This is a genomic window from Serratia sp. BIGb0234, assembly GCF_024809915.1.
GTDB lineage: Bacteria > Pseudomonadota > Gammaproteobacteria > Enterobacterales > Enterobacteriaceae > Serratia > Serratia liquefaciens.
In genome coordinates this window covers 173,015-230,685 of the sequence record NZ_JANUEI010000004.1, presented here as the reverse complement: position 1 = coordinate 230,685, position 57,671 = coordinate 173,015, and the positions used below count along the sequence as shown (strand labels likewise).

The 57,671-nt window shown below is 56.4% G+C and carries 46 protein-coding genes and 1 pseudogene (1 of these 47 cut by a window edge); 23 read left to right on the top strand and 24 right to left on the bottom strand.

Features of this window, described 5'->3' with window-relative positions:
* The first annotated feature begins 215 nt into the window (after positions 1 to 215).
* Positions 216 to 2,276, top strand: coding sequence for a TonB-dependent copper receptor (locus tag M2407_RS17260; RefSeq protein WP_198639634.1), 2,061 nt, complete (start codon positions 216 to 218; stop codon positions 2,274 to 2,276).
* A gap of 130 nt (positions 2,277 to 2,406) precedes the next feature.
* Here the strand turns inward: M2407_RS17260 and M2407_RS17255 are convergent, their stop codons facing one another.
* On the bottom strand, positions 2,407 to 3,303 hold the full coding sequence (locus M2407_RS17255) for a LysR family transcriptional regulator (RefSeq protein ID WP_259218712.1): 897 nt from the start codon (positions 3,301 to 3,303) through the stop codon (positions 2,407 to 2,409).
* 85 nt (positions 3,304 to 3,388) lie between these two features.
* On the opposite strand from M2407_RS17255, the gene M2407_RS17250 reads away from it, so the two are divergent.
* Both M2407_RS17250 and M2407_RS17245 read left to right on the top strand, forming a co-directional pair.
* On the top strand, positions 3,389 to 4,162 hold the full coding sequence (locus M2407_RS17250) for an NAD(P)H-dependent oxidoreductase (protein WP_259218711.1): 774 nt from the start codon (positions 3,389 to 3,391) through the stop codon (positions 4,160 to 4,162).
* Positions 4,162 to 4,536, top strand: a pseudogene (locus tag M2407_RS17245) (aldehyde dehydrogenase family protein); the annotation flags it as partial. The gene M2407_RS17250 and the pseudogene M2407_RS17245, both read left to right, overlap by 1 nt.
* On the opposite strand, the gene M2407_RS17240 reads toward M2407_RS17245, so the two are convergent.
* From M2407_RS17240 to M2407_RS17230, 3 genes are all read right to left on the bottom strand, one after another.
* Positions 4,508 to 5,473: a helix-turn-helix domain-containing GNAT family N-acetyltransferase gene (locus M2407_RS17240; protein ID WP_259218708.1), complete on the bottom strand. Its 966-nt coding sequence runs from the start codon at positions 5,471 to 5,473 to the stop codon at positions 4,508 to 4,510. The pseudogene M2407_RS17245 and the gene M2407_RS17240 overlap by 29 nt on opposite strands.
* A 112-nt stretch (positions 5,474 to 5,585) precedes the next feature.
* Positions 5,586 to 6,215, bottom strand: coding sequence for a transcriptional regulator (locus tag M2407_RS17235; protein WP_020826941.1), 630 nt, complete (start codon positions 6,213 to 6,215; stop codon positions 5,586 to 5,588).
* A 132-nt stretch (positions 6,216 to 6,347) separates the two neighbouring features.
* Positions 6,348 to 7,805 carry an amino acid permease gene (locus M2407_RS17230; RefSeq protein ID WP_020826942.1) on the bottom strand — a complete coding sequence of 486 codons (1,458 nt, stop codon included), beginning with the start codon at positions 7,803 to 7,805 and terminating at the stop codon, positions 6,348 to 6,350.
* Between the two features lie 615 nt (positions 7,806 to 8,420).
* Here M2407_RS17230 and M2407_RS17225 point away from each other — a divergent pair.
* Positions 8,421 to 9,695, top strand: coding sequence for a Glu/Leu/Phe/Val dehydrogenase (locus tag M2407_RS17225; RefSeq protein ID WP_020826943.1), 1,275 nt, complete (start codon positions 8,421 to 8,423; stop codon positions 9,693 to 9,695).
* A 56-nt stretch (positions 9,696 to 9,751) separates the two neighbouring features.
* On the opposite strand, the gene M2407_RS17220 is transcribed toward M2407_RS17225, so the two are convergent.
* Positions 9,752 to 11,290, bottom strand: a complete 1,539-nt coding sequence (locus M2407_RS17220) for a long-chain fatty acid--CoA ligase (RefSeq protein ID WP_198639636.1) — start codon at positions 11,288 to 11,290, stop codon at positions 9,752 to 9,754.
* A 196-nt stretch (positions 11,291 to 11,486) separates the two neighbouring features.
* On the opposite strand from M2407_RS17220, the gene M2407_RS17215 reads away from it, so the two are divergent.
* A complete protein-coding gene (locus M2407_RS17215) occupies positions 11,487 to 12,056 on the top strand; it encodes a DJ-1/PfpI family protein (RefSeq protein ID WP_115058795.1) in 570 nt (189 codons plus the stop codon).
* Positions 12,057 to 12,146: 90 nt separating this feature from the next.
* Here M2407_RS17215 and M2407_RS17210 read toward each other — a convergent pair whose 3' ends face one another.
* The 5 genes from M2407_RS17210 to M2407_RS17190 all read right to left on the bottom strand — a co-directional run bounded on the left by M2407_RS17210 (position 12,147) and on the right by M2407_RS17190 (position 20,126).
* Positions 12,147 to 12,524, bottom strand: coding sequence for a DUF1493 family protein (locus M2407_RS17210; RefSeq protein WP_020826946.1), 378 nt, complete (start codon positions 12,522 to 12,524; stop codon positions 12,147 to 12,149).
* 182 nt (positions 12,525 to 12,706) lie between these two features.
* Positions 12,707 to 14,161 (bottom strand): efflux transporter outer membrane subunit, encoded by a 1,455-nt coding sequence (locus M2407_RS17205; protein ID WP_142815182.1) that lies wholly within the window; start codon positions 14,159 to 14,161, stop codon positions 12,707 to 12,709.
* A gap of 1 nt (position 14,162) precedes the next feature.
* A complete protein-coding gene (locus M2407_RS17200; RefSeq protein WP_259218705.1) occupies positions 14,163 to 17,315 on the bottom strand; it encodes an efflux RND transporter permease subunit in 3,153 nt (1,050 codons plus the stop codon).
* A 2-nt stretch (positions 17,316 to 17,317) separates the two neighbouring features.
* Complete coding sequence (locus M2407_RS17195) at positions 17,318 to 18,460, bottom strand: efflux RND transporter periplasmic adaptor subunit (protein ID WP_259218704.1); 1,143 nt, start codon at positions 18,458 to 18,460, stop codon at positions 17,318 to 17,320.
* Between the two features lie 151 nt (positions 18,461 to 18,611).
* Positions 18,612 to 20,126, bottom strand: coding sequence for an MDR family MFS transporter (locus M2407_RS17190; protein WP_259218703.1), 1,515 nt, complete (start codon positions 20,124 to 20,126; stop codon positions 18,612 to 18,614).
* 82 nt (positions 20,127 to 20,208) lie between these two features.
* On the opposite strand from M2407_RS17190, the gene M2407_RS17185 reads away from it, so the two are divergent.
* Together M2407_RS17185 and M2407_RS17180 are read left to right on the top strand one after the other, a co-directional pair.
* The gene (locus M2407_RS17185; RefSeq protein ID WP_020826951.1) at positions 20,209 to 20,874 is read left to right on the top strand and encodes a TetR/AcrR family transcriptional regulator; all 666 of its coding nucleotides are present in this window, start codon (positions 20,209 to 20,211) and stop codon (positions 20,872 to 20,874) included.
* Positions 20,875 to 21,026: 152 nt separating this feature from the next.
* On the top strand, positions 21,027 to 22,076 hold the full coding sequence (locus M2407_RS17180) for a type II asparaginase (protein ID WP_259218698.1): 1,050 nt from the start codon (positions 21,027 to 21,029) through the stop codon (positions 22,074 to 22,076).
* A 47-nt stretch (positions 22,077 to 22,123) separates the two neighbouring features.
* Here M2407_RS17180 and M2407_RS17175 read toward each other — a convergent pair whose 3' ends face one another.
* Positions 22,124 to 23,254 (bottom strand): agmatine/peptidylarginine deiminase, encoded by a 1,131-nt coding sequence (locus M2407_RS17175; RefSeq protein ID WP_259218694.1) that lies wholly within the window; start codon positions 23,252 to 23,254, stop codon positions 22,124 to 22,126.
* A gap of 148 nt (positions 23,255 to 23,402) precedes the next feature.
* Here M2407_RS17175 and M2407_RS17170 point away from each other — a divergent pair, with 148 nt between their 5' ends.
* From M2407_RS17170 to M2407_RS17140, 7 genes are all read left to right on the top strand, one after another.
* The gene (locus M2407_RS17170) at positions 23,403 to 24,266 is read left to right on the top strand and encodes a LysR family transcriptional regulator (protein WP_259218693.1); all 864 of its coding nucleotides are present in this window, start codon (positions 23,403 to 23,405) and stop codon (positions 24,264 to 24,266) included.
* 152 nt (positions 24,267 to 24,418) lie between these two features.
* Entirely contained in the window at positions 24,419 to 26,092 is a 1,674-nt protein-coding gene (gene ggt / locus M2407_RS17165) for a gamma-glutamyltransferase (protein ID WP_128864867.1), read from the top strand.
* 224 nt (positions 26,093 to 26,316) lie between these two features.
* Positions 26,317 to 26,895, top strand: a complete 579-nt coding sequence (locus tag M2407_RS17160) for a tyrosine-type DNA invertase (protein ID WP_128864866.1) — start codon at positions 26,317 to 26,319, stop codon at positions 26,893 to 26,895.
* Between the two features lie 370 nt (positions 26,896 to 27,265).
* Complete coding sequence (locus tag M2407_RS17155) at positions 27,266 to 28,000, top strand: fimbrial protein TcfA (RefSeq protein WP_128864865.1); 735 nt, start codon at positions 27,266 to 27,268, stop codon at positions 27,998 to 28,000.
* Between the two features lie 21 nt (positions 28,001 to 28,021).
* The gene (locus tag M2407_RS17150; protein ID WP_128864864.1) at positions 28,022 to 28,546 is read left to right on the top strand and encodes a CS1 type fimbrial major subunit; all 525 of its coding nucleotides are present in this window, start codon (positions 28,022 to 28,024) and stop codon (positions 28,544 to 28,546) included.
* A gap of 82 nt (positions 28,547 to 28,628) precedes the next feature.
* Positions 28,629 to 31,262, top strand: a complete 2,634-nt coding sequence (locus M2407_RS17145; RefSeq protein WP_198639638.1) for a TcfC E-set like domain-containing protein — start codon at positions 28,629 to 28,631, stop codon at positions 31,260 to 31,262.
* Positions 31,263 to 31,282: 20 nt separating this feature from the next.
* On the top strand, positions 31,283 to 32,482 hold the full coding sequence (locus M2407_RS17140; protein WP_128865258.1) for a CfaE/CblD family pilus tip adhesin: 1,200 nt from the start codon (positions 31,283 to 31,285) through the stop codon (positions 32,480 to 32,482).
* A 65-nt stretch (positions 32,483 to 32,547) separates the two neighbouring features.
* Here M2407_RS17140 and M2407_RS17135 read toward each other — a convergent pair whose 3' ends face one another.
* Positions 32,548 to 34,491: a DUF3857 domain-containing protein gene (locus M2407_RS17135; RefSeq protein ID WP_259218689.1), complete on the bottom strand. Its 1,944-nt coding sequence runs from the start codon at positions 34,489 to 34,491 to the stop codon at positions 32,548 to 32,550.
* Positions 34,492 to 34,623: 132 nt separating this feature from the next.
* On the bottom strand, positions 34,624 to 35,193 hold the full coding sequence (locus M2407_RS17130; RefSeq protein WP_128865256.1) for a helix-turn-helix domain-containing protein: 570 nt from the start codon (positions 35,191 to 35,193) through the stop codon (positions 34,624 to 34,626).
* A gap of 124 nt (positions 35,194 to 35,317) precedes the next feature.
* Between M2407_RS17130 and M2407_RS17125 the strand changes: the two genes are divergently transcribed.
* On the top strand, positions 35,318 to 36,229 hold the full coding sequence (locus tag M2407_RS17125; protein WP_128865255.1) for a DMT family transporter: 912 nt from the start codon (positions 35,318 to 35,320) through the stop codon (positions 36,227 to 36,229).
* 260 nt (positions 36,230 to 36,489) lie between these two features.
* Here the strand turns inward: M2407_RS17125 and M2407_RS17120 are convergent, their stop codons facing one another.
* The 3 genes from M2407_RS17120 to M2407_RS17110 are packed head-to-tail and all read right to left on the bottom strand — an operon-like array spanning position 36,490 to position 40,534.
* Positions 36,490 to 37,788, bottom strand: a complete 1,299-nt coding sequence (locus M2407_RS17120) for a cytochrome c (protein WP_128865254.1) — start codon at positions 37,786 to 37,788, stop codon at positions 36,490 to 36,492.
* The gene (locus M2407_RS17115; protein WP_128865253.1) at positions 37,785 to 40,067 is read right to left on the bottom strand and encodes a molybdopterin cofactor-binding domain-containing protein; all 2,283 of its coding nucleotides are present in this window, start codon (positions 40,065 to 40,067) and stop codon (positions 37,785 to 37,787) included. Before M2407_RS17115 ends, M2407_RS17120 begins: the two co-directional genes overlap by 4 nt.
* Positions 40,064 to 40,534 carry a (2Fe-2S)-binding protein gene (locus M2407_RS17110; protein WP_128865252.1) on the bottom strand — a complete coding sequence of 157 codons (471 nt, stop codon included), beginning with the start codon at positions 40,532 to 40,534 and terminating at the stop codon, positions 40,064 to 40,066. Before M2407_RS17110 ends, M2407_RS17115 begins: the two co-directional genes overlap by 4 nt.
* Before the next feature lie 724 nt (positions 40,535 to 41,258).
* Between M2407_RS17110 and M2407_RS17105 the strand changes: the two genes are divergently transcribed.
* The 7 genes from M2407_RS17105 (at position 41,259) to M2407_RS17075 (ending at position 48,600) form a co-directional block, all read left to right on the top strand.
* The gene (locus M2407_RS17105) at positions 41,259 to 42,209 is read left to right on the top strand and encodes a 2-hydroxyacid dehydrogenase (protein ID WP_128865251.1); all 951 of its coding nucleotides are present in this window, start codon (positions 41,259 to 41,261) and stop codon (positions 42,207 to 42,209) included.
* Between the two features lie 91 nt (positions 42,210 to 42,300).
* The gene (locus M2407_RS17100; RefSeq protein ID WP_128865250.1) at positions 42,301 to 43,608 is read left to right on the top strand and encodes an MFS transporter; all 1,308 of its coding nucleotides are present in this window, start codon (positions 42,301 to 42,303) and stop codon (positions 43,606 to 43,608) included.
* A gap of 89 nt (positions 43,609 to 43,697) precedes the next feature.
* Positions 43,698 to 44,432, top strand: coding sequence for a MurR/RpiR family transcriptional regulator (locus M2407_RS17095; protein WP_020826964.1), 735 nt, complete (start codon positions 43,698 to 43,700; stop codon positions 44,430 to 44,432).
* Between the two features lie 136 nt (positions 44,433 to 44,568).
* Entirely contained in the window at positions 44,569 to 46,005 is a 1,437-nt protein-coding gene (locus M2407_RS17090) for a 6-phospho-beta-glucosidase (RefSeq protein WP_259218688.1), read from the top strand.
* A 212-nt stretch (positions 46,006 to 46,217) separates the two neighbouring features.
* The gene (gene pcaH / locus M2407_RS17085) at positions 46,218 to 46,946 is read left to right on the top strand and encodes a protocatechuate 3,4-dioxygenase subunit beta (protein ID WP_128865248.1); all 729 of its coding nucleotides are present in this window, start codon (positions 46,218 to 46,220) and stop codon (positions 46,944 to 46,946) included.
* Positions 46,946 to 47,569, top strand: a complete 624-nt coding sequence (gene pcaG / locus M2407_RS17080; RefSeq protein ID WP_142816406.1) for a protocatechuate 3,4-dioxygenase subunit alpha — start codon at positions 46,946 to 46,948, stop codon at positions 47,567 to 47,569. The genes pcaH and pcaG overlap by 1 nt, the downstream gene beginning before the upstream one ends.
* 95 nt (positions 47,570 to 47,664) lie before the next feature.
* Positions 47,665 to 48,600 carry a LysR substrate-binding domain-containing protein gene (locus M2407_RS17075; protein WP_122079415.1) on the top strand — a complete coding sequence of 312 codons (936 nt, stop codon included), beginning with the start codon at positions 47,665 to 47,667 and terminating at the stop codon, positions 48,598 to 48,600.
* On the opposite strand, the gene pcaC is transcribed toward M2407_RS17075, so the two are convergent.
* From pcaC to M2407_RS17035, 8 genes are all read right to left on the bottom strand, one after another.
* Positions 48,597 to 48,986, bottom strand: a complete 390-nt coding sequence (pcaC, locus tag M2407_RS17070; RefSeq protein ID WP_122079416.1) for a 4-carboxymuconolactone decarboxylase — start codon at positions 48,984 to 48,986, stop codon at positions 48,597 to 48,599. The two genes, M2407_RS17075 and pcaC, sit on opposite strands and share 4 nt — an antisense overlap.
* On the bottom strand, positions 48,976 to 50,343 hold the full coding sequence (locus M2407_RS17065) for a 3-carboxy-cis,cis-muconate cycloisomerase (RefSeq protein ID WP_259218687.1): 1,368 nt from the start codon (positions 50,341 to 50,343) through the stop codon (positions 48,976 to 48,978). The genes pcaC and M2407_RS17065 overlap by 11 nt, the downstream gene beginning before the upstream one ends.
* 207 nt (positions 50,344 to 50,550) lie before the next feature.
* Complete coding sequence (locus M2407_RS17060; protein ID WP_259218686.1) at positions 50,551 to 51,477, bottom strand: substrate-binding domain-containing protein; 927 nt, start codon at positions 51,475 to 51,477, stop codon at positions 50,551 to 50,553.
* Positions 51,478 to 51,638: 161 nt separating this feature from the next.
* On the bottom strand, positions 51,639 to 52,760 hold the full coding sequence (locus tag M2407_RS17055) for a Gfo/Idh/MocA family protein (RefSeq protein ID WP_236615031.1): 1,122 nt from the start codon (positions 52,758 to 52,760) through the stop codon (positions 51,639 to 51,641).
* 5 nt (positions 52,761 to 52,765) lie between these two features.
* A complete protein-coding gene (iolG, locus tag M2407_RS17050) occupies positions 52,766 to 53,761 on the bottom strand; it encodes an inositol 2-dehydrogenase (RefSeq protein WP_259218685.1) in 996 nt (331 codons plus the stop codon).
* 22 nt (positions 53,762 to 53,783) lie between these two features.
* Positions 53,784 to 54,764 (bottom strand): hydroxyacid dehydrogenase, encoded by a 981-nt coding sequence (locus M2407_RS17045; protein ID WP_130015776.1) that lies wholly within the window; start codon positions 54,762 to 54,764, stop codon positions 53,784 to 53,786.
* A 1-nt stretch (position 54,765) separates the two neighbouring features.
* Positions 54,766 to 55,581, bottom strand: a complete 816-nt coding sequence (locus tag M2407_RS17040) for an HpcH/HpaI aldolase/citrate lyase family protein (RefSeq protein ID WP_128865243.1) — start codon at positions 55,579 to 55,581, stop codon at positions 54,766 to 54,768.
* A 9-nt stretch (positions 55,582 to 55,590) separates the two neighbouring features.
* Positions 55,591 to 57,024 (bottom strand): NAD-dependent succinate-semialdehyde dehydrogenase, encoded by a 1,434-nt coding sequence (locus M2407_RS17035; RefSeq protein WP_020826971.1) that lies wholly within the window; start codon positions 57,022 to 57,024, stop codon positions 55,591 to 55,593.
* 355 nt (positions 57,025 to 57,379) lie between these two features.
* Between M2407_RS17035 and M2407_RS17030 the strand changes: the two genes are divergently transcribed.
* On the top strand, positions 57,380 to 57,671 hold the start of the coding sequence (locus M2407_RS17030) for a MurR/RpiR family transcriptional regulator (protein ID WP_259218682.1). The gene runs 650 nt beyond the window's last position; the window shows 292 of its 942 coding nt (coding positions 1–292); its start codon is at positions 57,380 to 57,382; its stop codon lies off the right edge, out of view.

The following is a 57,671-nucleotide window of genomic DNA, read 5'->3' as shown; positions in this document are numbered from 1 at the left end:
CCTGTTGAGACTATTCAACCGGGCGGGTTATTTACGCCTGTCGGAATTCCCCACTGCACTCAATAAACATCGCAACCCTGTTGGCATTATTCTCACGCCAAAACCGGGCCAAAGCTTATTAACGGCGGCATGATGCTCCGGGTTTCACTGCGCCTAAATAACCGGCTGTTGCGATGTAAAAGTATTTTTAGCGTCAAAATTGACATTAAGGAACGATGATGTTCGGAAAAACCAACAATTATAAGAAGCGCCCTCTCTCCCTGCATATTACTGCGGCTATGCCGCTGTTTGTCCTGGCGGGCTTCAATGCTCATGCTGCACAACAGCACCAGCATGAAGTAGCGGTAAAGGCCAATGATGGCGACGTGATCACCGTCACCGCACCGCTCTATTCGCCGATGACGATAGTGACCTCACCGAAAACCCCTCGCCAGCCAGTGCCTGCCAGCGACGGCTCGGATTATCTGAAAACTATCCCGGGTTTCTCACAGATCCGGAATGGCGGCACCAATGGCGATCCGGTGTTTCGCGGCATGTTTGGATCCAGGCTGAAAATTTTGACCGACGGTGGCGAAATGTTGGGTGCCTGTCCTTCACGAATGGACGCGCCGACTTCCTATATTTCACCAGAAAGTTATGACCTGTTGACGATTACCAAGGGGCCGCAAACGGTGCTTTGGGGCGCAGGATCCTCTGCCGGTACGGTGCGCTTTGAACGAGAACGTCCGCAGTTTGATAAACCAGGCGTCAAAGGCAACGCCAGCATGCTGGCCGGTTCCAACGGCCGTTGGGATGAAAACATTGATGCCAGCCTGGGCAGTGAACAAGGTTATCTGCGCCTGATGGGCAATAAATCACGCTCTCATGATTATCAGGACGGCAATGGCGATCGCGTGCCCTCTCGCTGGGACAAATGGAATGGCGATCTGGCACTGGGTTGGACTCCGGACACCGATACCCTGCTGGAAGTGACCATGGGCCGGGGTAATGGTGAAGCGCGCTATGCCGGGCGCAGCATGGATGGTTCGCAGTTCAAGCGCGAAAGTCTGGGCATGCGGGTAGAAAAATCCAATATTGGCGAGGTGTTCGACAAGCTGGAAGCCCAGGTGTATTACAACTACGCCAACCATATTATGGATAACACCACCCTGCGTTCACCCGGCCAAGGCGGCATGGCGATGGGACACATGGGCATGGGGATGCCTATGCACGCCGGCATGACCATGCAGTTGGATCGCCGCACCGTCGGCGGTCGAGTGATGGGTACCTGGCTGTGGCAAGATTTTAAGTTGGAAAGCGGTATGGATACGCAAACCAACACGCATCGCAACAAACGGGGTAACGCCTGGCAAGAGGATGCGCAGTTCCATAACTACGGTGCCTTTGGTGAACTGACCTGGAGCGCGACCGAACAGAGCAAGATCATCAGCGGTGCTCGCCTCGATCGTACCCTGGTGGATAACTACAAAACTGGCAACGATACTGAGCGTTCCGATACGCTGCCTAGCGGTTTTAGCCGTATTGAGCACACATTGGCCGGCATGCCGTTGATGCTGTACGCAGGGATCGGCTATACCGAACGTTTCCCCGACTATTGGGAGCTGTTCTCCCCGACATTTGGGCCTGGCGGCAACAAGAGTGCGTTTGACAGCGTGAAGAGTGAAAAAACCACGCAGATCGATATCGGTGCTCAATATACCGATAAGCGGTTTAACAGCTGGGTATCGGCGTATGTTGGCCATGTGAATGACTTTATCTTGTTCAAATACGATCCGCATCACGCCCGTATCAGCCAGGCCGATAACGTTAACGCCACCATCATGGGCGGTGAAATGGGTATGGGTTACCAGTTGACCGAACACTGGAAGACCGATGCCAGCCTGGCTTATGCCTGGGGGAAAAACACCAGCGACAACCAGCCGTTGCCGCAAATCCCACCGCTGGAGGCTCGCTTTGGTTTAACCTACGAACGAGGCGACTGGAGCAGCACCGGCCTGTGGCGTGTGGTCAGCAGCCAGCACCGCGTAGCCATCAATCAGGGCAACGTGGTCGGTAAAGACTTTGCCGACAGCCCGGGTTTTGGCGTGCTGTCCGCCAATGTAGCTTACAAGGTGAACTCGCACGTCAAGCTCAGCACCGGCCTGGATAACATTCTCAATAAAACCTACAGCGAACACCTGAATCTGGCAGGTAACAGTACCTTCGGCTATTCGTCGAATACGTCGGTCAATGAACCGGGCCGCACCCTGTGGGCCAAGGTGAATGTCACCTTCTAACCAGGTGCTATGGGGCGGTGTATGCATGCCACCGCCCCATGTTTGTTATTGCTCCGCGCGCTGATTTTGTTATTCACGGGCAATTTGCTGAAATACAGCCGCCCACATGCCTGAAACCGTGCAGATATCTTTATGCAACCGACGAGACTATATGCTCTCGCAGCCATTGATGCGCCGGATCGCGATGGGCACGCTCATGCCATAGCATGGTCATCTCGAAGCCCGGCAGCTCGACGGGCGGCTCCACCACCTGCAACGCGCTATTATTGCGTACCAGACGTGACGGCAGCATGGCCACCAGCTCTGAGGTTGCCAACACCGACATCACAAACAGAAAATGCGGTACGGAAAGCACCACTCGCCGGGTCAAACCGGCTTCCGCCAACACTTTGTCGGTGATGCCGAAAAAGCCCCCGCCGTCCGGCGAAACCATCACATGTTCCAGCTCACAAAACTCAGCCAGTGAAGGTGGTTTTTGCAAGCCTGGGTGTCCGGCTCGTCCCACCAGCACGTAGCGTTCGCTAAACAAAATTCGTTGTCGCAAATGGGCTGGAGCCCCTTCACGGGTATGAAAGGCCAAATCTATCTCACCCTGCTCCGCCTGCCTGGCGATGCGTGAAGGCACTGTCTCGATCACTGCCAGTCTGCTGTTCGGTGCCGCAGCCCGCAGGCCCATCAACGCCGGCTGAACAATGGTTGACTCGCCATAGTCAAAAGCCGCTACGCGCCAGGTATTTTCAGCCACTTTGGGATCAAAGGGCGATGAAGGTGACACCGCTTGTTCCAGTGCTTCAAGTGCCTGCCGCAGCGGTTCACGTAACTCGTCGCCGCGTGCGGTGGGCCGCATTCCTCGTGGCCCCGGCAACAGCAGCGGATCGTTAAAGATGTCTCTGAGTTTGGCGAGATGCACACTGACCGCAGGTTGTGAGAAGTTTAAACGTTGTGCCGCCCGGGTAACGTTGTGCTCTGAAAGCAAGGCGTCCAGCGTGACCAGCAGGTTAAGATCCAGACGTCTGATATTATTCATGCTAATACCTGTAATATTAGAAATTCATTTCTAATATACCTTGCAGCAGCCTAACCTGCCTCCATCAATCAATGGAGGTTCCACAATGAACGTTTTAATCGTCTACGCCCACCCTGAACCGCAGTCATTAAATGGTTCACTCAAGGATTTTTCAGTACAGCGGCTCGAAGCTGCCGGCCATGCGGTGCAAGTTTCCGATCTGTATGCCATGCAATGGAAAGCGACGCTCGACGCCAATGACAGCACGGCCCAATCCGGTGATCGTTTCAATCCGTCGCTCGATTCCCAGCAGGCTTTTGCTCAGGGTTTACAGAGCAAAGATATTGAACTGGAACAGGAAAAGCTGCTGTGGGCCGATACGGTGATCTTGCAGTTCCCGCTGTGGTGGTTTTCGATGCCGGCGATCCTTAAAGGCTGGGTTGAACGCGTCTATGCCTACGGATTTGCCTATGGCGTCGGCGAGCACTCTGACGTCCGTTGGGGGGATCGTTATGGTGAAGGCACCCTCGCCGGTAAACGCGCGATGCTGATTGTCACTACCGGCGGATGGGAGTCGCACTATGCGCAACGCGGCATCAATGGCCCGATCGATGACATTCTGTTCCCTATCCAACATGGCATCCTGCATTATCCCGGTTTCGAAGTGCTGCCGCCCTTTGTTCTTTATCGTACCGGCCGGGTCGATGAAGCGCGCTTTGCCGAGGCTTGTAACGCACTGGGGCAACGCCTCGATGAATTGGAGCAAACCTCGCCTATTCCCTTCCGTAGGCAGAATGCGGGCGAGTACGAGATCCCGGCATTGACGCTGAAACCCGATATTGCTCCCGGGCGTAAGGGCTTTAGCGCGCATATTGAATAATTAATGGAACCTTCTTCCAACCCACGGTATTGGCCGACGCCAATGAACAGATGCGGTTGGCGCATGAAGAAACTTTCGGGCCGCTGGCAGCCTGCTTCCGTTTCCATACCGAAGAGGAAGTGATTCGCCGGGCTAACGACACGCCTTTCGGATTGGCCGCCTACCTCTACACTCGCGATCTGGCGCGTGCATTCCGTGTCACGCGCCAGTTGGAAAGCGGTATGGTGGGCATCAATGAGGGCATTATCTCGACTGAAGTGGCGCCCTTTGGCGGTGTCAAAGAGTCTGGCCTGGGCCGTGAGGGCGCGGATGTGGGGCTCGAGGAGTATCTCGAGACCCAGTATGTCAATTTGGGGCAACTGGGCGGCGAATAAATAGCTGTTCGGTCATCAATTGCCCCCACTGTGTGCCCGGCTGCTCTTCTGCAAGCACGAAACCGACGCTTTCATAAAGATGCCGGGCCGCATCCAGCCCTTTGAAGGTCCACAGATGGGTTTCGTCAAAGGCATGCTCATCGCAAAAACTGACCGCCCGGTTCAGCAACTGGCGGCCAATACCGCTGCCACGCAGGCTGTCATCGATAATAAATGCGCGCAAGTGAGCACGGTTGTCTCCCAAGCTTTCACCATCAATCGATACAGAGCCGACAATGCGATCGCCCTTCAGCGCGGACCAGGTCTGGTTTAATGGATTCGACAAACGCCCGGCCAGATCGGCCAATGCCGCGCCCACCGTAGCTTCGAAGAAGGCGCCGAAACCCACGGTGCGGGAATAGTATTGCATGTGCATTTCCAGCGTTCTGGCGGTGAACCCCGGCAGATAGCCGCTGACAATCTCGATGGGCGCTGCAGCAACCGGCGTTTCTCCCAGGCGATGTGCTCGCAACGCTGTGGCATAGCTCTGCAGCCCATTGGCGATGCTGACGCTGGCGTCTGCCGGCAACTGCTCCAGCGCGGTAAGCACCTGACGATCGGCAAAACGATTGATGCCCGCCAGGGTTTCTCGTCCTTGCGCCGTCAGCCGCAGGATCTTCTCTCTGGCATCTCGCGGGCTGACCTGCGTTTCCAGCTCCCCGGCTTTGATCAGCTTGTTCAACATGCGGCTGACGCTGGATTTCTCCAGGTTAAGTACGTTGCAAAGCTCGGCGGCGGTATCAACCTGGCGATCGCCTATTTCAATCAACGCATGCACCGCCGATGGCGGCAGTTCGGTTCCTGCCAGGGTATTGCCCATAAAGCCGAGCTCACGCACCAAATGGCGCGACGCATCCCTGATCGGGTGTAAATACGGACTTGGTTGTGTGGTTGACATGATCGGCACTCTGATATGGTTGTATTGTGCAACCATATCAGAGTTATTCAGCAGTGCAAAGGGGCATGAGTCTTACAGGACAGCGGCCCGACATCAGGCACGCTCAGGTTTTTTAGGCGCTCTCGCCCTTTTTTAACTCTTTCAGGTATTTGTAAACCGTGGCGCGGCCGAGGGATAACACGTTGGCGATATAGTCGGCGGCGCTTTTGGCTTTAAACGCCCCTTCGTTATACAGGTCAATCACCAACTGCTTTTTCTGTTCACGGCTCAATGAACCCAATGAAGCGTTTTGCTGGCGGATCCACTCGTGCAGGAAGGTATTGATCTTCTCCTGCCAGTCGTCTTTGAATAACTGCTGTGGCTGAGGCTGCAAACGGGTGACCGACAGGAACATATCCAGCGCATTTCTGGCGTCTTCAAATGTCGCGGTGCTCAAATTAATGCACAGCAGGTAGCGGGGAACGCCCTGTTCGTCTTTCGCGGCAATGCTCACCGAACGCATTTTCTTGCCGTCCCAGTTGAGTTTCTCGTACGGCCCGGTCACCTGACCTTCGCTGTCGATGTCAAAATCCTCCAAACCGGCATCGTCACCCGGTTTGCGTTTCGACAGATTATTGGCGAGGTACGCCACCTTATTGGTAGAGAGATCGTGTATCACCACTTCCACATTGGGAAAAAACAGCGCTGCAATGCCGTCGGCAACCGACTGCAATAATTCTAATTGGGACGTGGTTTTCAGCACTCTGCTGTTACTCCATAGCGATAAGGCATGATGATATTGGCCAGTTTTCATCATTGGGTCAGCCGCTTAGCATACCTCAGTTGCCCCGCAATGCCGAGCGGGAGAACGGCTAACCGCCCTCCCGAGACTGGCTTATTCCGCCTCGCGATGGCTTTGGTAAAACACATAGCCTTCCTGAGCCACGCTGTCTTTGATTCTAAAGCGCCAAACGATCGCCAGGGTGATAAACCACAGCGGCATGCTACACAACGCTATCAGGGTATCGCGATCAAAGATCATCAGCACCAACGTGAAGGCAAAGAACGCCAATGTCAGCCAGGTCATTATCACCCCACCCGGCATTTTGAACAGCGAACGTGCATGCAGGTCGGGCCGCTGTTTGCGGTAAACCAGATAGGCCGCCAGGATCATGCCCCAGCTGTAAACCACCAGTATCGCCGCCACGGTAGACACGATAGTAAATAGCGTCATGACGTTCGGCATCAGGATCAGCAACATCGTCCCCACTACCATGCAAAAGCACGAGAACATCAGGCTGCGGATCGGAATGGCGGTAGTGCGCGAAAGTATCTTGAACTGCCCATGGGCATGCTTCTCCATCGACAAGCCATACAGCATACGGGTACTGGAATAGACGCCACTGTTGGCTGAGGACATCGCCGAAGTCAGCGCCACAAAGTTGATGACCGCAGCGGCAGCGGGCAATCCCGCCTGATCGAACAGCATCACAAACGGGCTGCTGTCCGGTGAAATATGGCTCCATGAGGTTACGGCGATGATCGCCAGCATGGAAAACACATAAAAGATAATGATCCGCACCGGGATAACGTTAATCGCCTTCGGCAGTACCTTGTGTGGATCCTTGGTTTCAGCCGACATGGTGCCCAACAGCTCAATACCGGTGCAGGAAAAGATGGCGATCTGGAAGCCGGCAAAGAAACCAAGAATGCCGTGCGGCATGAAAATAGCAGGATCGGTGATGTTGTTCACCGAGGCTTTAACCCCGTCCGGCGAAGTCCAGCCAATAAACACCATCCAGGCCCCGGTGACGATCAGCGCGATAATGGCGATCACCTTGATGATGGCAAACCAAAACTCCGCTTCGCCAAACATCTTCACCGACAGCATATTGAACAGGCACAACAGCCCTAAGGTCAGTAAAGCCGGTAGCCAGGGCGAAACCTCGGGGTACCAGTACTGTATGTAGCCGCCGCAGACCACCACGTCGGCAATGCACGTCACCACCCAGCTCAGCCAATAGGACCACCCCAGAAAGAAGCTGGCTTTCGGCCCCAGGTATTCGGAAACGAAATCGGCAAACGAGCGGTAGTCGAGCTTGGTCAGCAACAGCTCCCCCATCGCTCGCATCACCATAAACATAAAGAAGCCGACAATCACATAGGTCAACACAATAGAGGTGCCGGAAAGCGCGATGGTTTTGCCCGATCCCATAAATAAGCCAGTCCCAATGGCGCCGCCGATGGAAATCAGTTGAATATGGCGCTCGCTGAGTCCGCGTTGCAATGTTTGGGCGCAGTCAGGCCCCTCGGTTGAAGAAGCCTTCAACCGATGTTGCTTACTTTTTGTCATGGTGTTACCTGTCCGTCATTAAGGCGATTAAGCAGCGGACAGCCGCTGCTGCAGGAGTGAAACGCATTGCGCGTTGTACCGGCAAAAAAATTCAGGCAAAACGATACCGTCCCTTTGTTAAAGGGAAGTTAAAAAATGTACGCATCAGAAAACGGCTGTTCGAGCTGCGCGCTAGCCCACATTTAGCATGCGAAGCATGAGCGTGGAGGGTGATTCATTTATTATCAGTCGGTTATGATTATTTTTGTTCAAGAATAAAACGCTGACAACGTCGATTTAACATGAATTTAACTCTGGCGTCAGGAAACGGCATTGTCAACACGACACTTAAATAAAATGAAACTTTTTGATCACATTCAAGCTTCTGAAAAATAGATAAAAACGGGTTTTATGCATTTTTTATGCATAAACCATGAGTAGCTCCCGCAACCACCGTACAAAAGTAATTAACTATTCATTTTTACGCCGCCAAACCGGCTTGAAAGCGGCCTGTGGCCCGATGAGTGGGGGCTAACAAGCCGCGTTTTTAATGGTAAATTTAGCGTCGCAAAAGTGTTATGCACTTAGTAATCCACGGTTAAACAAAATAAATACCTATATATAAAAAGGTTGGTTATGGAAAAGCTATCCTACGCTTCAGAAAGCAGCACAACGGCCTGGGCCACCTATCTGCAACAAATCGACCGCGTTGCACCTTATCTCGGTGAGCTGTCGCGTTGGGTTGATACCCTGCGTCACCCTAAGCGTGCGCTGATCGTTGATATTCCTCTGCAGATGGACGACGGTTCAATCCGCCACTTCGAAGGTTTCCGCGTTCAGCACAACCTGTCGCGCGGCCCGGGTAAAGGCGGCATCCGTTACCACCCAGATGTTGATCTCGATGAGGTTATGGCGCTGTCAGCCTGGATGACCATCAAATGTGCGGCAGTCAACCTGCCTTACGGTGGCGCCAAGGGGGGGATCCGCGTCGATCCTTTCAAACTGTCTGAAGGCGAGCTGGAAAGATTGACCCGCCGCTACACCAGCGAAATCGGCTTTATCATCGGGCCACAGAAAGATATTCCCGCACCGGACGTCGGCACCAACTCCAAAGTGATGGCCTGGATGATGGATACCTATTCCATGAACCACGGCACTACCATCACCGGCGTCGTCACCGGCAAGCCTATCCACCTGGGCGGCTCTCTGGGCCGTGAAAAAGCGACCGGCCGTGGCGTGTTCGTGACCGGTTGTGAAGTGGCCAAACGTTTGGGCGTACAGCTTGAAGGTGCCAAAGTGGCAGTACAGGGCTTTGGTAACGTGGGCAGCGAAGCGGCTCGTCTGTTCGTCGGCATCGGCGCACGTGTAGTCGTGATCCAGGACCACTCAGCGACCCTGTCCAACCCAGACGGCATCGACCTGAACGCATTGACCGAATGGCAAGCCAAGAACAAGCAGATCGCTGGCTTCCCTGGCGCTAAAGAAATCGAAAGCGAAGCTTTCTGGTCCGTCGACATGGACATCCTGATCCCAGCCGCCCTGGAAGGTCAGATCACCCGTCAACGTGCAGAAATCCTCAGCGCCAAGCTGGTACTGGAAGGGGCAAACGGCCCAACCTACCCAGATGCGGACGACGTTCTGCGTTCACGCAACATCACCGTAGTGCCTGACGTTATCTGTAACGCCGGCGGCGTGACCGTCAGTTACTTCGAGTGGGTGCAGGACATGGCCAGCTACTTCTGGAGCGAAAGCGAAATCAACGAGCGTATGGACAAGATCATGACCGACGCTATGGTTCACGTTTGGAACAAGTCCGAAGAGAAGAAATGCAGCCTGCGCACCGCGGCCTATATCGTCGCCTGTGAGCGTATCCTGACCGCACGTAAAGAGCGTGGCATTTACCCAGGTTAATGCGTTATCCATCCCGGCTTGCACTGCAGGCCGGGATCATTTCAAAATATCCCCTTCTAACGCAGCAACCTTTTCAACACCTTTCCGGTGCTGGTCATCGGTAACCGCTCGACAAACTCCACGATACGCGGGTATTTAAACGCCGCCAGTTGCTCTTTGGTCCAGGTAATCAAGGCTTCTTCCGTTACCGCCTCGTCCAGATCTTTCAACACCACCACCGCTTTAATTTCCTCTCCCAGTGATGGATGCGGCACCCCGATCACCGCCACCAACGATACCGCCGGGTGGCGAATCATCAGTTCCTCCACTTCTCGCGGATAAACGTTAAAGCCGCCCCGGATAATTACGTCTTTCGACCTGTCGACAATAAAATAAAAACCGTCGGCGTCGCACCGTGCCAGATCGCCGGTTCTAAACCAGCCGTTTTCCAGAACCTCGGCCGTGGCCTCCGGGCGATTAAGATAACCTTTCATCACGTTGTGACCGCGCACCGCTAACTCACCGACCTGATCGATCTCCGTTATCGTTTTGCCGGTGACATCAACCAGCCGGACTTCAACGCCCCAGATCGGTTGGCCGATAGACCCCACTTTGTTGACGCGTCCTGGGTGATTGAAGGTAGCGACCGGGCTGGTTTCCGACAGCCCGTATCCCTCCAGAATGTTAACGCCGAAACGACGGGCAAAATCTTCAATGATTTGCACCGGCAAACTGGCCCCGCCGGAGACCGCCATGCGTAAATTTTTGCGCAACATCGCCAGATCTACGCTGTCGTCCAGCGCGTTCAGCAGTGCCCAATACATGGTAGGTACGCCGGCGAAAAAAGTGATGGCGTGCTTTTGCATCAGCGAGATAGCCAGCTTTGCATCAAAACGGGGCATCAGCACCAGCGTTGCTCCCAAGGCGAAGCCGGCATTCATCTGGACGGTTGAGCCGAAAGTATGGAACAGCGGCAGCGTTACCAAATGGCGATCGGGGCGTTCAACCGAGCTATTGAATAACTGCGCCGAAACCAGCGCATTCAACATCAGGTTGGAATGGGTCAACTCCGCACCTTTGGCACGGCCGGTGGTTCCGCTGGTGTAGAGGATCACTGCGGTGTCGGACTCCAGGGTGATGGCGCTGTCAAAATCGGTAGGTTGCTGGCGAATGGCCTGGCTGAAGCGGTCACCGCTCAGCGGCAGGCTGTCACCGATAATAATAAAGTCGCGGCACGATTGCGTGGCATCGAACGCGATTTTTGCCTCTTCCCCCAAGGTTAATCCATGGCCCCCTTCAAAACAAAAGAAGGCGACCGCCTGCGAATCCTGCAGGTAGTATTCAAACTCCCCCGCCTTCAGCAAGATATTCAACGGCACCACCACCGCACCCGCTTTGAGAATGCCGAAGTAAATCGCCGGAAACTCCCAACGGTTTGGGCAGGCCAACGCCACCCGCTCCCCCGGTTTTACGCCCCGAATCCTCAGCAGATGGGCAACCTGATTGGCGAGCTGATCGAGTTCGCCATAGCTAAGCTGGAATTCGTCCTGAACCAGCGCCAGACGATCGGGAAAAGTACGCGCACTCTCTTCAAGCAATGTGGACAAATTAAGCATATGGGGGTCTCATGAGCAGAAACCGGGAAGCCCGGTGAGTCGATAATTGAGATACTGCGCCACCTCATTGAGGTTGATCTCCCTGAACCGCCTCCGGCGGTAAAATCAGTATAGATGCACCTACGCCAGAAGCAGGTTCGCGTTCCACACACCGGTAGGCTATATGTTAGGGATTATTCCTCCCGGAGATCCCCGTATGAGCAAGAAAAAGATCCTGATGCTGGTTGGTGATTACGCTGAAGATTATGAAACCATGGTGCCCTTTCAGGCATTGCAGATGATTGGTCATCAGGTGGATGCCGTCTGCCCGGACAAGGCCAAGGGTGATTACATCATGACAGCAATCCATGATTTCGACGGCGCGCAGACCTACAGTGAAAAACCTGGCCACCGTTTCACCCTGAATGCCGACTTTGCCGCGGCAAAAGAAGAAGATTACGACGCGCTGTTGATCCCCGGCGGCAGAGCGCCCGAGTATCTGCGCCTGAACCCGCAGGTGATCAAGCTGGTGCAGGCTTTTGACGCCGCACGCAAACCCATCGCCGCGGTGTGTCACGGCCCGCAGCTGTTGGCCGCCGCCGGGGTGTTGAAAGGCAGAACCTGCAGCGCCTATCCGGCCTGCGCCCCGGAAGTGCAGCTGGCCGGTGGCCACTTTGCGGATATCGGTATCGATCAGGCCCATATTGACGGCAATCTGGTGACCGCCCCTGCCTGGCCGGCGCATCCACAATGGCTGGCGAAATTTGCCGAGTTACTGGCACAATAACTCCGTTAAAAGGCCCGCAATTTCTTTGCGGGCCTGAAACTGCATTCGGCGCGATGAGTTAACTCATCCAATATTGGGAATATCGCGATATCATTTTAATTGTTCAATCAGAAAGTGGATGTCGTAAAGCCAGCGTTTGGCCCGTGCGGATCGCACCAGCATATAAACATACAATGGCCGGATCCTTTCCATTTCAAGATCCCAGTGATTCGCGCGACGATTTGATGAGGAGAACAATAACGCCGACTTTGACTCCTGACGAAAATACAGCTCATGATTGTAATTGCTGCTGTCGATGAGAAAGGCGTCGAAATAGCCACGCATCAGCGTTTCCGACATTGGCAAGGAGAGATGCAGCTCTTTGTTTATTTCCGTATTGAGAGTAACGGCAACCCCCTTTTTAAGCAGGCTGGGCGAATTATAGCGATCAATCACTGAAATGACCTGTTGCTGAATATCACTTTCCATTTCAACCTCAATATATTTGGCCGCGGGGATGATGCGATATTATTCAGACCCTGCTGATTGTGGCGAGTTCTCCATCGTCTGGTCATTTTCCCTTTCTTTACACTTCCACCACAGAATGAATATAAAAAAACGCAGCGCGCTATCATCACACTGCGTTATTTAATTATTGCCTGGGCTAAATCTTATTGGGTTAAAGATCTATTGTTGGCAACCACGCCATCGCCCTGCTTTTCTGCCGCGATGCCCCCACCCAGCACTTTATACAGAGTAATCAGGTTTTGATATTCGGTTTGGCGAGCAGCAATCAGCGACTGCTGGGCGGTATATAGCGTTCGCTGCGCGTCCAACATCACCAGATAGGTATCCACGCCATGGCGGTAGCGCAGCTCCGCCAGGCGATAATATTCCTGCGAGGCCGCCACATAGCCGGTTTGCGCCGCTAACTGTTCCTGAATTGTGCCCCTGCGTGCCAACGCATCGGCCGTTTCCTGGAATGCCGTCTGCACCGCTTTTTCATAGGTGGCGACGTAGAGGTCTTTCTGCGCCTTGGTGTAATTCAACTGCGCCGTATTATAGCCACCGGTAAAGATCGGCAGGCTGATGCTCGGTGCGAACGACCAAACGCCCGCCCCCTGACTAAACAGGGATGACAGTTCTCCACTGCCCACCCCGCCGCTGGCGGTCAGGCTGATAGACGGGAAGAACGCCGCTCTGGCGGAACCGATATTGGCATTGGCAGCCTTCAGGTTATGCTCGGCCTCCAGCACGTCCGGACGGTTCAGCAGCACCTGCGACGACACATTGGCCGGTATATCTTTCATGATGCCAGACAACGCTTCGATCCCATCAGGCAACAGGCTCTCCGGCACGCTTTGCCCGACCACCAGATCCAGCGCGTTTTTCGCCTGCGCCGCGCTGGTGGTGTAGCTGGCCACGTCTGAACGCGCCTGCTGATAGACCGTCTCGGCCGACGCCACGTCAACCATCGACAAAATACCGTTTTGCTGATTCTTGCGCGTTACCGCCAACGACTGTTTGGCACTTTCCATGGTGCCTTTGGCGGCGGCCAGATTGCTGCGTGCGGCCGCCACATTTACCCAGTCGGTCACGGTGTCGGCAATCAGTGCCAAACGGGTACTTTTCGCCGCTTCGGACTCCGCCAAATAGCTCTCGAATTTAGCGCGAGTCAGGCTGCGATTTTTGCCAAACAGATCCAGCTCGAAAGAACTGGTGCTTGCCGTCGCTTCGTAACTTTGGCTGATCGCCGTGGCATTGCCACTACCGGTCAATGCCCGGCCACGACTGCCGTCCACTCCGGCATTGATGGTAGGAAACAGATCGGCACGTTGCTCACCGTAGAGCGCCCGGGCAGATTCGATGTTGGCAATGGCCTCGCGTAAATCGCGACTGCTGCTCAGCCCCATCTCCACCACCTGCCGTAACCGGCTATCGACCACATAGTCACGCCATGGGATGTCCGGATAGCTTAATGACAATTTACCCGAGGGCGCAGTATAAGCGGCCCCTTGCGGCAGCGTTGAGGGCACCGGCGCCTGCGGGCGTTGATAATCCGGATCCAGCGAGATACACCCCGCCAGCACCAGCGGAAAGGTCAAAGTGATTAAACGTTGCAGCACGTTATTCTCCTGCCTGCGGCGCAGTGTTTTCTGTTTGTTTGGCGGAGGTTGTTTTGCGTGAAAACATCCGGCGTACCAATACGTAGAACAAAGGAACGAAGAAGATTGCCAGTAATGTCGCCGTAATGGTGCCGCCGATGATCCCGGTACCTATGGCGATCCGGCTGTTGGCCCCGGCGCCGCTGGAAACCGCCAAGGGCAATACGCCGGCGCTGAATGCCAGAGAGGTCATCAGAATAGGACGCAGGCGCATACGGGAAGCCTCAACGGCGGCGGCGATCAAGGCTTCGCCGCGCTGATAATTTTCTTCGGCGAATTCAACGATCAGAATGGCGTTCTTGGCCGACAGGCCGATGATGGTTAATAGCGCCACCTGGAAGTAAATGTCGTTTTCCAGCCCGCGCAGCGTGATTGCCAACAGGGATCCCACCACGCCCATCGGCACCACCATCATCACGGCAAACGGGATTGACCAGCTCTCATACAGCGCCGCCAGGCACAGGAACACCACTACCAACGAAATGGCATACAACGATGCCGCCTGCCCGCTGGTCAGGCGTTCCTGATATGACAACCCGCTCCAGGAGAAGCTGCTGGCGGAAGAGAACTGTGATGCCAGTTTTTCCATCTCGTCCATTGCCGTGCCTGAACTGGTACCGGGCGCGCCCTCGCCGGTGATTTCAAACGAGGACAGTCCGTTATAACGCGACAGGTTTTCCGGCCCGTAAATCCAATGTGAAGAGGCAAAGGCAGAGAACGGCGTCATGCTGGTCGTGCTGCTGGAGGTGCCGCGAACAAACCACTTATCGAGATCCTCCGGCTTTGACCGATACTCGACGTCACCCTGCATATAGACCTTTTTCACCCGGTTGCGGTCGATAAAGTCGTTGATGTAGGTGCTGCCGAACGCGCTGGTGAGCGTGCTGCTGACGTCGCCGGCGCTCAGGCCCAGCGCCTGCAGTTTGTCGTTGTCGATGTCTACCTGCAGCTGTGGCGTATCCGGCAGGGTGTTGGCGCGCACCGCGCTCAGACTCGGGTTTTTCCCGGCGGCGGCGATGATCTGGTCACGCATCACTTGCAACTCCGCACGGGTGGTAGCCCCTTTAGCCTGCAGTTCGAAGGTGAAACCGTCGGACTGGCCGAAACCGTCGATCGCCGGTGGGCTCATCGAGAACACCTGGGCATCGCGAATAGTGGCAAAGTGCGCCATTGCGCGTTTGGCAATGGCATCGGCGGTGTTGGCACTGCCGGGCCGCTGGCTCCAGTCCTTGAGACTGACGAAGGCCATACCGGCGTTTTGCCCGCTGCCGCTGAAACCAAAACCGTTGATGGTGAAAATGGTGCTGACGTTGGCCTTCTCGTCGGTGAGGAAGTAATCTTTTACCGCGTCGCTGACCGCCGATGTCCTGGCATCGGTCGCGCCGGCAGGCAAGGTGTATTGCACCATCACCACGCCCTGATCTTCATTGGGCAAGAAGCCGGTCGGCAGCCGCATATACATCACGGCGGCGGCAATCAGCAACAGACCATACAGCAGCAGATAGCGCATTGGGCTGTGTATCACCCGGGCGACCTTATCGGCGTATTTCTCCTGCAGACGGTTATAGCCACGGTTAAATTTACCCAGCAGGCCCTTATCGGTCAGATCGTCATGAGCTGGTTTGAGCAAAGTGGCACACAATGCCGGTGCCAGCGTCAGCGCCAGGATCACCGACAGCACCATCGACGCCACGATGGTAACGGAGAACTGACGGTAGATAACCCCGGTGGAGCCGCCAAAGAACGCCATCGGCAGGAACACCGCCGACAGCACCATGGCGATACCGACCAGAGCCCCGGTGATCTCCTTCATCGATTTTTCCGTCGCCTCACGCGGCGGCAGCTTCTCTTCCCGCATCACGCGCTCGACGTTTTCCACCACCACAATGGCATCATCCACCAATAGACCGATCGCCAGCACCATGCCAAACAGCGTCAGGGTATTGATCGAATAGCCGAAGGCGGCAAGCACGCCAAAGGTGCCCAACAGTACCACCGGCACGGTAATGGTCGGGATCAGCGTAGTACGCAGGTTTTGCAGGAACACAAACATCACGATCACCACCAACACCACCGCCTCTATCAGTGTTTTCACCACCTCTTCGATCGAGATATTAATAAAATCGGTGCTGTCTTTCGGGTAGGCCACCTTGTAACCGTTCGGCATTGAAGTCTGATATTCCGCCACTTTGGCTTTGACCAGCTTGGCGGTGTTGAGCGCATTGGCACCGGCGGCCAGCTTGACCGCAATCCCGGAGGCTGGATGGCCATTCAACCGGGCGCTGGAAGAGTAATCCTCGTTGCCCAACTCTACCCGCGCAACGTCGCCCAGGCGCACCAGTGCGCCGCTGCTGTCACTCTTGAGAATGATGTTGCGAAACTGCTCCGGCGTTTGCAGGCGCGACTGCGCTTTTACCGTGGCGGTCAGCTGCTGATCGGCACCGGACGGTAAATCGCCGACCTTACCGGCGGAAACCTGGGTATTTTGCGCTTCTATTGCCGTTGATACGTCGGAAGGCATCAGTGAAAAGGACGCCAGCTTGGTCGGGTCAAGCCAGATGCGCATGGCGTATTCCGATCCGAATACCTGCACATCGCCAACCCCTTCGATGCGCGACAGCGGATCCTGAATGTTGCTCACCAGATAGTCGGAAATGTCCGCCATGCTGGCCTTGTCGGTTTCATCATACAGACCGACGATCAGCAAGAAGCTGCTCTGAGATTTTTTGACCGTAACCCCTTGCGCGGTGACCTCGGTAGGCAAGCGACTTTCCGCCTGCTGCACCTTGTTTTGCACCTGCACCTGCGCGATATCCGGATCGGTGCCCTGGTCGAAGGTGACATTAATGCTCACAGAACCGTCGGAGCTGCTGGTGGCTGAAAAGTAAAGCAGCCCGTCCAGCCCGGTAAGCTGCTGTTCGATGACCTGAGTAACGCTGTTTTCCAGCGTCTCGGCATCGGCACCCGGATAGGTGGCGGAGATGGAAATCTGCGGTGGGGAGACGTCCGGATATTGCGAAATGGGCAGCGAGTTGATCGACATCAGCCCACACAGCATGATGATGATCGCAATCACCCAGGCGAAAACCGGTCGCCGAATAAAGAACTGCGCCATGGTTACTGCTCCCCGCCGTTAGCCGTCGGTTGTTTCACATCAACCGCTTTGACCTCAACGCCCGCAGCCACCTTATTGGTGCCTTCAACGATCAGACGGTCACCGGCATTCAGGCCCTTGCTGACCAGCCAGTTGCTGCCGATAACCTGCTCGGTAATGACCGTGCGTTGCTCCACTTTGTTTTGCGCGTTAACAACCAGCGCCGTGGCTTCGCCCTTGGCGTTACGGGTGATCCCCTGCTGAGGCGCCAAAATCCCCTTGGGGTTGACGCCGTTGTCTACCGTGGCGTGAACATACATGCCGGGCAGCAATTCGTGCTCGGGATTAGGGAACACCGCACGCAGGGTGACGGAGCCGGTCGACTCGTCTACCGCCACTTCCGTCAGCTCAAGTTTACCGGGGTGGGTATATGGCGTGCCGTCCTCGAGTTTGATGGCTACCGGCGTGACATCGTCACGTTGCAGCGATGCCTGCTGTTTACGCAGTTTGAGCAATTGACTGCTGGACTGAGTGAGATCGACATAAATCGGATCGAGCGCGCGAATGGTCGCCAGGGCGTCGGTCTGACTGGCGGTCACCAAAGCACCCGGCGTAACGGAGGAAATGCCGATACGGCCGGAGATAGGCGCGCGCACCTGAGTGTACGCGAGATTGATTTTGGCCGACTCCAAAGAGGCCTGATACTGTGCGACGGCGGCAACCGCCTCCAGATAGGTTGCCATGGCATCATCCGCATCCTGTTTGGAAACGCCATTCTCTTTTACCAGCGCGGCGTAACGCTGCGCCTTCAGGCGGCTGGACTTCACGGTGGCCTCAGCGCTTTTCAACTGAGCAGCAGCCTGATCGTAGCTGGCCTGATAGGTTGCGGGGTCGATCTGATACAGCACCTGCCCGGCCTTGACCTCGGCACCTTCGGTAAACAGGCGTTTTTTGATAATGCCGTCCACCTGAGGACGAACGTCCGAGGTCATGGTGGCGTTCACGCGGCCGGTCAAATCGCTGCTCAGCGTTACCGGTTGAGCCTGCAGCGTCGCGACACCCACGTCTTGCACGCTACCGGCGCCGGCGGGTGCTCCACCGCTCTGGCCATCACAAGCGGCCAGCAATAACGACAGGCTGACAAGTAAAACCTTTTTCCTTTGCATCGACTATCTATCCTATTGAGAACGTTTATTCTCAATATATAGAAAGCGCCCTTTTTAGTCTGACAGGGTTGCGTAAGGATTGCGTAAAATTGCATCGCAGAGCATGAGGAGAACCGGTGCGCGCCTGCTTTACGCACCGGTTTTGGCGGTTTTACTTATGGCGAAGCGGCACGTCTTTCAGCAACCAGGTCAATGCAAAGGCCAGTGCCATGACCCCGGCGGCAATCTGATACACCGAGTGGATGGCCCCGCCAAAGGCTTGCAAATAGTCGTTCTGCAACGTCAACGGCAGATGATGCACCGCCGCCGCGCCCAAAGAACGCGGTAACGCCGTTCCTTCAGGCAGCAAGCTGGCCAACCGACTGTGCAGCACATTGGTAAAAATCGCGCCAAACACGGCTACCCCGATGGATCCGCCGATAGAGCGAAACAGCGTAGCGCTCGAAGTGGCAACGCCCATGTGTTTTGGCTCGACGCTGTTTTGCGCCGCCAGGATCATCACCTGCATCACCATACCCAATCCCAACCCCAGCAGGCTGATGTAGAGATACAGCAGATGTACCGGCGTCGAGTTTTTCAGCGTCCCCAGCAGAATCATGCCTACCAGGGCACAGCAGGTGCCTATAATCGGAAAAATACGGTATTTGCCGCGCTTGCTGATTAACCGACCGCTAACGATGGAGCTGATCATGATCCCGCCCATCAGCGGCAGCAGCTGCATCCCGGCCTGGGTCGGCGTGGAATTCTTCACCACCTGCAAATACAGCGGCAGGAAAGTCACCGAACCAAACAGCGACATACCGACGATAAAGCCGACCAAGGCGCACAGCAAAAAGGTCCTGTTGCGGAATAAGTCGAGCGGAATGATAGGCTCGCTCGCCAGGCTTTCTTCGTAGATAAACCCGCCCAATGACACCAAACCAAAGGCCAAAATGCACCACAGCTGCCCGTCAGACCAGGCCATGACCGTACCGCCCTGACTGGTAAACAGAATAATGCAGGTCAGCGCGGCAGCCAGATAGCTGGCCCCCAGGAAATCGATTTCATGCTTGACCCGATTGACCCGGGATTGGAACACCGCGCCAATCACCAACAGCGCGAAAATCCCCAGCGGCAGGTTGATATAGAAAATCCAGCGCCATGAGAAATGCTGCACCAGCACCCCACCAATCAACGGGCCCACCACCGTCGCCAGGCCGAATACGCCGCCAAACAGGCCCTGATAGCGGCCGCGTTCGGCCGGCGGGATCACATCGCCCACCACCGCCATGGTGACGACCAGCAAACCGCCACCACCCAACCCCTGCAGGGCACGCATCAGGATAAGCTGGGTCATGTTTTGCGCCAATCCGCACAGCACCGAGCCGAGCAGGAAGACCACAATGGCAATCTGCAGCACGATTTTACGGCCGAACAGATCGCCGAACTTGCCATACAGCGGCACCACTATCGTCGATGCCAGCAAATAGGCGGTGACTACCCACGACAGATTTTCCAGGCCACCGAACTCGCCAACAATGGTCGGTAATGCCGTAGAGACAATGGTTTGATCGAGCGCCGCCAGCAACATGACCAGCAGCAATGCGAAGAACAACAGCCGGATCGAGGGCGCCTGCCCAGACGCCCTGCCGCTGTCTTCGCTGCCTGCCAGATGACCGATCCCCATTTAGATGAGCTCACTTGTAATTAATTAATCGAGTAATTAATATATGAGTGATTCTTTTCTCCGGTCAATGGATCTCACCGCGATGACAGCACAAAACGTTCAAGCCCCGCGCCGCCCTGGTCGGCCGAGCGGCGGCACCAAGGGCACAGAAAAACGCGAGCACCTGCTGGACACGGCGCTTAATTTGTTTGCCCGCCAAGGCATTGCCGATACTTCGCTCAATGCCATTGCCCGTGAAGCCGGCGTCACCCCCGCTATGCTCCACTACTATTTTCACAACCGCGAACAGCTGTTGGACGTGCTGATCGAAGAACGTTTCCTGCCGGTACGGCTGGCCGCCGGCAGCGTTTTCGACGCCAATGCGGACGATCCTATTGCCGCCTTCACCCAACTGGCCCAAAGGTTTATCGATATCTCCACCGCGCATCCCTGGTTCGCCCCGCTGTGGTTGCGAGAAGTGATGAGTGATAACGGCGTACTGAAGCAACGGATGGATGAGCGTTTTGGTGATGCACAGCGCAAAGCGGCCCTGAAGTCGATTATGCGCTGGCAGGCAGAAGGCAAGCTGAGTGCCGATCTGGAACCCTCTTTGCTGTTTATCACCCTGTTTGGCATGACGCTGCTGCCGCTGGCCACCGCGCCGAAATGGCACCGTGACAACAACAGCAGCAACGGCCCGCAGAGCGCTGAAGTCATCGCGCGGCATGCCATTGCATTATTAAGCTACGGGCTGGGACCGCAGCGCTAGAACGAGATCCATTTTGGTGCGACTCGCTCCTCCAACGAGCGTCATTTCGCATCGGTATGGCTCCTTGTCCTCTGCTACCGCTAACTGTCTAACTGGCACCCTTTTTGCTTTGGCTACTCCTGCTAATTTGGCTTGTTAATCAGGGGTAGCTTATGTTTCAAACAATTAGAGTGGCATTGATCTGCTTCACCTTCAGCTTTACCGGCGTGGCAAGCGCCGCCGGGGACTTACCGCACATCGTGATTTTAGCCACCGGCGGCACCATCGCCGGCTCTGCGGCCAGTAATACACAAACCACCGGTTATAAGGCTGGGGCACTGGGAGTGGAAACGCTGATTGCAGCGGTGCCGGAAATGCAGAAAGTCGCCCGCGTAGACGGCGAACAGATTGCCAATATCGGCAGCGAAAACATGACCAGCGATATCCTGCTCAAGCTGTCCAAGCGGGTCAATGAGCTGCTTTCACGCAGTGATGTGGATGGCGTGGTGATCACGCACGGAACCGATACGCTGGACGAATCGCCGTACTTTCTTAATCTGACGGTCAAGAGCAACAAACCGGTGGTGTTTACCGCCGCGATGCGCCCTGCCACGGCCATCAGCGCCGACGGCCCAATGAACCTGCTGGATGCGGTCACCGTTGCCGCCGACAAGCAGTCCGTGGGGCGTGGCGTTATGGTCGTTCTGAACGATCGCATTGGCTCGGCCCGTTTCAGCACCAAAACCAACGCCACCACGCTGGACACCTTCAAGGCCCCGGAAGAAGGCTATCTGGGCGTAATTGTCGGTGGCAAGCCCTACTTTGAAACCCGAGTCGACAAGATCCACACCACTCGCTCGGTATTTGACGTACGTGATGTCAAGGTGCTGCCAAAAGTCGACATTATTTATGGTTATCAGGACGATCCTGAATACATGTACGATGCGGCCATTCAGCATAAAGTGGATGGCATTGTTTACGCTGGCACCGGTGCCGGCTCGGTCTCAGTGCGCAGCTCTGCCGGGATCAAAAAAGCGGAGAAAGCTGGTGTGCTGGTGGTTCGCGCCAGCCGCACCGGCAGCGGTATTGTCCCCGAGGACAGCGGACAACCTGGCCTGGTGTCCGATTCGCTCAACCCGGCCAAGGCGCGTATTCTGCTGATGCTGTCGCTGACCAAAACCCATAATCCTCGCGTCATTCAGGATTACTTCCACACGTATTGATCCGCGTTCTCTCGACAGGGCCAAGGCTGGCCCTGTTGTAACAAGACTTAAATGGCCGGCAGCTGACTGGTCACGCAGTGGATGCCCCCACCGCCAGCGGCGATAGCGTCGATATTCAACTGCACCACTTCACGCTGCGGGTAAAGCGCCGTCAATAATGCCAAAGCTGCGGCATCCGCCTCGGCATCGCCAAACTCCGGGGCGATAATCGCGCCGTTGATGACAAAGTAATTGATGTAACCGGCGGCAAAATCCGCATTGCCCTTGCTGAAGCGGCTAGGGCGTGGATCCAGCGGTGGCGACACCGTATGCACCTGTATCTTGCGGCCATCGGCATCCGTGGCCTGTTTGAGGATCGCCAAATGATCCAGTGTGACCTGATGGTCGTAGGACTCAGGATCGCTGTCCAGATTGGCGATCACCACGCCTGGGCTGACGAAACGGGCGTAAAAATCGACGTGAGCGTCGGTAATGTCTTTGCCTTTAATCCCCGGCAGCCAGATGATTTTTCGCAGGCCCAGCATCGCTTTGAGCTCTTGCTCTACCCGCTCACGGCTCCAGCCAGGGTTGCGGTTGCGATTGACCCAACTGCTCTCGGTCATGATGCCGGTGCCATGACCATCCACCTCGATGCCCCCGCCTTCTCCTGTCAAGGCGCTGCGGCGCAGTGGGTTAACGCCGAAATATCTGGCCTGGAAAGCGGCCAACTGAGCATCTTTACCGTGCCGTTGCTTATTGCCCCAGCCGTTAAAGTTGAAGTCCACCGCCGCCAATTCACCCGCATTGTTGGTAACGAAATTGGCAGCGATATCGCGCATCCAAATATCATCGAGCTCGGTAATGACAAAGGTCACATTGTGGCTGCCGCATTTTATCTCCGCTAACTCCCGTTCACGTTCGCGACAAAATACCGTCAGCGGCTGGTAAACCGCGATAGCACGGGCAATGCGTCCCAGAGCATCTTGCACGTCCGCCGTGAACGCCCCCCAAATCGCCCGCTGTGCGCCAAAAGCGATAAAGGCGCATTGCTGAGGCTCACCCTCATCGGGCATGCGCCAGTTTCCGCCAGCCGTTTTCTGAGCCGCGTGGCTGGACAATGATGCCAGCCCCATCGAGGCCGTCAGGCTAATGCCGGCAATCAGGGAAGCCTGTTTGATAAATTCACGACGTGTTGACATGGTTTGCTCCTGTATTGCCGCCAAAAAAATAAGCTAAACTATTCAGCAAAAGACGGCGTGATGTCGATAACAGCTATGTTAATCCCTTTAATCCGGGTAAAACAAAGGATACATTTAGCGGACACCTGATTAGATAGGCTTATCAATAATGTTAAAGCACTGGCCACCGATGAACGCCCTGCGCGGTTTTGAAGCCGCCGCCCGGCTGGGCAGTTTCCACCAGGCCGCCGATGAGCTGCACCTCACTCAGTCGGCGATCAGCCAACAAATTCGCAGCCTGGAAGCCTTCCTGGAGCAACCGCTGTTTTTCCGTAGCGGCCGCAGCGTCAGCCTGACCGATGCCGGTCAGGATCTCTACAGCACCGCCCAGGTGATGCTGCAACAGTTGGCCGTTGGCATCCGCCGTCTGGAGCAATACCGCAAGCCCAACCAGTTGATCGTCAACACCACGCCGGCGTTCGCCCGTCACTGGCTGGTTCCGCACCTTAAAAGCTTCCACCGGCAGCATCCGGATATCGACCTTTGGCTGTTCACCACCTTCGACCCGCCGGATATGGCGACCGAAACCGTCGATCTGGCGTTCCGTGACGATCTCAGTGCGCAAATTGAATGTAGCCTCAAAATGCTGCATCAGGATCGGCTCTATCCGGCTTGCCATCCTGAGCTGCTGAAACAGGACAAGGCACAACGCACCACCCTGCACGGCGAACGCGAGATGGACTGGAGCCATTGGGCCGTTCAGGGGGGCGCCAACGTTGGGCAAAGCAGCCACGGCCTGAACTTCTCCGATCCCGGCCTGCTGTTGGATGCGGCCTGCGACGGCCTGGGCATCGCTCTGGTCAGCGAACTGCTGGCGCAACAGGCTCAGGCACGTGGGGTATTGCAGCCGATGACGGAGCAAAGCGTGCGTGGCCCTCAGTGGGCCTGGCTTATTCATCGCGATAGCGAGAACAACCCGCTCGCCCGGCATTTTTGTGAGTGGTTACTAACACAATTGCCGGCGGTGATTTAACGTTCTACCTCACGCTTCCAAACGCCGGATAAAGCGCGGCGGATTGAGCGGTGCTACTTTCAATCAAGCGCCAGAAAAAGCTTAAACAATGGTGCTAAGTGGTTGTTGAGATTGAATTCACCTGTCATCGTTCAATTCGAAAAGGAAAGGCTATGCATTCTGGTTTATTGAAAACATTGGCACTCAGCGTGGCGCTGGCCACCCTCAGTCCTTCGGTATTCGCCGCTAACCTGAACGCCGGTGCCGTGGCAGCGCCGGATCAATACGGTGCCAAAGTGGCCGCACAAATTTTGCAGGCCGGTGGTAACGCCGTCGATGCTGCGGTTGCCACCGCCTTTACGCTGGCAGTGACCTACCCGGAGGCCGGCAACATTGGCGGCGGCGGTTTTATGACCCTGTACGTCGACGGCAAACCCTACTTCCTCGACTACCGGGAAGTCGCCCCCAAAGCGGCCACCAAAACCATGTACCTTAACGAAAAAGGCGAAGTGATCGAGAACCTCAGCCTGGTGGGCACCAAGGCCGCCGGCGTACCCGGCACGGTACTCGGGCTGTGGGAAGCGCATAAACGCTTCGGCAAGTTGCCCTGGGCAGAACTGCTAACCCCGGCTATCGGCTATGCGCAACAAGGCTTTAAGGTGGCCGGCCAGCAATACCAATACCGTGAGGATGCCAACAAGCTGTTCGCCGACAAAACCAACTTCGGCGATTACTTTGGCAGCATGAAACCCGGCGCGGTGTTTAAACAGCCGGAGCTGGCCAAAACGCTGGAACGCATCGCCAACAAAGGCGCTGACGACTTCTATCAGGGGGAAACAGCCAAGCTGCTGATCGCCCAGATGCAACGCGATGGCGGCCTGATCACCCAGGAAGATCTGACTGACTACCGGGTGAAATGGCGCGAACCGATGAAAATCGCCTGGCGCGGCAATACCCTTTATACCGCCCCGCTGCCGAGCTCCGGCGGCATCGCGCTGGCGCAGTTGCTGGGCATAAAGGAAGATCGTGCTGCCGATTTCAAAGGCGTTGAGCTGAACTCCGCCCGCTATATTCACTTACTGTCGGAAATCGAAAAGCGCGTCTTTGCCGATCGCGCCGATTACCTCGGCGATCCTGACTTTGCCAAGGTGCCGGTTGCTCAATTGGTCGCCCCGGATTATTTGCAAAAGCGGGCTGCGGAGATCAACCCGACCGCCATTTCACCGACCGAGAAGGTGCGGCCTGGGTTGGAACCCCATCAAACCACGCATTTCTCGATTGTTGACGCGCAGGGTAACGCGGTCAGCAATACCTATACGCTAAACTGGGACTTCGGCAGCGGCGTGGTGGTGAAAGGGGCTGGCTTCCTGTTGAATGACGAAATGGACGACTTCAGCGCCAAACCGGGCGTGGCCAATGCCTTTGGCGTGGTCGGTAGCGACGCCAACGCCATTGAACCAGGCAAACGCATGCTTTCGTCCATGAGCCCGACCATTATCACCCGCGACGGCAACGTTAGCCTGGTGATCGGCACCCCTGGCGGTTCTCGCATTTTCACCTCGATTTTCCAGGTGATAAACAATCTCTATGACTACCAGTTACCTCTGCAACAAGCGGTGGCCGCGCAGCGCGTCCATCACCAACTGTTGCCGAAAGACACTATCTTCTACGACGCTTTTGCTCCACTGACCGGCAAAGTGGCTGAACAGTTGAAAGCGATGGGTTACACACTGGAAGATCAGGGCTGGTACATGGGGGACATACAGGCGATCCGCGTCAAGGGTGACACGCCGGAAACCGCCTCCGATCCGCGTGGCCGCGGTGTGGGGCTGGTAGTGAAAAAATAACGATAAAACACCGGGCGGATCCGTTAGAGGTGCGCCCGGGTTTTATTTTTACCCTGCGGCATGCCATACGTTTGTTTGATTTACGTCCTCAACCTGCTCATTTTATCAACAGTCACACAGTTTATTCCTAATTTCCGGCACGCAATGCCTTCATTTCTTATACTCTCCTGCCGGCCCATTAACGGGCCGCGTTTCTTTTCTATCCTCACCCACAAGGAGTCACGATGAAAAATAACGAGCGCAAGCATCTCACGCGCCCGGAGATCGAGCGCATGCTGGCAGCCGCCAGCGACAGCCCCGATCCGGAACGCAATACCTGCCTGCTGTGGATGTGTTTTATCCACGGTTGCCGGGTCAGCGAACTGACCGGCCTGCACCTGGCGGATCTGGATATGGCGGCAGGTAGCCTGTACGTACGTCGCCTTAAAAACGGCCTGTCCACCGTGCAACCTTTGCATCCCATGGAGCGAAAATTGCTGACGCGCTGGCTAGAGCGCAGACAGCGTTATCCGGGGGCGAACGACTACGACTGGTTATTTTTGTCCCACAAGGGCGGACGGCTTTCTCGTTCGCGCATCTATCGGATACTGAGGCAATTAGGGGAACGGGCAGGTTTGGCTATTGCGGTGCACCCGCATATGTTACGCCATGCCTGCGGCTACGCTTTGGCGGATAAAGGGGCGGATACCCGGCTGATTCAGGATTATCTTGGCCATCGCAACATCCAGCATACTGTGCTGTATACAGCCAGTAATGCAGGACGATTTAAGGCGCTGTGGTTCGAGGAAAATGTAACATTTTGAACCAAAGTGTCACCATACTAAGTTTCTGCTGCTAAAAACGTCAATTTTTTTCTGCAATATTTCCGTAATTTAATTTTTATTTTTGAATATCACCCAGTTAGAATCATCTGGCTGAAACGCAATTATCCAGCATATTATACTTTCCCACTTTTTAAGCTCCGTCACTCTGTCGCTACCCATCTCGCCAACCCAGTTTATTACGCTGAAATAGCGCCATCCATGGCCTTTTTTTAGCGATATCGTACGCCATCACCCGCCTTTCAAGTCATAAATCCATAATGTGACACTTTGGTTCATTATGTTGCGTTTTTATCGGTCGTAAAACGGGTCTTATTCAGACCTTTTCATGCATCACAGGGAGTGTGCAGACATGCCAAAAATCCACCGCGCTGTGGGGCTCACCCGCAGCAAACTCGCCGGGCTGGCCGCCGCCCTGATGCTGGTCAACACCGGCTGTCTGGCCAACCTGACGGTCTACCCCATCAGCGCCGACATCGGCCCCGGCCAGGAGGCCACCACCCTGCAGGTGCTGTCCAAATCCCCGCAGACCCAATACGTACGCGTCGGCGTCAAACGTATCCTCAACCCGGCCACGCCACGCGAAACCGAGGTGGATGTTGACAGTCAGCAAGGATTGGTGGTGTCGCCGGACAAATTCGCCCTGCCCGCCGGTGCCACCCGCACCGTCCGGTTAATCAGCCTGGCAACGCCCCAGCAGGAAGAAGCCTGGCGGGTCTACTTCGAACCCGTGGCCTCACTGAGCGAAGACGAAGCCCCCGCCACCCAAAACGCCCAGGTCAACCTCAACCTGGTCTGGGGCGTACTGGTCCGCCTGCGGCCAGCGGTGGCTCAGCCGCAGCTCGCGCGCAGCGCCGACGGCAGCCAGTTACTCAACCCGGGCAACGTCCGCCTGGGAGTATTGAAAGTGGGTCACTGTACGCCGGCTTGTCGCTGGCAGCAGATTGACCGCAGTGTCTATCCCGGTGAAGCCCTGATGCTGCCCGCCGGGATGTCAGGTGGCGTGGTGCGCGTGGAATACCGCGACGGCGCTGCCACTCCGACGACGGCGGACTTGCCGGCCGGAGCATCAACCCCAAAAAACTGAAATAACCAATAAGGATGTTGTATGAAAAAGTTATATACCTTTACCCCTGTCGCCCTGGCCGCCCTGTTCTCCCTGTCTGCCATGGCGGTACAGAAAGACATCACCATTACCGCCGATATCGACCCGACGGTCGAACTGCTGCAGGCGGACGGCACCGCGCTGCCATCCAGCCTGAAGATGACCTACATACCCGGTGTCGGCCTGCAAAAAAAGACCCTCAGCACCAAAATCTTTACCAACGACACGACCAGCCAGGTGGAAATGCGCCTGTTGACCGCCCCGGTGTTGGCGTCCAACACCAAACCGAGCGCGACGACCATTCCGTTAAGCGTCAGCTACAACGGCAAGACCCTGACCACTGCGGTGACCGCCGACTCCACGCTCAAGCCCGCTGACCTGTTCCCCAAGGGGCGTATTGATGGCGGCTCGGTGCCCTTCGATCTGGTGATTGCGCAGACCACCACCGGCATCATCTCCGAGTCCGGCAGCTACCAGGGCGTGGTCAGCCTGATACTCAATACCTCTACCGTCCCTGTAACACCATAACAACGCCCCACCGACAGGGCGCACCCGGTGCGCCCTTTTCCCGGGTCTGGATGACCCTGGTTCGACCAAGGGAATGAGCGCCATGAATACCCGCTATCGCTATCACCCTCTGTATCTGGCCCTGCTGTGGGCCTGTCAGGCGACGGCCGCGTCGCAGGTACCGCCAGGCTTCGAATCCCTGCTGCTGGGGCAGACGGAGCGGCTGGAGGTCCGGTTGCCGGGCCGTTCGCTCGGGCTGTTTGTCGTCGAAGTCAAACCCGATACCCTCACCTTTGAAGAGCCGGAAACGGTGCTGGCGGCCGCTGGCCTGCAAACGTTATCTGAACAACAACAAAAACAGGCACTGCAGGCCCTGAGCCAACCGTTGGCACGCCATGGCAACCTGGCCTGCAACGGCAGCGCGACGCCGGGCTGCGGCTATGTCGCCACCGACAGCGTGGCGGCCATTCTGGATGAAAGCGAGGGCGCGGTGCTGTTGTTTATGAAACCCACCTGGCTGGCCAGCCTGAAACAGGATCAACGCTGGCTGACCCCGACGCCGGCGGCAAAAAACGCCTTTATTCACCGTCAGACCGCCAACTACAGCGGCGACAAGGACAGCCAGAACCTGGCGCTGAACGGCACCGGTGCGCTGGGGCTGGGCGAACGCCGCTTTCTGGGCGGCAACTGGGCCTACACCTGGAACCGGGTGCGCGACGCCAGCGCCAGCCGTTTGTGGTTCGACAATCTCTATGCGCGTCAGGACATGGGCAACCGCTACTACCTGCAGGCAGGCCGCATGGACCAGCGCAACCTTTCCAGCCCGTTGGGCGGTAACTTCGGCTTTACCCTGCTGCCGTTGACCCGCTTTGACGGCCTGCGGCTCGGCACCACTGACGCCTACGTTAATCAAAGCATCAGCCGTGACGCCACCCCGGTGATGGTCCAGGTTAATCGCAATGCCCGGGTCGATATCTACCGCGGCAGCCAGTTGCTGGGCAGCCAGTATTTTGCGCCGGGCATGCATCCCCTGAACAGCGACAGCTTTCCGCCCGGCAGCTACCCGCTGGAGCTGCGGGTGTATGAGGACGGCGTGCTGCAACGCAGCGAAAGTCAGCCGTTCAGCAAGGGCGGCAGCGCCTTCAGCGACCGCTGGCAATGGTTTTTTCAGGGCGGGAAAGCCGCCGCGGAAAGTGCCGCACCGCAGCAATCCACCTCACAAAGTACCGGGGCCGCCGGGGTGCAGCTGGCGCTGTGGCGCAACCTGCAACTGACCAGCGGCGTGGCGAAAACCCAGGGCACCACCTACAACGAAACCCGGCTCGACGCGCAACACGCCTTCAGCTTTGGCGTGTTGACGATGGCCGCCAGCGGGCTGGCCGGCAACAATGGCGTGCGCGGCGACAGCCAGCAACTGAGCTTTGTCGACGGTTTTTCCGCCAGCCTGTACCGCTACCGTATCGGTGGTGCGCAGTGTGGCCAGACGGATAGCGGCCGCAGCAACGACATGGGTTGCTACACCTCGCTCAACGGGTCATTCTCGGTGCCGTTCGCCGGCTGGAGCGCCACGCTGGGCTACAGCGACACGCAAAACAACGGGCGCAGCTACCAACGCCCGGTCTCGGCAGACGGCCTGGTGCCCGCGCAAACCCTGCGCAGCGCCGACCAGCGCAACCGCGCCTGGCAACTGGGGCTGTCCCGCGCCTTCAACTGGGGCGGCACCACCGTCAGCACCCGGCTGGGGGCCTTTCGCAACCGCAACGGCCAGACCACCGATAACGGCCTCTATCTCGGTTTTACCCTGTCGCGGGCCGACAGCGCGGCACAGGCCGGCGGCAGCGACAGCTACAGCAGCGCCGGGGTGGACTGGCGCAACGGCGGCGGGCAAGCGCAGACCAGCTACAACCTCAACCATACCCGCATGTGGCAGCAGGACGGTTACCGCGAGCTGGCGATGAACTTCTCCGGTTACAACGACGAAAGCTACAGCGGCAGCGTCGGTGGCCGTACCAACGGGCGCTATGGCGACCTGAGCGGCACCCTGAGCGACAGCCGCCGCCGCAGTGGCGGCAACCGCAGCGCACTGACCGGGGGGTACTCCTCGGCGATGGCGGTGTCCGCCGACGGCCTGTTCTGGGGCGGCAACGGCGGCGGTGAGCCTTCCGCCGGCCTGGTGGTGCGGGTGGCCCCGGCGGACGAAAACGGGGCGGCCGCGCAGGTAAACGGCGGCAGCCGCCCGCTGACGCTGGGTTTTGGCCAAAGCACCCTGCTGCCGCTGGAGGGCTACCAGCTTTCCAGCGTGGCGGTGCGCGACATTACCGGCACCTCCGGCGGCGGGGTCGCCAACGTGAACGGCGGCGCGGGTGAAAGCCGTTACTTCCTGCCGCCGGGCCGGCTACTGGTGCGCGAGGTCAGCGCCAATATCACCTGGGTGTATATCGGCCAGGCGCTGGGGCCGACCGGCCTGCCGCTGGCCAACGCACAGGTGCTCAATCAGGCGCTGCCGGCGCTGGGGGCCGACGGCGGCTTTACCCTGCAGGCCAACCAGAAGGTGCCGGCGCTGTGGCTGATGAGCGACGGCCAACTGATGCGCTGCCCGCTGCGGGTCAAAACGGTGCGGGATATTTTGCAAATCGTCGGTGCCACGCGCTGCTCCGCCGCCGGTGCCGAGGGGCTGCCGCAGTCGCTGCTGATGACGCCACGGGTGATGAAACTGCTGGCCACCGCCAAACGCTAACCACAGGACGGAAAAACAAAATGAATGCGATGTTAGAAAGGATGATAAAAAAAGTGCTATGCCACAGCCTGCTGCTGATGGCCGTAGCCAGTCTGCCTGTGCAAGCGCTGATTATACCGCCGGCGGACAACCATCAGGTGATAAACCTGAGCTATGATAAAAGCGCACCGCCGGCGGACAGCTATATCTGGAACCGGGCTTCAGGTGGAACTGATGACTCAACAATAGGATCCTCATGGAATTGGCGTAACGGTGCCTGGCAGTGCCTGTCTGCCACCGATACCACCAATGGTGCCTGTACACCGGTGGGAACCTGGGCATGGGATGAGGGCCCCGTCCCATCAGCTCTGACATTGCGTTTTACGGAAAAACGCTCTCACATGTCGGTTGATATAAAGTTATTGGGGTTTAATGAAAGTCAATCTCCGGCGACTGAATGTTGGGCAGCAAGATACAGTGCACCACGTGCATTTTGGAGTGGTGGTTATTATGGGAGGTGGTGTGACGATGGTCATAAAAAACCGAAAACGGCTGGCCTCGCCCTAACCCTCTGGCTCCCACAGGCCGAACTGGCCAAAATCCCTACCGGCGGCAGTTGGCAGGCAAAGTTGGTGCTCAGCCAACAGGACTGGGTTCTGGATGTCGGCCCGATTCATAAAGTCGCCACCTTCTCCGCCGATATCACCCTCAACGTCACCGATAAAAACAACGGCGCGATTTATTTGCCGGCCTTTGGCAGCGCCACGCCGCGGGTTGACCTCAACCTGCGCACCAAACCGCTGTCCACCGCCCCCGGCGGCGAGGTCTCCGGCCAGTCCAATATCGATATGTGCCTGTACGACGGCTATAACAGCAACAGCCCCTGGCTAAAGGTCACGCTGGCCGATCAGCAAAGCGTCGCCGGCCGCGCGGCGGATGTGTTCTCGGTCAGCCGCGACGGCAGCAGTGCCACGGCAACCGCCGATCGCATCGATTACCGCGTCACCCTCAACTACAACAATCAGCCGCAAAAGGTGAATAACGGCCAGGCGATTACCCTGACTGGCGTCAATACCGCGCTGATCCGCCCGGTGGTGTTGCCCGGCATCCCCTTCCCGGTGGTCTGCACCCCGGCACCGCTCACGCTGGACGTGTTGCCGTTCGCCAAGCTGAGCAAAGCCGCCGGCCATTTTACCGGCACGCTGCGCGTTACCCTTAGCGCGGACGCGCTGGCCCCGTAATAGTCAATGCAGTAGCGATAAAAAACCGGGTGCCTTGATGAGAAGTGCGCCCGGTTTTTTTGTTTCTATTTGGCGACTACAGCAGAATTAACCCCGACGTTCGCCAGCTCGCCATACACTACCTGGCCACGGAAGCCGCGCCGAACCTGCTGGAACAATGCGCGGAAGGCAGGATAATCCTGTGCCTGACAGAGCGCGTCCTTACCGCGAACGGCATTCAGCCGTAGCCGATGATTGACCACCACCTGTTGCCCTTCGAGCTGCCATTCAACCTGGTATTTGCCGGCCGCATTGCTGAACTGCTGGTTCTTGGGGATGGCGATAATCGGCACGTTGGCGGGCAGGTGCAGGCGATAGGTCTCGTCGTACTGCTGCGCGGTGCAGAAGAACGGCGTTTCGTTAGTCGGGGCGGACGTCGTCGAGTAAAGCGTACGGAAAGACTTGCCGCCGGGCGGCGTCGGTACGGCCATACCGCCCACCACGCTGAAATCGACATAATCCTCGGCTTTGAATTTATAACTGTAGGCAAACGGCTTTTTGAGATCGAACGCATCGCCGTGCATCGCGATAACCCCACGGCCATCAATGCCTGAGGACGCCATGATGTTCTCTTCGACTCGCGCCCGGTTCTGCTGATTGATTTGCGAGAAATAGCCTCTCAGGTCGATCTCATCCACCTCACCCAGCTTGCGTTCGGTTTGGCCACGCATATTGCCCGCTTTATCGAAGTAGAAGTCCACGCTGAGCGACGTATTGTTGCGCTGTTCGTCATTGTCAGGGGTACGCGCCAGTTTGGCTTCGCGCGTCAGCAGGACCGGAGCCCCAAGGTCAGCCCCCGGCAGTTGGCCAAATCGCGCCCAGGGGCTGGTAGAATCCAGATACAGATTGAACTCCGGCACGTAGGTAATCGCGTGGTTAAAGCGCCCCAGCAGCGGCACCTTCGGCAATATCGGCCCTTGGTCCATGCCGATCAGCACCGGTGAACTGACGATGCCCTTGGCGGCCAGCAACGCCTCGAGCATCACCACATGATCCTTGCAATCGCCATAGTGATTATCCAGGATGCTCTGCGCCGAATTCGGCTCCAGCCCGCCGTTGCCCAAATAGACCGCCACATAACGAATATTCTGCGCCACCCAGCGATAAATCGCCGCCGTCTGCTCACGACGGTCGCTGATGCCGTCGGTAATTTTATCCGCCAACGCCTGGATCGCCGGGGTCACCTTGGCCGCCTGATTGGCTTTCTGTTGATAGGCTTTGGCCAGCTGTGGCCATTCGCGGTAGGTACTGGCCATGATGGTTGGGCTGAATGTCCAGCTGTTCGCCGACCAGTTTTGCGCTTTCAGCGGTTCACTGCGCCGGTAATGCCAGCGCCAGTGGGCCTGACCGTCACGGATCTGCGGCTTATCTGCGCCCTCTACTCCTCGGGTAAAGACATGCATCGGCACATTGGCCGGCGCCTGCAAATTGACCTCGGCGTCATCAAACTGGTCGAAGACGCTGAAGGTTTCCCACAGGCCGAAGTAGTCCGGGAAGTACGGGGTATTTTGCGTGCGCAACACCTGATACACCACGCGAGAACCCGGCGCCAGGTTGGAGAAGACAATCACCTTTACCTTGCGATCGGCATACAGTGGCGCAGAGGCGCTGGAGTAGCTTTCCTGGGTATAAATGCGATCGGGCGCGACATCATGGCGCTGTCCATCGGCCGTCAGCGTATAGGCCGAAACCACCTTCAGCGTTTCCATTTTTTCGCTGTAGCTCAGGCGGATTTGGCTGAACTTCTCGACTGCCGCCTTGGTTTTGAGCAGCACCTCATAGCTCTCGGTCTTGGTGTTGCTGGCATTGGCATGGACTTGATAATCCGCGCGGTAACGCACAAAGCTGAAATCATTGCTAACGGCGGCATCCTTGGTGGCGACCGACGGCGCTTCCACGGCCAACAGCGTTGCCGGGTGCGTCGCCGCCAGTCCAGCGGCCAACACGAGAGAAGGGATGACAATTTTCATCTTCGTTCCTTGAAGTTTTTTAAACGATAACAGTGACATTGATAAAGTGCGGACCACTGGCGCAAGAGCGGCACACTAATACAACTGAGAATCGTTTTCAATAAAATACCGATTCGGCCGGGTGTGCCCGACCTAACCCTGCTCTATCAACATGACAGCCGTAGTATCGTTCTCCAAAGCGTCAAAAATATGCTCGCGGTCGGCGGAATAACTGATGTAATCCCCTGCGTTCAATTCTACCGGCTGGTCCGTCGGCCCGACTAACGCCCTGCCACTGCTGATAATCACATGCTCAATGGTACCCGGCATATGCGGCCGCGAAATGCGGGCTTCGCCCGGTTGAACCTGTAGACGGTAAATATCGCGCTGTGCCCCTGGCGGGCAGGTCGCCAACAGGGTGACGGCGTAGTTGGCCTGTTCGGAAACCGTGGTCACCCCTTCATGGGCACGGATCACCTGTACGTGTTGGCGTGGCTGAGAAATCAACCGGCTGACCGGCACATCCAACGCCATCGCCAACGCCCACAAGGTTTCCAGGCTGGGGTTGCCGCTGCCGGTTTCCAGCTGCGAAAGCGTCGATTTTGCAATGCCGGCACGGCGAGCCAATTCGGTAACCGAGAGGCCCAATCGTTCGCGTTCACGGCGAATGGCGGCCGAAAGCAGGCCGATGGGCGTAGCGTTATTGCTGACAAAGTCGCTCATTGTTCACCATATCGTTCGTTTGTTCGGCTTGACGAACAGCTGTCAAGTGTTCATCATAATGTTCAATTGTTCATTTTAATGATAACCGCCAACGGCGGCAAGCGCACTAGCAGGGAGAAGGCAAATGAAGATAAGAACCGGCGGCGTATTACAGATGACCCTCGCCATGGTCATTTCCGGAACCGTGGGCTGGCCGGTAATGCTACTGGGGCAGCCGCCCGCTACGGTGGTTTTCTGGCGCTGCGCGTTTGGCGCGCTAGCGATGCTGATCGCCTGCGCCCTGCTTGGCCTGCTTAAAAAAGACATGTTAACCCGACGTCAGGCTGCCATTGCGGTGCTGGGCGGCGTCGCCCTGGTGCTGAACTGGGTAATGTTGTTCGGCGCTTACAGCCATGCCTCTATTGCGGTGGCGACCGTCACCTACCACGTCCAGCCCTTTATGCTGGTTGGGCTCGGGGTGCTGTTTTTCGGCGAAAAAATGACGGCGACAAAGTTTGGCTGGCTGCTACTGGCCTTCGTCGGCATGTTGCTGATCATTAGCGGTAAACAAGATGGTGGCGATTCCAGTGCCGATTACTTCACTGGCGTGTTGCTGGCGCTGGGCGCTGCCTTTATGTATGCGGTAGCGGCGGCGATCGTCAAGCGTTTGAAAGGGGTGCCGCCGCACCTGATCGTGCTGATTCAGCTCACTCTGGGCGTCGTACTGCTGGCACCGTTCGCCGGCTGGGCCCAACTGCCGTCGACGGCTAACGGCTGGTTGCTGCTGGCGACCCTGGGTCTGGTGCACACCGGGCTGATGTCTTCCCTGCTGTACAGTGCCATCCAGAAAATCCCCACTGCCCTGGTAGGCGCGTTGTCTTTCGTCTATCCCCTGGTGGCGATTATCGTCGACTGGGCGGTATTCGGACACCGCCTTAGCCTGATGCAGCTGTCGGGCGCCGCCGCCATCTTGCTTGCAGCAGCGGGCATGAACTTTGGCTGGCGGCTGGTACGGGCGAGCAAACCCGTGCGCGTGGCCGGTGATCAACAACCCTGAGCGCGATTTTTAAAACCGTTCGTTGCCGAATAATAAGCGAAACGCCTATCCCAAAAATATCAAAAGCTCAGCGAATTAACGTATTCGCCCTGGCCGGCAAGAGCTGTTATTTATTTAACCAGACACGGGAGGAGTTAACGATGGCACGCTACGTGTGGAATGACCGACTGAAGCAGAGCATTCGTTTCAGTTACTGGAATGAGCTGTGCGTTATTGACGATAACGGGGCCTTGGTGGCCCCGGTTCTCAAGCTAATGGATCTATTTTTCCGCCGTTTGATCGCGCAAGTGACTGACCTGCGCTTGCAGCTCGGGCCACGGCGCTTTCCCCGCATAGTTTTGCCGCAGATAGTTAAGCAATTCGGCGATCTGTCTGTCGTTCAGGTTATGGCGAAATGCCGGCATATAGCCCAGGTTGCTATTGGCCGGGCGTTGAATGCCGTCCAGCACCACCCGAATGGCATTGTCCGGCTTATCGGCATACAGGTTGGTGTTCAGCGCCAGTGAAGGTCGAACGCCGATCAGCTGAGCCCCCTTTTCCTGAGCATGGCATGCCATACAGGCACCGGAGAAAATACGTGCGCCTTCCGTGGTTAACGGCTCGGTCCGCGACTCGGCCCATTCATTCAAACGTTTGGCTTCCGTCACCTTAGACTCGCTCGGATGATAAGTGCGCAGATAAGTGGCTATGGCCTGCAAGTCTTGCTCCGGCAACCGCGAAAGCCCCTCTTCGATCACCGGTGCCATCGGCCCGGCTGCCACGCCGTGATTTGCCGAATACCCAGTGCGCATAAAGCTGAGCAAATCATCTTGTGTCCACTCCAGCGGTGCCAAAGAGCTGCCGGTTAGCGACGGAGCAGTCCAGTCTTCCGCCACGCCGCCGCTCAGGTGTTCAGCGCCGCCTTTCTCGCCAAACATCAGGTTGCGCGGCGAGTGGCAGGCGCTGCAGTGGCCAAGGCCTTCAGTCAGATAGGCCCCGCGATTCCATTCGGCGCTTTGTGTCGGATCGGCCTTCATGGCGCCAGGCTTGAGGAACAGCCAGTTCCAGGTGACGATGCCCTGGCGAATGTTAAACGGGAAACCCAATTCGGTGGCCGGCGGCTGATATTTCACGGCCGGTTGCGACATCAGGTAGGCGTACAAGGCCTGCAGATCTTCATCGCTGGTGCGGGTAAACGCCGTGTAGGGAAAGGCCGGGTAGAGATAGTGCCCTTCGCGATCAACCCCATGACGCATCGCTCGTTCAAAGGCGGCATACGACCATTTCCCAATGCCGGTGTCGTTATCCGGAGTGATATTGGTGCTGTAAATGGTACCGAACGGAATCTCCATCGCCAATCCGCCGGTATTGCGCTCGCCGCCGGGCCGGGTATGGCACACCGCGCAGTCGCCGAGATCGGCCAGCACTTTCCCTTGGGCGATCTGTTGCTGACTAAAAACGTGATGATCTTTTTCCTCCAGCGGCGCTATTTCTGATTGCCAGCTGGCTATCGCCCCAATTACCACGGTGGCAACGACCGTCAGACTGCCCCAGCCGGCGATTTTCTTTATGCTGCTCATAGTGACTTATCCCTTTCTGCGCTGCCGGAAGCCTGCTGTTTTAACGCCTTTACCACTCGCTCAGGGGTAAAAGGTACCTCTCGCAGACGCACGCCCAGCGCGTCGAACAACGCATTGGCGATTGCCGCTGCGCTCGGCACCGAGGCGGATTCTCCTGCCCCCATAGAGGGTTCATCCGGATAGTCCAGCAGTTGGATATCAACCTGCGGTAACTCGTCAAACCGCAGGATCGGGTAACCGCCCCAATCCAGCGACGTCACGGACGCAGAGTCAAAGGTGACGAACTCTTTCAGCACCCGGCTGGCGGACTGAATGATATTGCCGTGCACCTGGTGACGAACCCCTGCCGGGTTGATGATGCGGCCGCAGTCATGGGCAACGAAGATTTTATCCAGCTTGATCTGACCGCTGTGGCGATTAACGCTGAGATCGCACACCCAGGCCGCCCAGGCGGCACCAAACCCAGGGAATTTACTGTGGAAATAACGCGCATAGGCAAAGCCGCGTCCCGTCACCCATTCAGGATCGCCGGACACCGGGCTGCGGTAGGCCGGGCCATCCTGCCAATTGGCCTGCTTTTTCAACGCTTGAATCAGCGCCACGGCACGCGGATCTTTCAGATATTGCAGGCGGAACGCGATCGGATCCTGCCCGGCTCGCCACGCCAGTTCATCAATCCAGGATTCGTGGGCGAACACGTTGGGTAACGCCGAGACCCCACGCATCCACGAAGCCCGCACAATCGGCGCCGCGTCCTGGCACACCACCCGCATATTGGGATATTCATATTGGGGAATGGCGGTTCTGTCGCCCATCTGCTGCACGTCTGCCCGATTGGGCACTTTACCGGCCAGTACCAGTGACAACGTCACAGCATTGTTTGAAGGGTAGCTGGTTTTCAGTTCGTAAGCCGCCACCTGATTGTGCTCATCCAACCCGCCGCGGACTCGCATCAGTTGCCCGGTGCCCTTGGGCTCCCAACCCGCCTCTTGTTCACGCATCAACTGCACCCTGACTGGCTTGCCGGTGGCCTGAGATAACAGCGCAGCGTCAGCGGAGACGTCATCGGCACAGTTGCGACCGTAGCAGCCGGAGGCTTCCATGCGATTGATATGGACCTGCTCTGGCCGCCAATCGAGCAAATGAGCGATGTCCTTACGCAAATCGTGAGGATTTTGCGTGCCAGACCAGATTTCTGCGCGATCGCGACCGACGTCGGCCACCGCACAGGACGGGCCGATCGACGCGTGTTGATGGTAAGGCCAGACGTAATCAGCATTGACCTCGGTATGCAACGAGGCCAAAGCGGCATCGACCCCGGCATCATCACGCAGCACGCGATCGGTTTTGGGGTTTTCCACCAGGGCCTTATGCAATCCTGTAAGCGAAAGATCGGGTAAACCGGACCAGGGACGCCAGACGGTTTTCAGTTGCCGCATGGCGGCAATCGCCTGCTCTTCGCGTTCGGCGACGATACCGATAAAATCGTTAATCACCACCAGTTTTACGATGCCAGGCAAATGGGCAATGGAGTCATGGTCAACCGACAGCAGGCCGCTGCCCAACGGGGCGCTGCTGTCGGCGCCGATATAAGGCGGGCGCACCACTCTGCCATGCAGCATGCCCGGCAGGCGAAGGTCATGCACATAGGTCAGTTGGCCGGTCACCTTGGCCGGAATATCCACCCGCGGCACCGCCTTGCCCACGTAACGGCTCTCCGCCACGCTCTTCAGCCTGATGGTTTTATCCAGGGCCACCTGTAAATTTTGCCCGCGGGCCAGTTCACCATAGCTCAGACTGACGTTGGGTTTATCCCTCGCAAATACCCGGCCATTTTCAGCCTGCAGGCGTTCCAGCGGTAACGCAAAGGCCTTTGCGGCCAGCGCCAGCAGCAATTGCCGCACCTGTGCGGCTGCCTGGCGCAGCGGTATAGCGGTCACCTGAATCGTGGCGCTGGCGATGGTCGGCCCCTGATCCGGCGTGCGCTGGGTGTCACCCAAAATCACCGTAACGTGCTCGAAAGGTACGCTGATTTCATCGGCAACAATCTGTGCCAATGCGGTGCGAATACCGGTGCCGAGATCCACATGGCCGTTAAATGCGGTGACACGGCCATCGGCGGTCAGGCCGATAAAGCTGTCCACGCGATCGAGCGGCAGATCGCCGCCTACCACTGGCGTCGTTGCCAGGGCATTAAGCGACACAGGCAACAGGCTGCTGACCATTACCAGGCCACCGGCCTGCAACAGGCGGCGGCGCGTTATTTCCAGGCGGCTCATGCTTGCCCCCTTTCCGCCAACAGCTGACGGGCTTTGGCGGCAGCACGCAGGATCTCAATATGGGTGCCGCAGCGGCACAGGTTATAAGCCAGCTCATTTTTGATTTCTTGTTCATCTGCCTGCGGGTTTCGCTCAAACAGAGCAACCAGCGTCATGATCATACCGTTGGTGCAATAACCGCACTGCGCGGCCTGCTCATCGATAAAGCCTTGTTGAACCGGGTGCAGCCCCGCCTCGCTCAGGCCTTCCAGCGTGGTAACGGATTTGTTGAGGGCACCGCTCAGCGGCAGCGAGCAGGAACGGGCGGCAACGCCGTCGATCAGTACCGTGCAAGCACCGCACTCCCCGAGGCCACAGCCATATTTGGGGCCATTCAGGCCCAGATCGTTGCGTAACACGTAGAGTAGCGGCGTTTCGGGTGAAATGGCGCCCAGCGCGACCATCCGGCCGTTTATTTTTATTTCCATGGTGAATACATATCCTTAACCAAACGGATTTCTCCGTAATATCACTGCGGTGAATAATTCGCAGCATGCTAATTATAATCATTAAAAGACTTTCTAATGTTAAGGGTATGTAGTGCCAATTGCTTTAACGAAAAGTGGGTATTTATCATCAATTTCGAGTGGCATTAGAGCAGGACGTATTGATTGCGCACCCGTCGTTGACGGAGGGATCTACCGCGTAAGGTCTGCTGGCGACCAACGTGGAAACCCGTGCCACGCATGAAATTGAGAGGAAGTAAGTGGCTGATTATTTATCTATTAATTCGACTAACTAAGCCATATTCGGCATTTCACACCCGAAAATATTTTGCTTATCATCATGATCTGTCTCTGAGGTTTGCTTCAGGGCCTGTCTACCGGAATTTTTGTCCTTGTTTTGTTCGTCGTGAACGCTCGGCCGCACCCAGGTGCGGCTTTTCTTTTTGTTGCCTCCCCCGCTTGTTACGCACCCATGTTACCCATCCGTTAAATGACCAGGATCTGCGCGCTCAGCCTGATTTTCGCTCGCAATACGGCAGTTTTTGCTGCTCTTCCCCGGTGACAGCCACCCTTTTCCTTCCGTCGATCACATTACGGGTAACACAGTTTTTTAACACTCTTCAGCGTGATATCTGTCGCAAAACCGCCTCCCGAAAACCGCTTTTATAGCAATACGAAGTAACGCTATTTATTGACAGGTGAAACCATGACGACCTCTACATCCAATGAAGTGCTGTTGATTGCCCCAGTAATGGATAACCTGCTGGCCCGCCTTGAGGCAGCCTTTGTGGTACATCGGTTATATGAACAAGAGGATGCGGCCGCTTTTCTGGCCGAAAAAGGTGCGACCTTCCGTGCGGTCGTCACTCGGGGGGATATTGGGGTCGAGACGCCAGTGCTTGAACAATTACCCAACCTCGGGCTGATTGCGGTATTCGGCGTAGGCACTGACGCGATTGATCTGAATTACACCCGTAAACACGGCATTGCCGTCACCATCACCTCCGGCGCCTTGACGGAAGACGTGGCGGATATGGCTCTGGGATTGTTGCTGGCTACCGCTCGTCAGCTGTGCCACAACGATCGTTTTGTGCGTGAAGGTCGCTGGCTGAAAGAGGCGCCGGGCCTGTCGGTGCAGGTCAGCGGCAAACGGCTGGGCATTTTCGGCATGGGCAATATCGGCCGCGCCATCGCCCAACGCGCCGCCGGTTTCAATATGCGTATCCAATACGCCAGCCGCACGCAGGACAGTTCGCTGCCCTATCGCTATTTCCCAGATCTGCTGGCTTTAGCGCGGGAAAGCGACTTCTTTATCATTGCTATTTCCGGCGGTAAAGACAGCGCTGGCCTGGTGGACAAGGCGGTATTCGACGCCCTGCCTTCCCATGCCCTGGTGATTAACATTGCTCGCGGCAGCATCGTTAATGAACCCGACCTGATTACCGCCCTGCAAAGTGGCGCCATCGCCGGTGCCGGGCTCGACGTTTATGCCCACGAACCCGAGGTTCCTGCAGAACTGATCGCCATGGAAAACGTGGTGCTGCAACCGCATATCGCTAGCGCCACCCAGGAAACCCGGCAAAAGATGAGCGATATCGTGTTTACCAACGTTGAAGCTTTCTTCAACCGGGCGCCGCTGCCCCACGCCATCGAGTAACTGACGCGTTTTCTTTTCGATTTTATTACCGCCGAATCACAGAACCTCTTCATTGAGAGGTTCTCCCTGCGCCCTGTAAAGAGAGATCGCCATGGATAATAAAATACCCAACACCCGCTGGCTGCGGGTTATTGCCCCGATCCTGATCGCCTGCATCATTTCCTTTATGGACCGGGTTAATATCAGTTTTGCGCTGCCCGGCGGTATGGAGAGCGACCTAGGCATTACCAGCCAGATGGCCGGGCTGGCCAGTGGCATCTTTTTTATCGGTTATCTGTTTTTGCAGGTTCCCGGCGGACGCATCGCGGTCAACGGCAGCGGCAAGCGCTTTATTGCCTGGTCCCTGTGTGCCTGGGCGGTGGTGTCAGTTGCGACCGGCTTTGTCACTAACCACTATCAACTGCTGGTATTACGCTTCGTATTGGGCATCTCTGAAGGCGGTATGTTACCGGTAGTGTTAACCATGATCAGCAACTGGTTCCCGGAAAAAGAACTGGGCCGCGCCAACGCCTTTGTCATGATGTTCGCCCCATTGGGTGGCATGCTTACCGCCCCGATCTCTGGCGCCATCATTAACGCATTCGACTGGCGTTGGTTGTTTATCATCGAAGGCCTGTTGTCGCTGGTGGTATTGGCCGTGTGGTGGCTGCTGATCAGCGATCGCCCACAGGAAGCGCGCTGGCTGCCGGCCCGTGAGCGCGACTATCTGATAACCGAACTTACGCGCGAACGACAAGAACGCAGCAAACTGCAACCGGTCAGCAAAGCACCACTGAGAGATGTCTTCCGTAACAAGGGCTTGATGAAGCTGGTGCTGCTGAACTTTTTCTATCAAACCGGCGACTACGGCTACACCCTGTGGCTGCCCACCATTTTAAAAAACCTGACCGGCGGTAACATGGCCTCGGTCGGCTTCCTGGCAATCTTGCCATTCGTCGCGACGCTGTTGGGGATCTACCTGATTTCAGTGCTCACCGATAAAACCGGCAAACGCCGCCTGTGGGTGATGGTTTCATTGTTCTGCTTTGCTGCGGCGCTACTGGCTTCGGTGGTGCTGCGTCATAACGTGGTGGCGGCCTACATTGCGTTGGTAGTGTGCGGCTTCTTCCTCAAAGCCGCTACCAGCCCGTTCTGGTCCATGCCTGGGCGTATCGCCTCGGCGGAAGTGGCCGGGGGCGCTCGCGGCGTGATTAACGGCCTCGGCAACCTGGGCGGCTTCTGCGGGCCTTATCTGGTAGGGGTGATGATCTACCTCTATGGCCAGAACGTGGCGGTATGCGGTCTGGCAGTCTCACTGATCATCGCCGGAATCATCGCCTGGCGTTTGCCGAAGGAATGTGACCTGATCGGCAGTGAACCGACGCACGACAAACTGCTGGACAACGCCAAACGGGCCTGAATAACAACGAAAACCACGAGCGGGCTACGGCAAAATTTGCTATGTTAGCCCGCTGATTAAGGTCTGTTGTTACTCGCTGGATTAGGTCTATGTTTACCCATAAAGCAATCGCCGAACTCAATGCGCTGGAATTGTTGGTTTATAACTACATCACCAAAAACAAGAACCCGGTGATGTATATGACCATCCGCGAACTGGCCGAGGCCGCCGGGGTATCCACCACTACCGTACTGCGCTTTTGCAAGAAAATGGGCTGCGACGGCTACTCCGAATTTCGCATCCGCTTCAAGCTGTATCTTGAGCAGACCGAAGCACCGCCGATGGATTTTGGCACCAGCGAAATCATCAGCTTTTTTAAAAGCATTAATAACGACGAATTTAATCAACTGTTAGATCAGGCGGTGCAGCATATTGCCGCTGCTGAGCGCATTATTTTCGTCGGCGTCAGCACCTCCGGAGCATTGGGGAAATACGGCGCGCGTTTCTTTTCCAACGTTGGAAAATTCAGCACCCATATCGACGACCCTTATTATCCCATCAATAGCGACATGTATAAAAGCGCGGTTGCAATAATACTTTCGGTGTCTGGAGAGACCGAAGAAATTTTGCGCCTCGCCAGCCAGTTCAGCCTGCACCACTGCAAAATTATCAGCATCACCAACAACGAAACCTCCTCGCTGGCACGCATGGCGGACTTTAACCTCTCTTACCACGTTCCCCCGCAGTTGATCGCCGGGCAACACAATATCACCACCCAAATCCCGGTTATTTACATTATCGAAACCATCGGCAAGCGGCTGGGGCATATTAATTACGCAAAATAAAACAGCCTGTTTTTTTAATGTGACACGTCACCTGAGTGGTGATTTGTTATATCGTGACATTCAATTCCAGCTTGCTACTATATTCTCATTCCGGCAGTTCAGTGCTTTCTGATAATAATCCGATGAGAAACCTACGATGAAACAACAACAGTTACCGAAAGATTTTCTGTGGGGCGGCGCCGTGGCGGCGCACCAGGTTGAGGGCGGTTGGGATCAGGGCGGCAAAGGCCCAAGCATTGCCGACGTTCTGTCGGGCGGCTCTCACGGTGTGGATCGCGTTATGACCGACGGCGTGCAGGAAGGCTATCGTTACCCTAATCACCAAGCGGTGGACTTTTACGGCCGTTACAAGCAGGACGTGGCGTTATTCGCCGAAATGGGCTTTAAATGCTTCCGCACCTCTATCGCCTGGACGCGTATCTTCCCGAATGGCGATGAGCATGAGCCAAACGAAGCCGGTCTGCAGTTTTACGACGATTTGTTTGATGAACTGCTGAAATACAATATCCAGCCGGTGATCACCCTGTCTCATTTTGAAATGCCTTATCACCTGGTGAAGGAATATGGCGGCTGGAAGAACCGGAAGGTGGTCGATTTCTTCGTACGCTTCAGCGAAGTGGTGCTGCGCCGTTATCAGCACAAAGTGAAATACTGGATGACCTTTAACGAGATCAACAACCAGAGCAACTACCAGTATCCGCTGTTTGGCTACTGCTGCTCCGGCGTGGTGTATACCCAGGAAGAGAACCCGGAGCAGACGCTGTATCAGGTCTTGCACCATCAGTTTGTTGCCAGCGCCCTGGTAGTGAAACTCGGTCACCAGATTAACCCGGAATTCCAAATTGGCTGCATGCTGGCCTGCGTCCCCTTCTACCCGTACTCCTGCAAACCGGACGACGTCATGTACAGCGTCGAAGCCATGCACTCGCGCTACCTGTACACCGACGTACAGGTGCGAGGCTACTATCCGTCGTACCTGCTGCGTGACTGGGAGCGCAAAGGCTTCCAGATTGAGATGCAACCGCAGGACGAACAAACCCTGCGCGAAGGTTGCGCGGACTACATCGGTTTCAGCTACTACATGAGCAACGCCCTGCAGGCCGATGCGGTGAGCAGCGACAACGAAATGTTCAGTTTCCCCGGTAACGTCCCGAACCCGCATGTCAAAGCCTCCGACTGGGGCTGGCAAATTGACCCGGTCGGGCTGCGTTACTCGCTGAACGTTTTGTACGAGCGTTACCAGAAACCGCTGTTTATCGTTGAGAACGGCTTCGGCGCATTCGATACGGTTGAGGCTGACGGCCAGATCAACGATGACTATCGTATCGACTATCTGCGCGCGCACATCGAACAGATGAAAAAAGCGGTCATCGAAGACGGCGTGGACCTGATTGGTTACACCCCGTGGGGCTGCATCGACTGCGTGTCCTTCACCACCGGTGAATACGGCAAGCGTTACGGCTTTATCTACGTCGACAAACACGATGATGGCACCGGCACCCTCGAGCGCTCGCGCAAAAAGAGTTTCGACTGGTACCGCACCGTGATCGCCAGCAACGGCGAACAGCTTTAATCAGGGTGCATTTCGTCAGGGCGGTTTTACCGCCCTTTTTTACGCCGCATGCATAACCTTAGGTTAAGTAAAGAACCGCTAAATTTCACTTTATCGTAACACTCTGGCTTGCGAGACTCAGATCGGGGAATGAAATTCACGCCCCTTCGCGCTGACAAAACAATAAAACAGATCAGCCCTCTGCACCCTGCCTACGCCATGAGGATTTCCGCATGAGCCAGATTAACGAACTGTATCAACGTAACTACGAACTGCACCCGCCGGTGCTGGTGCCGGAATACAAAACCAGCGTGTTGCGCTCACCGAAAAACGCGCTGATATCGCTGCAAAATTCACTGTCGGAGATCACCGGTCCGGTGTTCGGCCAGCATGAACTCGGCCGACTGGATAACGACCTGATCCTCAATTACGCCAAACAAGGTTTGCCGATTGGAGAACGGATTATCGTGCACGGCTACGTGCGCGATGAAAACGGCCTGCCGATGCGCAATGCGCTGGTCGAAGTGTGGCAAGCCAACGCCGGTGGGCGTTATCGCCATAAGAAAGACCAGTATCTGGCACCGATCGATCCCAATTTCGGTGGCTGCGGACGGGTGTTGACCGACGATAACGGCTATTACTTTTTCCGCACCATCAAACCCGGCCCCTATCCCTGGCGCAACCGGGTCAACGACTGGCGCCCGGCCCATATTCACTTCTCGCTGTCCGGGGACGCCTTCGCCCAACGCTTAATTACCCAGATGTACTTCGAAGGCGATCCGCTGATTGCCAGTTGCCCGATCGTCCGCGCCATCAAAAATGACGATGCGGTGCGCACCCTGATCGCCGGATTGGACAAAACCGCCTCGGTGCAACTGGACAGCCTGGCCTACCGTTTCGATCTGGTGTTGCGCGGCTACCGCGCCACCTTGTTTGAAAACCGCCTGCAGGGGAAAGCATGATGCCACTACCGTATCTGCCGGAAACGCCGTCACAAACCGCCGGGCCTTATGTGCATATCGGCCTTGCGCCGCTGGCGGCCGGCTTCGAGATTTTCGAAAACAACTTCGGCCACGTGTTGACCCAGCCGGAGACCCAGGGACAACGCATCACTCTGGAGGGCCGGGTGTTCGACGGCAGCGGGACGCCGATCCGCGACGTGCTGCTGGAGATTTGGCAGGCCAACGCCCATGGCCGTTACAACCACCCAAGCGATCTGCAACAGCACAAACCGCTCGATGCCGCGTTCCGTGGCTGGGGGCGCAGCTGTTCCGACTTCGACACCGGGCTCTATCGGTTTGAAACCGTCAAACCGGGCGCCGTTTGTGGCCGTGACGGGCGAATGATGGCACCGCACATCAACCTGTGGATCGTCGCACGCGGTATTAATCTTGGATTACATACCCGGCTGTATTTTGCCGATGAGGCTGCGGCCAACCAGCAGGATCCGGTGTTGAATCTGATTGAGCTGGAGGTGCGGCGTAAAACGCTGATTGCGCAGCCTGAGCGTCGGGGCGAAGAGTGGGTTTACCGGTTTGATATTGTGATCCAGGGCGAAGGTGAAACGGTGTTTTTCGATCTCTGATGCTCCGGGAGTGCGGCCGCAGGAATTTGCACGCCAGTACAAATATGCGGCCGCCGTCACTTGTTACCTCTGAGGAAAACTTCCTACACTGAGGTATGAAAAAATCCAATTTATTTATTCAGCGCATGCGCTTACGCCACATCAACGGTTTTGTCGCCGTCGCGCAAGAGCGTTCGCTAAGCCGGGCCGCCGAAAAACTGAATCTGAGCCAACCGGCGCTATCAAAAACGCTCACCGAACTGGAAGCCCTGACCGGTAACCGGTTGCTGGTGCGCCATCGACAGGGCACGCTGCTGACCGAACAGGGCGAGCAATTTCTTGGTTATGCCACACGGGTGTTGGAAGCCTTGACCGCCGCCGGGCATGCGCTCGATCGGCTCGAGGACGCACCGGCCAAAATGTTACGCATCGGTACCCTACCCACCACCGCGCTGGGCATGCTGCCACAGGCCATCGGGCAGTACCAACAGGCGCATCCTTATTCACGAATCCAGGTGGTCACCGGCACCAACACCGGGTTGCTGGCTCAGCTTAAGGCCGGTGAGATTGACGTAGCGATAGGCCGAATGGCGGATCCGGAAATGATGAGCGGGCTGGCTTTCGAACTGTTACTGCTGGAATCGTTGCTGATGGTGACCCGACCTGGCCATCCGCTGCTAAGCGAAACCGTCACCCTTGAGCGGGCGCTGAGTTATTCCGCCATCGTCTCGCCAAAAGGCACGGTGCCGCGCCACAATACCGAGAATTTGCTGTCGACGCAGGGATTCAGCCTGCCCGCCCAATATATTGAAACGCTTTCCGCCTCGCTGGCGCGTCAAATGACGCTGCAATTTGACTATGTGTGGTTTGTGCCGTCCAGCGCGGTGAAAACCGATATCGCCACCGGCCAGTTGGTGCCCTTGCCGCTGCCCACCCAGGGCATGGAGGAAGCGGTGGGCATTCTGACTCGCAACGACGGCCAACCAAGCGAGGCGGTACTGGCGTTCATCGCGACGGTGCGCCATATTGCCGGCGCAGTGAGATCGGCTTAGTCAGTCTGCGTATCCTGCTCGGCAAACACCTCCGCCGCCAGATGAAACGCCGAGTTCGCCGCCGGCAAACCGCAGTACAGCGCGCTCTGCATCAGCACTTCCTTAATTTCCTCGCGAGTTACGCCGTTGTTCACCGCCGCTTTCAGGTGCATGCGCAGTTCAGCCTCGCGATTAAGGGCGATCAGCATGGCAATGGTGATCAGGCTGCGGGTATGACGCGCCAGCCCGGGGCGGGTCCAGATCTCGCCCCAGGCATAGCGGCTGATAAAGTCCTGAAACTCTTCATTCAACGGGGTGAGTTGACTGAGAGTTCGATCCACATGTGCGTCCCCCAAGACCGCCCTGCGTACCTCAATACCCTGCTGATAACGTTGTTCATCCTTCATGACTATGGACTCCTGAAGTTAATTCCGTGGCCTGTTGCAGCACCCGCTGGGTAAAGATCCGCGCACTGCCGAGATATTGCTGCGGATCCAGCAATTCATGAAGCCGTTGCGCCGTTAAATTCGCCATGACGACCGGATCGTCCAACAACACCTCCAGCAACGTGAGCCCCTGCGCCAGCGCCTGATGGCACTGTTTTTCAATGTGATGATGCGCTTGCTGACGGCCAATAGTCTCACCCAGGGCCATCGTCACCGCTTCCGCCATGATCAACCCGTCGGTTAACTTCAGGTTATGTTGCATCTGTTGGGGGAATACCTGCAGCCCGACAATCAAATCAGCTGCGGTGTGCAAGGCACCTGCCGCCAACATCACCAGCTGCGGCAGGCTTTCCCACTCTGCATGCCAGCCACCCAGACCGCGTTCATGCTCCTGTACCATGGCGGCATAAAGCCCTCCCACCAGCGCCGGAACCCGATTGGCCGCCGCAAGGATCACCGCGCAAGCAACCGGATTACGCTTGTGCGGCATGGTAGAAGAACCACCGCGCCCCGCGGCCGTCGGTTCGGCCACTTCCGCCACTTCGGTTTGGGTCAGCAAAGAGATATCCCGCGCCAACTTGCCCAGCGTACCGGTTAATCCGGCGTACCAGCCGGCAATTTCCAGCAGGCGATCGCGCTGACTGTGCCATGGCGTAGGGGCGGCGGTCAGTTGCAGGCCGTCGGCCAGCGCAGTCACCAATTCTGCCCCCTGCTCACCCAACGAAGCCAGCGTGCCGGCGGCACCGCCCAACTGTAGCGTCAACACACGCGGTCGCATTTCTTGCAACCGCTGCCGAAAGCGCAACAGCGCATCCAGCGTCCCCGCCAGCTTTAAGCCCAGCGTGGTCGGCAAGGCATGCTGCATCCAGGTGCGTCCAACCAGCACGCAATCCTGATGACGGGTGATTTGCTGCACCAGCGCCGCCATCAGTCGATCCAGGTCGATAAGCGTTAATGCCAGTGCGTTTCGCAGTTGCAGCATCAATCCGGTGTCGAGAGCATCCTGACTGGTGGCGCCCCAATGCACGAAGCGAGCGGCATCAGCATCCTGCTGCGCCACCCGTGTCGTCAGTTGTTTAACCAGAGGGATCGCCAGATTACCGGCCTGCGCGGCTGCCTGCGCCAAGTCGGTCTCATCGAATAAGGCACTGTGGCAGGCTTCAGCGATCCGCTGGGCCGCCTCCTGGGGAATAATGCCAAGGCGGGCCTGAGCCGCAGCCAACGCCGCTTCGAAGTCCAGCATTCCCTGCAGCGTGGCGGCATCGCTAAAACAAGCCGTCACCGCTGATGACCGCAGCAACGGCGTCAGTAACTCCATAGATCCTCCGGGCAAAAGCAATTTTCCCGATGATGGCGCGACGCCGCCGGCAGCGTCAACAACGATAAACGCTACCTTGGGCGATTATCGAAACATTGGCGATCTTTTTCTCAGTAATGCCAGCTGGTCGAGGATCCTGGCTGGGGGGATATGGGAAAAAATGCGCTGGCGAATTCCGCGAACGCATTCTGTACTGCCATCGGTGGATTAAGGGGTCATAAACTTCTCATAGTTCTGGGGAGTAACCAGTTGGAAAGGAATAAAGTTCACATCCTTGATAGCTTCCCCCTTTGCCGCTTGCTCCGCCATATCGACCGCGCCGTAGGCCTGCGATTTGGCATCCTGGAACACCGTGACCGTCAGCATGCCCTTTTTTATCGCCTGCAGGCCATTTGGTCCGCCATCGGTTCCACCAATCAGAATATCTTTACCGACGCTCTTGCCATTACTTTTAATCGCCATAGCTGCGCCAATCGCCATTTCATCAGCATTAGAGGAAAGAATATCGATTTTGTCGCCTGACAATATCCAGTTGTTCATCAGATTCATGCCATCTTCACGCATCCATTTGGCCGTGTCCTCCAGAATGACGTGCATGTTGGGATTCTTGGCAATAATCTCTTTCGCCCCTTGGGTTCTAAAACGAGTGGCATCATTACTCAATAACCCTTTCATAATGGCGACATTGACGCTTTTACGATCCTTGACCAGCTCAGCCAGGTATTGCATCTGTAACCTGCCGGCTTCAATCTCGTCGCTGCCGATATAGCTGATGCCATTGCCCATGGTGGAATCCGAGGGCATACGGTTAAGATAAATCAGCGGTATTTTGGCCTTTCTGGCGGCCTCGGTGATATTTTTGGTGCCCTGGGTATCGACCGGATTAACAATAATCACGTCCACTTTCCCATTGATGAAACTCTGCACCTGACTCAGTTGCTTATCTACCGCCCCCTGGGCATCTTCAAACTGCAATTTTAGATCCGGGTATGTTTTTGCTCTTTCGATAATGTAGCCACGTAACCTCGAGAGAAAAACATCATCCATTTGGGCAATGCTGACGCCAACCTGCACAGCAAATACCGAAGGGCTGAGCGAGAGCAATGAAAGACAGAGTAAGATAATTTTCTTCATAATCGTTTTCCCATTAATGGTGAATAGCGTGTAATTTCAGTACGAAGGGTTAATTATTTACTGCTATGACATTGCGTTGGCCTGTACGGCATAGCTAACGCAGGTGACGCCGCCCGTACGTCAGAACATCCCAAAAGGAACCTGCCATACGAACGGACTCGTCAAAGTGCGATCCAGTTTCGTTCCGCGGATGAGCGTACCGCAGCGTCCACCAGACGCTGTATTTCAACCGCCTCTTTAAAATCTGGCCCTTGTGAGTCTCCCTGCTGAATTGACTGAATGAACTCAAGCATTTCAATGGTTTTTAGATCGTTGAACCCCAGTTGGTGCCCCGGAGCCGGACAAAAAAGCCCGTAAGGCGCGTGCTCCGGCCCGGCAACCAGCGTTTTAAAGCCGTTCAGGCCGCTAGGGCCGTCATAACGGAAATACTGGATTTCGTTAAAACGTTCCTGATTGAAGCTCAGGGCCCCCTGGGTACCGGTGACTTCAAACCCCAGCTGCATTTTATGGCCCGTGGCGACCCAGTTGGCTTCTATATGACCGCGGCAGCCACGAGCAAATATCAGGGTCAGACGCGCAATGTCGTCAACCTCTACCGGTTTCAGCACCCTCGAACCCGCGCTTTCCGGCCGAGCTTTAATCACCGTATCGAGATCGGCGAACACTTCGCTTACCGGGCCGAGCAAAAATCTGGCCATACCCAGAATATGGCTGCCCAAATCCGCCACCGCGCCGGCCCCTCCGGCCGGATCTAACCGCCACGACCAGGGGATTGCAGGATCCGCCATGAAATCCTCCGCGTGGATCCCCCTAAAGCCGGTAATCTCGCCTAAATCGCCGTTGGCTATCATCTGGCGAGCCAACTTCAGCAACGGGTTTTTAATGTAATTGAACCCCACCTGGGTGAAGACACCGGCTTTCTCTGCCGCAAGGCGCATTCGCTCAGCGGTCTCGCTGTCCGGTGCCAAGGGCTTTTCACAGTGCACATGTTTCCCCGCCGCGATGGCGGCAAGGGCCTGTTCGGCGTGAAACCTGTTTGGTGAGGTTATCGAAATAACATCAATATCCGGATCGTCGATCAGATCTTGCCAGCGTTGGGTCCAGCGCATAAAACCAAACTGCTGCGCGGCGCTTTCAGCCGCAGCGGCGTCAATATCCGCCACGCTGATTAATACCGGCTGAATATCACCGGAAAGCGTGGCAGCGGCACGCCAGGCTCTGGCGTGCGATTTCCCCATAAAGCCGGTGCCAATAAGTCCAATACCGATTTTTTGCATCGCCATTCTCCTCAATCCAGCGCCACAGCCGCATGAGAGTCTGCGGAAAGCTGAGCGGCATCCGCCAACCTCAGGGCCATGCAACCGTCATGCACCGTGATCGGCATAGGTGTGCCCTGCTTAATTGCCGAGATAAAAGCGTCTATTTCCAGCCGGTAGGCATCGCAATAGCGCTCCATGAAGAAGTTAAGCAATGGCCCACGCGCTTCGGTTTCTTGCCTGCTATAACGTCTAACCGGAGTCGCCCGCAGGTTGTCATTCAACAACATCCCCCCGGAACCGAACACCTCCATACGTTGGTCATAGCCATAGATTGCCTGGCGACTGCAGTTGATCTGACACTGTTTGCCTGAGGCGGTGCGCAATTGCACCATTACAGTGTCATAATCGCCCAACGCCTCCAGTTCGGGGGCGAACAGACGGCTGCCGGTTGCAAACACCTCCACCGGCTCTTCGCCCAGGATCCAGCGGGCAAGGTCAAAATCGTGGATCACCATGTCGCGGAAAATTCCTCCCGAGTTTTTCAAATAGCCCATGGGCGCCAATCCAGGATCTCGACTGGTAATGATCACCTGATGAAGGTCGCCAATATCGCCACTGCGGATACGTTGGTTAATCTCACTAAACCCCAGATCAAACCGGCGATTGAAGCCCAGCATGACCTGACTGGCATGCTCGCCCAGTGCCCTTTGCGCCGCATACGCCTTGTTGATATCCAAATCCACCGGCTTTTCGCACAGCACCGCCTTGCCGGCTTTAGCCGCGGCCAGCATCAGATCAATATGGGTATGCGTGGGTGTGCCTATGATGACGGCATCAATATCAGGGTTTTGAATGGCTTCAAGCGGGTCCGCTAACGCAACGCCCCCCCAGCCCGCGGTCAACGCTTGGGCATTTTCGATAACAGGGTCTGCAACAGCGGCAAGAAATGCATCGTTATGACGAGCCACATTCGCCGCATGTACCTGACCGATACGCCCGGCGCCGAGAATCGCAATTCTGATCATGACAGTCTCCATAAGAAGTCAGTTATTGGTGCCCATGAAGCTTCAGGGCCTGCTGATTAACCACCAGTCCGCTCTCGAGCTGACCATTGAAAAAATCGAGGATATTGGAGGCGGCCGACACTGACATTCGCATCGCCGCCTCTGCAGTGAGCCCGGCAGAGTGTGGCGTGAGGATCAGCCGTTCAGTTTGCGCTAACAGTGTCGAACCCAGGTTTGCCGGCTCCTGTTTCAGCACGTCTAAACCGGCGCCGCCGAGATGTCCGCTTTGCAAGGCTTCCGCGAGCGCCTCTTCATCGACAATTCCCCCTCGTGCGGTGTTGATCAACAGTGCGCCTGGTTTCATCATCGCCAACTGCTGTCGGCCAATCAGCGGTTTCTCGTCACTGAGTGGAAGGTGAACAGTGACCGCATCGGCGGTCTTCAGCCCTGTGCTGATGTCACCCATTCGTTCAACGCCGAGCTGGGTAAACACCTCGTCTGGAAGATAGGGATCGTAGGCAGTAACCCGCATGCGGAAACTTTTAGCCAACCGGGCCACCTCCCTGCCAATACGGCCGAAACCCAGGATGAACAGCGTCCTTCCGGCCATTTCCATCGCGGAAAACCCGTTGCGTCTGTTCCATTCACCTTCACGAATACTGCGGTCGAAGTAACAGAGACGTTTAGCCAAAGCCAACAGCAAGGAGAAGGTATGTTCAGCTACCGACAGTGAATTGACATCGCCGATAATGGTCAGTGGGATCTGTCGTTCGGTCAAAGCCGCCACGTCCACCGAGTCATAGCCCACGCCATGGCGCGAAACGATCCTGAGTCGCCGAGCCGTCTGGATTTCTTTCGCGCTCAAGGGTTGGGTGCGAATCAACAATGCATCGGCCTCGGCAAGATAAGGCGCGTAACTTTCCACGCTCACTTCCGCCACCAGCTGTACCGTAAAGCCAGGTGCGTTGCGTAAGATGGCCAAACCGGCATCGTGGATTTTTCCGGCCACCAGTACATGCGGCATTTCAGTACCCTCCCCGAACGGCGTGCTCTGCGTCTTTGACTTCGCCATTCAACTGACGAAACTGCGCCACGCTGGCTGAAGCCGCGGACCGCAGTAGTTGTACGTCGTTGGATACCGTCACCAGGTCAAAGCCCCATTCAGCGGCTTGCGCGGCATAGGCGGCAGTGCCGTTATGCAACCCTGCCTTCTTGCCTGCACGATGCGCCGTGGCCAGGATATGCTTTATGGCTTCGATGATTTCGGGCTCGTCTCGGTCAAACCCGGTACGGTATTTTCGACCGGTCAAGCCAAGCGTCAGATCCGCCGGGCCGATGTAAACGCCGTCCAGACCTGGCGTAGCCACAATGGATTCGATATTTTCAACGGCCTCGGCCGTCTCGATCATAGCCAGACAGACCACCTGCTCATCGGCAAATTGACCATAGTCCGATCCGGCAGAAATCACCGCACGGGTGGGGCCGAAACTCCGGCTGCCAGTGGGGGGATAACGCACGCAGGAAACCAGGGTGCGGGCCTGCTCGGCAGTGTTTACCATCGGGCAGATAATGCCCCAGGCTCCGGCATCCAGCGCTTTCATGATCATGCCCGGTTCGAGCCAGGGCACCCTGACCAGCGGGGCTATACCGCTGGCGCGCATCGCCTGCAGCATATGGGTTGCCTGCTCGTAACCGACAAACCCATGCTGGAGGTCTATCGTGAGCGCATCGTACCCCTGCTCAGCCATAATCTCGGCGGTAAAGGCGCTGGCAACGCTCAGCCAGCCGTTCAACACCGTTTGCCCCTCATCCCAACGCTTTTTGACGTTATTGCGTTTCATTGCGGCTCCTTAAACCACGATCTGTGCAAGTTTGGTGTTCATGTAGTCGTGGATACCTTCTGAACCCCCTTCACGTCCCATACCGCTGGCCTTGATCCCCCCGAACGGCACTTCAGCCGCTGCCAGCGCATAGCTGTTGATCCCCACCATGCCGGACTCGAAGCGAGAAACGGCTTCGCGGATCCGAGCAGGATCTCGCGTAAAGGCATAGGCCGAGAGAGCAAAATTGGAATTGTTAACCCTGTCCCATAAGGCTTCGCTGTCGCTAAAAGAAGTGATTGCCGCAATGGGGCCGAAATTCTCCTCAGCCATTGCGAGCGCATCGTCGGGTAAATCGGCAATCACCGTGGGCGCATAAAAATAGCCCCCGCCAAGTTCAAGACGATGCCCGCCAGTCACCACTCTTCCGCCTTTGGCGCGCGCGTCGGTAACGATGTCTTCGATCGCGTGAAGCCGTTTCATGTTGATAAGCGGCCCCATGGTGGTGCCTTCATCGAGCCCATAACCCACATTCAGCTGGCTGGCTCGCCGAGCAAAGCCTTCCACAAAGGCCTGATAGCAGTGTTCATGAACATAAAAACGATCGCCGGTTACACACACCTGACCACTGTTGGCAAATTTCGTGGCAACTGAGAGATCTAGCGCTTTATCGATATCGGCGTCGTTAAAAATGACTACTGGCGCATTGCCGCCCAACTCCATGCTGAGCCGCTTGATGGTTGATGCAGAATCGCGGATCATCTGCCGACCGATTTGCGTAGAGCCAGTCAGGGAAACCTTCCTGACCGTTGGCGATGACATTAAAGGCCCATAGGTGGTTGCGGTCGGCCCCACCACCAGGTTGGCGACGCCGGCCGGCAGCCCAGCCTGACGCAAACATTCGAAGATCAGCATCGCGGAACCCGGTACTTCACTCGAAGGACGCAACACCACCGTACAGCCTGCGGCAAGTGCGGGGGCCAGTTTGCGAGCCACCAATACCACCGGGAAATTCCAGGCGGTGAACGCCGCCACCACGCCGATCGGCTCATGCAGGACTTCGCAGCGGCCTGCGGGAACGCGACTTTCGACAATTCGCCCATAGATGCGCCGCGCCTCTTCCGCATGCCAAATAAACTGATCGACAGACAGCTCCCATTCACGTTTTGCCTGCGCCAAGGGTTTGCCACTTTCTTTCGAAACCATCACTGCAGCTTCTTGCGTTATCGCCACCATGGCACGCGCTACCGCCTGAAGCAGATCCGCGCGTTGCCAGGCCGGTGTGTTTTTCCAGCCGGGAAATGCTCGATCGGCACAGTCCAACGCAACCAGCGTATCCACCGCAGACGCCGCCTTAATCTGACCCAACTCGCAGCCCTTGCCCGGGTCGATCACCGTTATCCTTTCGGTGCCACGGCCGGTACACCACTCACCGTTGATAAACTGTCCAAAATTGTCATACATGATGGGTTGTCCCTCAGCATTTTGCTTCGGCAGAGTGCCGCTAAAGCATCAATATTTGCAATACTTGACACACAGCAATAAAAGTTGCAACAACATCACCTTGGGCAAAAAATCATTATTAAAATCGATTTAAACTCAAATATATCAAGACATTAAAAATTATTTTGGTTTGAAAATTTCAATGCACACCCGTAATTGAAATAAATATTTTAGAGATGAATCACAAATCTCACGAAGAATTTTTCCCAGCCCAAGGCAAATGAGATAGAAATAATTGCATGTGAGTTTTACTTGCAATTTTTATTGCTGTAGCGTGCTGGAAAATGACTGGCTAATGCCTGGAAAGGAAATTCTGATGGTGAAAAAAACAGACCGAACTCTGGCCGCGCTGAAACCGCTACCTCATGACAATTACGAGCAGGTCGTCAACGAAATCACCCGACGCTATCCGCAGTTGTCGGAGCGCTATCAGCAGGCGGCACGCTACATAACCCAGAACCCCAATACGGTTGCTCTGGAGTCGATTAACGCCGTGGCGGCCAAATGCGGATTACATCCATCGGTGTTGGTGCGTTTTGCCCAGGCTTTTGGTTATAGCGGTTTTAAACAGATGCAGAGCGTTTTCCAGACGCGGTTGGCTACGGCAG

Bases quoted from the DNA above. Each gene is read 5' to 3' on its own strand.
- M2407_RS17260 (WP_198639634.1), top strand. From the start codon at position 216: ATGATGTTCGGAAAAACCAACAATTATAAGAAGCGCCCTCTCTCCCTG.
- M2407_RS17255 (WP_259218712.1), bottom strand. From the start codon at position 3,303: ATGAATAATATCAGACGTCTGGATCTTAACCTGCTGGTCACGCTGGAC.
- M2407_RS17250 (WP_259218711.1), top strand. From the start codon at position 3,389: ATGAACGTTTTAATCGTCTACGCCCACCCTGAACCGCAGTCATTAAAT.
- M2407_RS17240 (WP_259218708.1), bottom strand. From the start codon at position 5,473: ATGTCAACCACACAACCAAGTCCGTATTTACACCCGATCAGGGATGCG.
- M2407_RS17230 (WP_020826942.1), bottom strand. From the start codon at position 7,805: ATGACAAAAAGTAAGCAACATCGGTTGAAGGCTTCTTCAACCGAGGGG.
- M2407_RS17225 (WP_020826943.1), top strand. From the start codon at position 8,421: ATGGAAAAGCTATCCTACGCTTCAGAAAGCAGCACAACGGCCTGGGCC.
- M2407_RS17220 (WP_198639636.1), bottom strand. From the start codon at position 11,290: ATGCTTAATTTGTCCACATTGCTTGAAGAGAGTGCGCGTACTTTTCCC.
- M2407_RS17215 (WP_115058795.1), top strand. From the start codon at position 11,487: ATGAGCAAGAAAAAGATCCTGATGCTGGTTGGTGATTACGCTGAAGAT.
- M2407_RS17210 (WP_020826946.1), bottom strand. From the start codon at position 12,524: ATGGAAAGTGATATTCAGCAACAGGTCATTTCAGTGATTGATCGCTAT.
- M2407_RS17200 (WP_259218705.1), bottom strand. From the start codon at position 17,315: ATGGCGCAGTTCTTTATTCGGCGACCGGTTTTCGCCTGGGTGATTGCG.
- M2407_RS17195 (WP_259218704.1), bottom strand. From the start codon at position 18,460: ATGCAAAGGAAAAAGGTTTTACTTGTCAGCCTGTCGTTATTGCTGGCC.
- M2407_RS17190 (WP_259218703.1), bottom strand. From the start codon at position 20,126: ATGGGGATCGGTCATCTGGCAGGCAGCGAAGACAGCGGCAGGGCGTCT.
- M2407_RS17185 (WP_020826951.1), top strand. From the start codon at position 20,209: ATGACAGCACAAAACGTTCAAGCCCCGCGCCGCCCTGGTCGGCCGAGC.
- M2407_RS17180 (WP_259218698.1), top strand. From the start codon at position 21,027: ATGTTTCAAACAATTAGAGTGGCATTGATCTGCTTCACCTTCAGCTTT.
- M2407_RS17175 (WP_259218694.1), bottom strand. From the start codon at position 23,254: ATGTCAACACGTCGTGAATTTATCAAACAGGCTTCCCTGATTGCCGGC.
- M2407_RS17170 (WP_259218693.1), top strand. From the start codon at position 23,403: ATGTTAAAGCACTGGCCACCGATGAACGCCCTGCGCGGTTTTGAAGCC.
- ggt (WP_128864867.1), top strand. From the start codon at position 24,419: ATGCATTCTGGTTTATTGAAAACATTGGCACTCAGCGTGGCGCTGGCC.
- M2407_RS17160 (WP_128864866.1), top strand. From the start codon at position 26,317: ATGAAAAATAACGAGCGCAAGCATCTCACGCGCCCGGAGATCGAGCGC.
- M2407_RS17155 (WP_128864865.1), top strand. From the start codon at position 27,266: ATGCCAAAAATCCACCGCGCTGTGGGGCTCACCCGCAGCAAACTCGCC.
- M2407_RS17150 (WP_128864864.1), top strand. From the start codon at position 28,022: ATGAAAAAGTTATATACCTTTACCCCTGTCGCCCTGGCCGCCCTGTTC.
- M2407_RS17145 (WP_198639638.1), top strand. From the start codon at position 28,629: ATGAATACCCGCTATCGCTATCACCCTCTGTATCTGGCCCTGCTGTGG.
- M2407_RS17140 (WP_128865258.1), top strand. From the start codon at position 31,283: ATGAATGCGATGTTAGAAAGGATGATAAAAAAAGTGCTATGCCACAGC.
- M2407_RS17135 (WP_259218689.1), bottom strand. From the start codon at position 34,491: ATGAAAATTGTCATCCCTTCTCTCGTGTTGGCCGCTGGACTGGCGGCG.
- M2407_RS17130 (WP_128865256.1), bottom strand. From the start codon at position 35,193: ATGAGCGACTTTGTCAGCAATAACGCTACGCCCATCGGCCTGCTTTCG.
- M2407_RS17125 (WP_128865255.1), top strand. From the start codon at position 35,318: ATGAAGATAAGAACCGGCGGCGTATTACAGATGACCCTCGCCATGGTC.
- M2407_RS17120 (WP_128865254.1), bottom strand. From the start codon at position 37,788: ATGAGCAGCATAAAGAAAATCGCCGGCTGGGGCAGTCTGACGGTCGTT.
- M2407_RS17115 (WP_128865253.1), bottom strand. From the start codon at position 40,067: ATGAGCCGCCTGGAAATAACGCGCCGCCGCCTGTTGCAGGCCGGTGGC.
- M2407_RS17110 (WP_128865252.1), bottom strand. From the start codon at position 40,534: ATGGAAATAAAAATAAACGGCCGGATGGTCGCGCTGGGCGCCATTTCA.
- M2407_RS17105 (WP_128865251.1), top strand. From the start codon at position 41,259: ATGACGACCTCTACATCCAATGAAGTGCTGTTGATTGCCCCAGTAATG.
- M2407_RS17100 (WP_128865250.1), top strand. From the start codon at position 42,301: ATGGATAATAAAATACCCAACACCCGCTGGCTGCGGGTTATTGCCCCG.
- M2407_RS17095 (WP_020826964.1), top strand. From the start codon at position 43,698: ATGTTTACCCATAAAGCAATCGCCGAACTCAATGCGCTGGAATTGTTG.
- M2407_RS17090 (WP_259218688.1), top strand. From the start codon at position 44,569: ATGAAACAACAACAGTTACCGAAAGATTTTCTGTGGGGCGGCGCCGTG.
- pcaH (WP_128865248.1), top strand. From the start codon at position 46,218: ATGAGCCAGATTAACGAACTGTATCAACGTAACTACGAACTGCACCCG.
- pcaG (WP_142816406.1), top strand. From the start codon at position 46,946: ATGCCACTACCGTATCTGCCGGAAACGCCGTCACAAACCGCCGGGCCT.
- M2407_RS17075 (WP_122079415.1), top strand. From the start codon at position 47,665: ATGAAAAAATCCAATTTATTTATTCAGCGCATGCGCTTACGCCACATC.
- pcaC (WP_122079416.1), bottom strand. From the start codon at position 48,986: ATGAAGGATGAACAACGTTATCAGCAGGGTATTGAGGTACGCAGGGCG.
- M2407_RS17065 (WP_259218687.1), bottom strand. From the start codon at position 50,343: ATGGAGTTACTGACGCCGTTGCTGCGGTCATCAGCGGTGACGGCTTGT.
- M2407_RS17060 (WP_259218686.1), bottom strand. From the start codon at position 51,477: ATGAAGAAAATTATCTTACTCTGTCTTTCATTGCTCTCGCTCAGCCCT.
- M2407_RS17055 (WP_236615031.1), bottom strand. From the start codon at position 52,760: ATGGCGATGCAAAAAATCGGTATTGGACTTATTGGCACCGGCTTTATG.
- iolG (WP_259218685.1), bottom strand. From the start codon at position 53,761: ATGATCAGAATTGCGATTCTCGGCGCCGGGCGTATCGGTCAGGTACAT.
- M2407_RS17045 (WP_130015776.1), bottom strand. From the start codon at position 54,764: ATGCCGCATGTACTGGTGGCCGGAAAAATCCACGATGCCGGTTTGGCC.
- M2407_RS17040 (WP_128865243.1), bottom strand. From the start codon at position 55,581: ATGAAACGCAATAACGTCAAAAAGCGTTGGGATGAGGGGCAAACGGTG.
- M2407_RS17035 (WP_020826971.1), bottom strand. From the start codon at position 57,024: ATGTATGACAATTTTGGACAGTTTATCAACGGTGAGTGGTGTACCGGC.